This is a genomic window from Haladaptatus sp. AB618, from assembly GCF_024136965.1.
Taxonomy (GTDB): Archaea; Halobacteriota; Halobacteria; order Halobacteriales; family Haladaptataceae; genus Haladaptatus.
On sequence record NZ_JAMYJX010000007.1, the window covers coordinates 167092 to 222779 of the forward strand.

The window sequence follows — 55688 nt, forward strand, 5'->3', positions numbered from 1 at the left end:
AAAATATTTTATCAACAAGTGGAAGGATTAAACATGGGGTCGGCCGAATTCACCGGATTCGGCCGGGTGAGAGTCGCCGTAGACGCCGGTAGGATCCAACCTTGCGATAGCGCCGATACTGGATCAGGATGCCCGACCCGACGAGGAGCAACCAGAGCACCTCGTTGGACCCGAGCGTGGACCACACGTTGGCGTGGAAGACGGGCAGGATGTCGCCCCACTGGCGAGCGAGTTCCTGGAGGATGGTCGCGCCGAGGAGACTCGTCACGACCGTCAGGAACGGGAGGTAGAACTGCCAGACGAGGATACCCACGACGGCGGCGACGAACAGCGACCCGACGACCGGGTCGACTGTTCCGGAAAGCAACGGAACCGAGAGACCTCCCAGTTCACCACCGCCGCTGAACGACGAGTAGGCGACCGACGCGGCGGCGATAACGCAGACGCCGACGATGGCGAACCGCTGTGCGGAGCGGGCCAAGCGACTACCGATGTACCCGCCGATGAGGACGCCGACCAGCGAAACGAGCAACATGTCGTGCGGAGCGATGCCGAATCCGGGGGCGAGCGTTCGTGCGGCGAAACTACCGAACAGGGCACCGCCGAGGCCGCCGACGAGCGACGTGAGTTGCGTCACGAAGGAGTAGCCGAAGTACGTGAACGCGAGACCCACGACGACCGCCAGCGCCACGGCGAGGGTCGTGAAGGAATCGAGGACCATCTGTGTTCGTGTTACTCTGGTTCTCCGTTCCGTTAAATGGATCGGTGAACTATCAGCTGAAACGTGATTGAGTTAATGAACGATTCGTCCGATGTTCGTCGGGACCGTCGTACACAATGCATTCGTACTGACCGACAGATCTCGTGAAACATGGACGAATACATCGAACGACTCCTCGAAGCCGACGGGGAGTACACCGTGTTCTACCACGCAATCGCGGCCGACGATGGAACCGTCGGCGACGAACTCGGAATCGAGGGGGAAACGATCGAGGACGCCGCGTGGTTCGACGCGATGCCGGACGAGGCGTTCCAACCGGACCGAATCAGTGACGTGCTCGACGAGAGCGAGAGCTGACGAGCGTGACAACACGGAGATGCACAAAATAACGAACGAGGGGCACTCAAAACCCCTGCCGTCGAATCAGTTGAACGCGTCTTCGAGCGGCGGGACGACCTGCTTTTTGCGGGACATCACGCCGGGCAGGAACGCTTCGCGGTCCGAGAACGTCGCATCCAGTCCCGCTTCCACGGTGTCCACACCGTCTCCGGCGACCAGTGCGGTGGAGTCCTCCTCCAGGAGGTCCGTGACGAGCAACAGGAACACGGTGTACTCCCGCTCCTCGGTCACGTCGTCCATCGCGGCGAGCACTTCCTCGCGCTGTTCCAACACCACGTCCGGTTCGACCGTTTCTACCTGTCCGATACCGACCAGTTCCGAGCCGAACTCGAACTCCTTGAAGTCGCCCACCACCATCTCCCGTGGGCTTTTCTCGCCGAGTTGGCTCTTCCGCTGGAGCAGTTCCTTTCCGTACTCCTCGTAATCCACGCCCGCGATGTCCGCGAGTCGGTCGGCGACGACTCGATCCCGCTCTGTCGTCGTCGGGGATCGAAGAACCACGGTGTCGCTCAGCAGTCCGCTGAGGAGGAGACCGGCCGTCTGGGAGTCGATCTCCACGTCCGCCTCGTCGTACAGTTCCGTGAGGATGGTAGCAGTGGAGCCGACCGGTTCGGTTCGGAAGAAGATCGGACCGCTGGTTTTCACGTCGCCGATCCGATGGTGGTCCACGACTTCGACGACCTCCGCGTCCCGCGCCCCGGAGACGGTCTGGCTGTACTCGTTGTGATCGACGAGGATCAATTGCTCCCCGTCCGCGTCTTCGAGGAGGGTCGGACTCTCGACGTTCCAGCGTTCCAAGACGAACTGGGTTTCAGGGTTCAGTTCACCGGCGCGTGCGGCAATCGCGTCCGTTCCTTGTGCCTGTTTCAGCCCTGCGTAGGCGAGTGCAGAGCAGATCGTGTCAGTGTCTGGCTGTTGGTGACCGATGACGTAGGTCGATTCTGGCATATGGGTACATCGTTTCCCCAATTGTATGAACGCTATTATCCTGGCGAGCGAAACGCGCGATCAAATGACGTAATAAACACACATTCTATCCTTGATGGCATGGGGACTTCCGAGTGAACTCACCGTTCACCGCTCGGAGCGTCGTCCGGGGGTAACGGCGTATATCTGCCCGAAAACCGCGCGATTGCGCGAAGCCACGCACGCTGTTCGGCACCCTTCCCTTCGGGGCGAACATCCCACGCTTGCTTGCGTTGTGCCTCCCGAAGTTCCCACTGGAGACGGGCCACTTTCGCCGCTTCGTCCGACCGCAGCAACGCCGCACTTTCGGGGGATGGATTCCGTGCGAGCGCGTAACTACAGTGGTTCAGGCACAGTCCGTAGCCGTCCTCGAAGGCTTGCCGAAATCGGGGCTGTTCGAGCAACGCGAGGAGCAGTTCGACGGCACGGTCCCGTGCCGTCTCCATGCGGTCACAGACCGGACACCGAATCGGCCGTCGTATCGCTTCACGCGCCCGCGTCGTCCCATCGTCGCGCAGACGAGGGACGAACCGTCGCAACGAGTCCACGTGAGCAAGTGTGGCGGATACGTCCTCCCGTGACTCGGGGTCATCATCGAGGAGTCGCATTGCCCGGGTGAGTCTGCTGGCGACCGGGTCCGACGCGGCGTCGGCGATGGCCATCGCGAGGTCTGTATCGCCGTACCGGACGCATCCCCAGACGTGTTCGCGACACGCCGGGAGCACGTCGTGTAGTCGGTCGCCGTCGCAATCGGCGTGTAGCAACCACGCGAGCCAGGTTTGCCACGCGCGACTGACTTCGAGACAGACCGGACACCCATCCCCCGAATCGAGCAAGGCTGTGAAGTCACCGACGGGGTCCCGAGTCGCGTTCGGGTCCACGTCCGGGGGCGGAAGCGCGGACGGGTGGATGTCGTGGCCGACCGTGAGTTGGAGCGCCGTTTCGAGTTCGGAGGGGAGGCTGGAATCGGTCGCCGTCGTCGGATTTTCCCGCATCGAGCGAACCGTCTTTCGAACGTCGTGGAACTGTCGCCGCTGAACGGGCAGGAGGGTGTGAAAGAGCGACGGCGAGACCGTCGCCGCCAGCGAACGAAAGTGGGGAAAGCAGGCGATACCGGGGTCGCCGTACTCCGCCGCGCTGGTTTCGAGTCCGTGTCCGAGAAACGACACCGTCCGGTCCCCGGCGCGCTCGAACGATGCGCATGCCGGACAGGTCGCGAGTGACGACCACGTCGTCCGGTCGATTTCACCCGCTTCGAACCGTGAGAGGGTTCGTCGGCTGACGACTTCGTGAGCGGACGTCATCGGCGACCTGCTCCGTGGGGAGTCGGCGAGCAATTCACCGTGATCGACACAGAAGCCGAGCGAGTTCGTGAGCGCGTCGAGCAGTTCTCGTTGGTGGTATCGCTCCGCGATGAACCAGAATCGAAACTCGGCCTCGTGGTTTCGAAGGTGATCACAAACCGGGCATCCGTCGTGCGTGAGCGCCCGAAGGAGTTGACGCTCGCTGACCGTAGATGCTCGTTCTCCCACGGCTACTCACCGCCAAGAAACCGCGCATCCGACGAACGCCGTCGTTGATACTTCGTGCGGTGCGGCGTTCGGGATGGTACTCGCCAATCGGTTCGACGACGATCCGCGTACGAAACTGGCATCATGATTTTGAACGACCTTCGCAGGGATCGTCAGCCAGTTTCGTGGCGGTTGAAGGAGGACCCCATCTCCCGCGATAGCGTCTCACTAGTGGGTTGCGAGGATCATAAGGAGTTCGACGGGATGAGTCACGTGGGCCCCCGAAATCAGCTGATTCGCGTCGAATCGTTTCGGGGGTCGCCGTGGTCTCAGTCGAACGCGCCGCGGAGCGCTTTCCCGGCCCGCTGGCGGACGTCCTCCGCCGCTTCGACGCCCGGGAACGGGTCGGCGAGGCGGCGCATGTTGGCGAAGTCGTGAATCATGCTGTCGTAGTTGGTGTGATCGACGGAGACGCCGGCGTCGGACAGCGCCTCGGCGTAGGCGTACCCCTCGTCGCGGAGCGGGCCGTATCCGCAGGTAAACATGGTCGTCGGTGGCAGTTCCGAGAGAACCCGTTCCGTAGCGCGGAGCGGAGATGCACGCGGGTTCGCACCGTCGATGTCGTCCCGGAGGTAGTGGTTCCAGAACCACACCATCCCTCTCGCGGTCAGGAAGTAGCCGTCCGCGTTCTCCTCGTACGATTTCGTGTCGAAGGAGTGGTCGGTGACGGGATAGAACAACACCTGGTGCTCGATTTCGGGCGCGTCGACCCCGTTCTCGACGGCCATCTGTGCGACGACGGTCGCCAGGTTGCCGCCCGCGCTCTCACCGACGACGGCTATCCCCTCGCCCGCTCCGATTTCGTCGGCGTTGTCGGCGGTCCATTTCGTCGCCAGATACGCGTCCTCGACGGCACCCGGGAAGGGGTGTTCCGGGCCGCATCGGTAGTCCACGGAGACGACGACGCAGTTCCCCTCGTTTGCGAGCGACCGCGCGACGCCGTCGTGTGTGTCGAGGTCACCGGCGACCCAGCCACCGCCGTGGAAGTAGACGGCGGCGGGAAGCGACTCGTCGGGAGCAGGGTCGTAGATTCGCACGCGGATGTCCCGGGCGTACGCCGGAATCTTTCGTTCGTCCACCGATTCGACCGACTCCGGCTTGACGTCGGGGGTGAACAGTCCACCGAGCAGTGCGCGGGCCTGTTCGGGCGAGAGTTGAGTCAGGTCGGGTGCACCCTCCTCGACCAGCGTGTCGAGAAGCGTCTGTGCATCGGAATCGAGTTCTTGAGCGCGTCGCTCTACAGTTGTAGTACTCATCGAATGCCGTATGCTACCGATGTGCATAATCTCGTTGGCCAGCCAACAGGAATGTTCTATTTCGGACCGGTTCGGAACGGTACTTCCGATATCGTCGCAACCCACAATCGACAGATATCCTACTTGAATTCGTTACAGGAAATCCTCATACTACCACTGTACGTACCCGGATATGGAGATACAGATGAGCGATTACGAACTACCACCACTCCCGTACGACTACGACGCACTCGAGCCGCACATTTCCGAACAGGTGCTCACGTGGCACCACGACACCCACCATCAGGGCTACGTCAACGGCTGGAATAGCGCCGAGGAAACGCTCGCGGAGAACCGCGATTCCGACGACTTCTCGTCGTCCGCAGGAGCCATCCGGAGCGTCACGCACAACGGCAGCGGACACGTTCTGCACGACCTGTTCTGGCAGTCGATGGATCCCGACGGCGGCGACGCGCCCGAAGGTGCGCTCGCCGACCGTATCGAGGAGGACTTCGGTTCCTACGAGGCGTGGAAGGGCGAGTTCGAGGCCGCCGCGTCCGCGGCGAGCGGATGGGCACTCCTCGTCTACGACTCGTTCAGCAACCAACTACGAAACATCGTCGTGGACAAACACGACCAGGGCGCACTCTGGGGTAGCCACCCGATTCTCGCACTCGACGTGTGGGAGCACTCCTACTACTACGACTACGGTCCGGACCGCGGCGACTTCATCGACAACTTCTTCGAGGTCGTCGATTGGGAGGAACCCGCCGACCGCTACGGGCAGGCCGTCGAACTGTTCGAATAACGCCACCACGACGAACATTCCAGACTACGGTAGGCACTCTCGCCGCCGACCCCTTCCGTCGAAGTAGACGGCGGCGAACGGGATTTCTCGGGAGAAGCCGTCCGTTCGAACACGAATCGGACGGGACTCCCACCGTCTCAGCGCACGAACTCCGACCGAAGAACGTCGGTGACGAGTTTTATTTCTGCTTTCTGGAGGTGCTCCGAAGCCGTGTTCGGCGCACAGTCGAGGCGAGCGGCCACGTCCTCGTGTGTCGCGCGTCGCGGGTGTTCGTAGTATCCGAGGTCGAACGCCGCCAGGAGCGCCTCCCGTTGCCGGTCGCTGAGCCCGGAGAGTGGCGTTTCGCGGCTTCTATCGAACTCCCCGATCGCGCTGATTTCGAGCGCGATCTCCGCCGGAAATTCGTCGACCGCACGCTGAAGAACGGCCGCGCTCCCCACGATTCGCGCGTGAACCTGTCCGTCGCGGTAGAGTAGCGGCTTTGCGACTACCAACCCCTCCCGCGAGATGGTTCCGACGAGTCCCTGCAACAGCGGAACGACGGTGGGTTCGAGTACGGCGAGGAGCGTAAATCTCCGCTCGGAAATCCGCGTCGTATCGACCGACCGCATACCGAGGACGTCGGCCGCTTCGTCCCGAAATCGCTCCCGCTCACCGTCGACTTCCAGGAGGGCGGTAACTGCGTCGTTGGAGAGGTTCCAGTCGTACAGGCGCGCTTCGTCCACGAACGACGACCGTGCGAGCAAATCGAAGATTTCCGGCGTTCGTTCCGGGTCCGGTGTACCGGTGAGCCGAGCGTACTTCATACGGGACGCTATTCACCATCACGTATATACTAGCCGACTATACACGGGAGAACGGTTTACAATTCATGGCACCAATAATCTCATAGATATCCGATAACGGTGTCCGTCGAGGCGCGATTCGACACGGGGTCCGTTATCGATCCAACGAACGAGAAAACCAATGGATCACTCACAAGCGGATTCCGACAGCGCAGTGTTTACCCTCCCGTTCGACGACGGGAGCGCAATCGACGCCTCCGTAACGGGGGGAAAGGGTGCAAACCTCGCACTGCTCGTGGACGCGGGAATCGACGTCCCGGCGGGGTTCTGCGTGACGACGGGCGCGTATCGATCCCTCGTAACCGCCCCGGAAACTCGCCGAGCGATCGAAGCCGTGGACGAACTCGACCCGACGGATGCGGACCGTATCGCCGAATTGAGCGCGACGATACGGGAACGGATTCGAGAAGCGGAGTTCCCCACCGACGTCCGAAAAGCCCTCGATGATTCGCTGGTGGAACTCGACGCGGAGACCGTGTCCGTTCGGTCGAGTGCGACCGCGGAAGACCTCCCGACCGCGTCGTTCGCCGGTCAGCACGAGACGTATCTCAACGTCTCCTCCGAGGCCGTTCTCGACAGGGTTCGAGATTGCATGGCGAGCCTGTACACCGACAGAGCGGTGACGTACCGGCTTCGAAACGACGTTCCGAGTTCGGGCGTCGCACTGGCTGTCGTCGTCCAAGCGATGGTCGATGCGGACACGGCAGGGGTCGTCTTCACTGCGGACCCGATCACGGAGAACAGGACCGTCGCCACCATCGAAGCGAACTACGGACTCGGCGAATCCATCGTCGCCGGGGAGGTGTCCGCCGATACGATTCGCGTCGACCGGAGCGATGGCACCGTCCTGTCGTACGACATCGGCGAGAAGTCGGTTCGGGTGCGGTCCGGAAACGAAGGCGGCATCGAACGGGCGACCGTTTCCGACGACTCCCGGGGGCGACGGGCGCTCTCGCCGGAGCAAGTTCATCGACTCGTGGAGCAGGGAGAAAAAATCGAGGGACTGTTCGATGGGCCACAAGACATCGAGTGGGCGTTCCGAGACGGCGAGTTGTTCGTCCTCCAGTCCCGTCCCATCACGTCCCTGTTTCCGCTCGTCTCGCCTCAACCTGAGGACGGCCTGCTCCACGTCTACATGAGTTTCGGACACCAGCAGGCCATGCCGGAGGCGCTCCCGCCGCTCGTCGTTGATTTCTGGCGGTCGTTCATCGACGGCGGGGCCGCACGCTTTCGACCACCTGAAGCGGGCGGTCTCTCCGCCGAGGCCGGAAATCGAGTGTACGTCGATTTGACGCCGCTCGTTCGACTCGCGCCGCTCCGACAGCGGATACCCAACGCGTTGTCGTTCCTCAGCGAACCGGCGTCAGACGGCCTCCGGGAGGTTCTACGGAAGCGGGAGGACGACATCCCGGAACGCGGCGTCGGAGCGGGATGGGTGCGAATACTCCGGGCGATTCGACGTGGGAAGCCGTCGCTTCGCCCCATCGTGTCGGAAGCGCTATCCGAGTTCGTGCACTCGCTCGTGTTCGGCGTTCCGGACCTCGACGAACTGTGGGCATGGAGCGATTCGTGGGGAACGGAACGGGCGAGCGAACTCCGCTCGCCGCAAACGACGGACGGACGGGTTCGAGCGATCTTCGAGGAGGTCGATATTGTCGCCTTCCTGAGGTATATCGCACCGAAAGGGGCGGCCGCCCTTCCGGGCGTCCTCGCGGGACGGTTGCTCAGGAGAACCTTCCCCGATGCCACGGACGAACTGGACGCCATCGGAAAGGGATTCGAGGACGAAGTCGTCACGCGAATGAACGTCGAACTCGGGGAGTTAGCGCCGCTCGCCGGGAACGCCCCGGAGGTGAAGACGGCGCTCGATTCGGGCGCGTCGCTGGACGAGATAGCAACCCTCCGAGGAGGCGAGGTGTTCGTGGAGACGTTCGATTCGTTCATCGACCGATTCGGCCACCGGGCCACGGGTGAAATCGACTTGCGTCGGCCGCGGTGGCGCGACGACCCGTCGGTGCTCCTCTCGACGATTCGGAACAACGTCGGCGAGGAACGCGGAAGTCGGGAGCATCTGGCGGAACTGCAACGTCGCGCGGCGACCGCCCAACGCCGACTGGAAGCGCGAGCGAACCACGGACTACTGGGACCGATTCGAAAACTCGCCGTCCGTCACCTGATTCGAAGCTACCGGAAGGCGATGCCGTTCCGGGAGTTCCCGAAACACGGGATGGCTCGCGTGTTCGCCGCGGTTCACGAGATTTGTTCGGAGGTCGGGGAGACGCTGGCGGAACGCGGGAGCCTCGAACGTCCGGACGACGTCTGGTTCCTCCGACGCGATGAACTCCTCGCCACGTTGGACGGCGTCCCGCTCGACGTGGACGTCGAATCGCGGCGACGGACACACGAACGATACGCGAAGATGACCGCTCCGCCGTTGCTGACCAGCGAGGGCGAACAGCCGACGGCCGCACCCAATCGAGACGTCGAGGAAGGAACGCTCGTCGGAACGGCCGTCTCCGCGGGTGTGATCGAAGGGACGGCCCGCGTCGTCCGCGACCCGTCCGAGGGAAGCCTCGAACCGGGCGAAATCCTCGTCGCGCCGTCCACCGACCCGGGTTGGACGCCGCTCTTTCTGAACGCGGCGGGACTCGTCATGGAAGTCGGCGGGCGGATGACGCACGGCGCGCTCGTCGCTCGGGAGTACGGAATTCCGGCGGTCGCCTCCGTCACGAATGCGACGACGGAGATTCACACCGGCGACCGGATTCGCGTCGATGGGAAAAACGGGACCGTCGAACGGTTGTAAGATCGAAGCTGGAAATTCGAGAATCGACAGGGAAGACGTGGTTAGTCGTGGTTAGTCGTAGTTAGTCGTCGTCATCCTCGACGGCACCGCCGTCCGCCGCGGCGCGCATCTCGGCACCTGACTCCTCTTTCAACTCGTCGTTCGGAAGCACGAGCGAGACGAGGAGACTCACACCGAGAACACCGACGCCGACGAGGAAGACGGCGTGGAAGGAGTCCACGAGCGCTTGCATGACCTGCTGTTGCAACTGCGGCGAAAGCTGGTGGATGGCCTGCGGACTCTGGGAGACGGCACTCACATCGACGCCGTTCGGAAGTGCGTCGCGCAGTTCGGCCGTTAGTTGACGGTTGAAGACGATACCGAACGCGGAGACGCCGAGCGCGCCGCCGAGATTTCGTCCGAAGCTGTACAGCGAACTCACTTCGCCGATGTCGTCACCGCTCACCGCGTTCTGGATCGCCGTCGAGAGCGTCGGCAGCGTCATCCCCATGAGACCCGTGACGAACATGTACAACGTGGTCTGAAGCGAGGAGACATCCATACCCATCGTGGAGAGCAGGTAGCACCCGACCAAACTGACGACCAATCCGGCGACGGTGATGAACTTGTATCGGCCGATTCGGCTCATCAATTGGCCACCGGTCATCGCACTAACGATGAACCCGACGAAGAGCGGCATGAGGAGAAGTCCGGTGTTCGTTCCGCCCTTTCCGAGAACCATCCGCATGAACACCGGGATGTAGTTGACGACACCCATCAGGACCCCACCGATGAGCACGGCGAGAACGGTTATCAGAAGGACCGACCGGTTACGGAACAGTTCGAGCGAGATTATCGGTTCCTCGATACGGCGTTCCTGCACGACGAACAGAACGGTTCCGACGACGGCGACGGCCACGAGTCCGAGTATCTGCCACGACCCCCACGCGTACTGGTCGCCACCCCACGACGTGAGCGCGACGAGCGCAGAAACGGCGATGACGATGAGTCCCGCGCCTTCGTAGTCGATCCGATGGCTCTCGTTCGGGACGGGCACGTCGAGGCCGATTTGAATCAACGCCAGCGCGATAATCCCGAGCGGGATGTTGATGTAGAAGATCCACCGCCAAGTGAATTGATCCGTGAGAAACCCACCGAGTAGCGGCCCGCCGATGAGCGCAGACCCGTTGACGAGTTGGAGGTAACTCATGTACTTGCCGCGTTCTCGGGGGGTGAAGATGTCACCGATGCCCGCCATCGCCATGGCCATGAGACCACCGCCGCCGATTCCCTGAAGCCCGCGGAGCAACGCGAGTTGTACCATCGACTGGGAGAGTCCGGACAACGCGGACCCCACGAGGAAGATAACGATGGCTATCTGCGTGAGCAGTCGGCGGCCGTAGATGTCGGAGAGTTTCCCGTACAGGGGCGTGACGGCCGTGGACGTGACGAGGTACGCGGTTACGACCCAGAACAGTTGGTCGAGCGAACCGAACTCGGACGCTATCGTCGGAAGCGCGGTCGCGACGATGGTCTGGTCGAGGCCGCCGAGCAACATCGAGAGACCCAATCCCGCGAACGCGACGTATTTGGTCCTGTCCGACAGCGACGACGCAGTTCCCGTCTCACCCATCGTAATTCTCTCCGTTACTACCGCAGCGATTCCCCGGATAGGGGGACGATTTCGTCTTTGTCATCGGCCAACCGAACGTTCGGTCAGTACATATACTTTTTGAAACATTACTACCGGACGTTCGGTTGGACCCGGACGACCGGTACACTGAAACGGACTCCTACCGAACGTCCGGTAGGAACGCATGGAAATCGAGTTTTGGAACGACGAAGAGCCGACTAACGGACGCGAACGAATCCTCCGAGCAGTCTTTTACGGGATATTAGAGAATGGCTATAGCAACCTCTCTATGCAACGAATCGCCGACGAGGCGGATGTGAGTAAGGCGACCATCTATCACCATTTCGATGACAAGGACGAACTCATGTTCGTCTCGTTTGAAACGGCGTTATCACGAATTGGGGAGCGGGCCACGCAACTGGACATCACGGACCCGATGGAGCGACTCCACGTGCTCATCGACCGACTGTTGCTCGGAGAACTTCCACAGGAGATATCCAAGAACAAGGATGAGGACGCCGAAGTCGACGTAAAACAGGAAGACCCACTCGCAGCGCTAATCGACATCCGGACGCAAGCGATACACGATGCGAAGTACCGGGACCATGTCAGCCGAATCGACCGCGTGTTCGAGGACCAATTAGCCTCGGACATCGCGGAAGCGGTCGAGGAAGGAACTATCCGCGAAGTGGAACCGGAGCGGACGGCGAAGACACTGTACACGCTCGTACTCGGTGGATTCCTCAGACGGACGACGACGGACGACGCGGACCTCGAATCCGTCCGGGAGGATGCCGACCTGTTCATCGACGGACTACATACCGACTGAATCGAGCGCCACAAAAGAGCGATTGGCCTTCGACCGGACGACGCTATTCGAGCGTCACCGGGAGCCGATTCGAGCCGTAAATCTCCACCGACCCCAACGGCCTGAGATCGGTCGTATCGACGTCGACGATATCGAATCGGTCGAACAGAGTCCTAAACCCGACCTCCGCTTCGAGGCGCGCGAGCGGTGCACCGAGACAGTAGTGGATTCCCTGCCCAAACGCGAGATGACCGTTCGGCCGACGGGTCGGGTCGAACGTCTCCGGCGAGTCGAATTTCCGTTCGTCGCGGTTCGCGGCGCCGATCCACGCGACGACGTACTCGCCCTCCCTGATGGTCTTCCCGCCGAGTTCGACGTCCTGCAGTGCGACACGTTCTTGTCGTTGAACCGGCGAGCGGTAGCGAAGCACCTCTTCGATGGCCGAATCGAGAGGAATCTCCCCGTTCTGAACGTCGTCCAATAGGCCGTGTTCGTGGAAACACCAAACGGCGTTCGTCAGGAGGTTGGTCGTGGTAACGTTTCCCGCGATCAGGAGGAGGATGCACAGGGAGATCATTTCGGGGTGGCTCATCCCGGATTCTTCCGACCCTGCGGTTGCGATGACGGTCAACAGGTCGTCTCGCGGATTTTCGCGTCGGTCCACGAGAAGCGTTTGAAAGTAGTCGCTCATCCGCATCACTGCCTCCTCTCGGGTCAACCCGCCGTCCATCGATGCGTCCGCCGCACCCGTGATCGTATCGGACCACTGTTTGAACGTCGCCCGGTCCTCGCGTGGGACGCCCAACACGCCCGCGATGACATCGACGGGGAACGGATAGGAGAACGATTCGACGAGTTCGATTCGCCCCGGTTCGAGGTCGGAGGCGAGTTCGTCCGCGATGGCTTCGACTCGTGGACGATACGACCGTATCGCGTCGGCCTGAAAGTGTTCGTTGACGACCGACCGGATTCGTTCGTGTTTCGGCGGATCGGTCGAAATCAACATCTCAGCGAACGCACCGCGCTCCGATTCGCTCATGGTTTCCGGCGAACTGGTGGACTGATCACGTTCGACATCGTCCTCGGACTGACTTCCCATCGGATTCGACGAAAACAGGTCGTATTGCTTCAGGACGTACCGTACATCGTCGTATCTGAACACGTCCCACACACCGCGGTCCGGATCGAAACGAACCGGTTTCTCGTCGCGCATCTCTCGGTACCACTCGAACGGTTCGAGTCGGGCGTCCTCGGTACTGAGCGCCGCCGGTGGTCGTTCCAATCGGACCTCGTTCGATTTTTCGCTCATCGACCGACCGAACGTTCGGTCGGTACTTAGGGTTGCCGGTATTTCGACTCGCACGTCTCCAACACTGGCTAGAGTACGCCTCGTACCCCTACGACGTGACCGGAACGACGAACCGCTGGTACACGAGCACGAAACACGACGAAACGGAAACACGCGTTCTACGAGCGTGGTCGCGTGAAACGACATAGCACTCCTCCCCTCGATGGCACAAAATCACGAACAGGAGGTAGTAACCGAAGAGTTGCTTCGGCACCTCCGTTAAGCAAGAAGAACATCGTGATATCGATACACAACCCGTTCGCGTAGTGTTCTACCCGCGTCGTCAAAATCGAAAGAAAAGAACTGATCACCGAGAGATTTTACTCGAACCCGACGTTGATGCTCTTGGTTTGGGTATACTCATCGAGGGTTTCAAACGCAGTCTCACGACCGGTTCCGGATTGCTTGTAGCCCCCGAACGGCTGCCCGGCTTGAAATTCGTTGTAGGTGTTGATCCAGATATTACCCGCTTCGATATCGCGTGCCGTCTTATAGGCACGATCCAAATCGCTCGTGATGATTCCCGCCGCGAGACCGAACTGCGTGTCGTTCGCCAATTCGATCATGGTATCGTAGGAGGACCACTGGAACACTGCCTCGACAGGGCCGAAGATTTCCTCCTGTGCGACCCTGCTTTCGTGATCGAGACCCGAAATCACGGTCGGTGCGACGAAATTTCCATCAGCGAGCGCTTCATCGTTCGGAGCACCCCCGCCGGTTAGAACGTCCGCATCGGCCTCCCGTGCCCATCCGATGTATCGCATCGTCCTCTCCAACTCCGCTTGCGACACTTTCGGGCCCAATTCCGTTTCCTTCAGAAGCGGGTCTCCCACGGTGAGATCCGCTACGTTCTCCACGAATGCAGGAAGAAATCGGTCGTAGATCCCTTCGTGGATCAGTAACCGGGTTCCGGCACAACAGCATTCTCCCGCGTTGAAAAACAGTGCCTTCGTCGTGATCCGTACCGCTCTTTCTATATCGGCATCCGGAAACACGATTACGGGACTCTTCCCGCCGAGTTCCAACGTGAGATCGGTAATCGTGTCGGCGGTGTTCTTCATCACACCGTGACCGACTTCCGTCGATCCCGTAAACGCGATCTTTCGAACGTCGTCGTGACTCACGAGCGGCGCGCCTGCTTCGGCACCGTATCCAGTAACGAGGTTGACGACACCCGGCGGCAGGACTCCCTCCGTTTCCCGGAGGAACTCGATTATCGTCAACGGGGTCTGCTCAGCCGGTTTTAACACCACCGTATTCCCGGCGGCGAGGGCCGGTGCTAACTTCCATGCGGCCATCAGCAACGGGAAATTCCACGGTGTGATTTGTCCGACTACCCCGTAGGGCTCTTTGATCGTCTGAACGTGGTTGCTACCGTTCGTCGGAATCGTTTTTCCTTCCGAGAGACGAGCAGCACCGGCGAAGTATCGAAAATGATCGACGACCAATTCGATATCGTTGCGCGACTCCGTGATCGGCTTTCCGTTATCGAGCGATTCGAGTCGTGCAAAGTCGTCCTTTCGGGCCTCGATACGATCGACGATTTCGGTCAGCGTTCGCTGGCGATCCGCTGGCGAACATGCGGACCAATGATCGTCGTACGCGTCCCAGGCGGCCTCGACTGCCCGGTCGACGTCGGCTTCGTTCCCGGCTTGCACTTCGGCGAGGACGTCGCCCGTCGTTGGATCGCGCGTTTGGAGCGTCTGTCCGGACGTACTGTCGACCCAGTCCCCTCCGATGTAGAGTCGAGCAGTGTAGTATGGAAGGAGGTCATTTGCGACTTCTCGGTGTCGTTGTTTGATGACCTGCTTTCGCTTTGAAGATGTATTAGAATGTGTTGACATTGCTCGAAGGGCTACTAACTATATCTTTGACGGTTCTACATAACTATTTGGTCGATGTGAGGGGCGACGAGCGCGAATGCCGCTATCTCTCGATACACCGTTCGTCCCCCAACCGGTCGTTCCAAACGCATCGATCACGAACGAGTAGATAACGGAAATACAGGGTACAACAGGAAAAGTACAGACAATCGAAAAAATACAGACAATCGGAAACGCCGTCCCCGGAATCAGTCGTCTGCACCGCCGTCAGTGGCGACGACTCGATCCGTGTCATCGTCGAAATCCTCCCCGCCGTCCTCCGTTTTCCCCTCCTCGTTTTCCATGAACTTCCGACCTTCTGCCGTTTCCTGAAGTATCCGTTCGAGTACTTGCGTATCGTCGCGGAATTTGTGTATCTCCGGGAGGGAACTCGAATCGAACTGTGCGATCAGATCGCCGTGCTTCTTGAAAAACTCGTGCTTCCAGGTCTCGCTTTTCTCGTGTTTTCGGAAGCGAGCGATAAACTGCCAGTGGTGATAATCGTCCGCGTTGAAGAACATCAAGACGTGAGGATCGTTCATCAAATCGTCGTAACACTCCTCCCATCGGTCTTCGAAGTTAGGATAATGGAACGCGATCTGAAAAAGATGGTACTCGAAAAAGCTTTCATTCAATAGGGAAACCTGCCGAAACACGTCCTTGTCGCTTAGATCACGAAGAATATCGTTCACACGATTGTGCGACAGCGAGATCCCGTACTGGTCCTCCAACCGTTCCTTTAGCTCACGCACGGAAGCGGTTGGATGCTCGATACGGGCTTTGAGAATAGCGATATCCCGAGCAGAAATATCGTCGATTTCTTCAATGTCAGAAGGCATGGTCTTATTAGGACTATGGGGTTTCCGGATTAAATGTCTTTTCACTATTTCGGCCCGTTCGGGCTTCCCTACCGGGTTTTTACCCATCTGTCCCGCTGTCGCCGTCCGGTCGGTACGGCGTGATCGTCTCTCGACTCGGGAAAAAGATCGGTGACTATCTGAGAGCGGATCGCCATCGGGAGACCGGGAGTCGACGATCCTAATCGAGAGCGATATTGATCGTCTTCGTCTGCGTGTAGTGCTCTATCGCTTCGAACGCGGTCTCTCGGCCGATTCCGGACTGTTTGTATCCTCCAAACGGTTGTCCGGCGGGGAATTCGTTGTAAGTGTTCACCCAGATATTACCGGCTTCGATGTCTTCGGCAGTCCTGTAAGCCTGGTTCAAGTCATCGGTGATCACGCCCGCCGCGAGTCCGTAATCGACGTCGTTGGCTAGATCGATCATCTCGTCGTAGGACGACCATTCGAAAATCGTCTCGACGGGGCCGAAAATCTCCTCCTGTACCGGTCGGCTCTCGTGGTCGATATCGGTGAGGACCGTTGGCGAGACGAAACACCCGTCACTGAGTGCCTCGTCGTCGGGAGCATCGCCACCCGTCGCGATGTCCGCGCCGGTCTTGCGTGCCTCTTTGATGTAATCCAGCGTTCGTTCGGCCTGATCACTGGTTACCTTCGGGCCGAGCGTCGTTTCATCGAGGAGCGGATCGCCCATGGTCAGGCTTTCTACCTCTTCGACGAACGCATCGAGGAATTCATCCCTGACGTCCTCGTGAACGAAAATCCGCGTTCCCGCACAGCAACACTCGCCGGTGTTGTGGAACATCCCGATTCGCGCGACCTGAGCCGCTTTCTGGATATCCGCGTCCGGGAACACGACGACGGGACTTTTGCCGCCGAGTTCCAGCGTGACGTCCGTGATATTTTCGGCAGCGTTCTTCATCACACCACGGCCGACCTCCGTCGAACCGGTGAACGCGACTTTTCGGATGTCGTCGTGACACGACAACGGTTCGCCCGCTTCGGAACCGAAACCGGTAACGACGTTGACGACGCCGTCGGGAAGGACGTCATCGACTTCGCGCATGAGTTCCAGGACCGAGAGCGGCGTCTGCTCGGCGGGCTTCAGGACGACGGTGTTCCCGGCGGCGAGGGCCGGTGCCAGTTTCCAGGCGGCCATCAGGAGCGGGAAGTTCCAGGGGATAATCTGGCCGACCACACCGTACGGTTCCCGCAGCGTCTGGATTTGGTGATCGCCGTCGCTGGGAATCGTTTTCCCGCTGTTTATCCTAGCGGCACCCCCGAAGTAACGGAAGTGGTCGATGACGAGGTCGAGGTCGATTCGCGCCTCCGAAATCGGTTTTCCGTTGTCGAGTGATTCGATCGTCGCGAACTCCTCCTTCCTGGCTTCGACCCGGTCCGCGATTTCACTGAGAACACCCTGTCGATCCGCCGCCGAGTAGTCGGACCAACACGTATCGTACGCTTCCCAGGCGGCTTCGACTGCCCGGTCGATGTCGGCCGCATTGCCTGCTTGCGCTTCGGCGAGGACGTCGCCCGTCGTCGGGTCGCGAGTTTGGAACGTTTGGCCGGATTCGCTATCGACCCACTCGCCCCCGATATAGAGCTGACCCGGTCGAGATGGAATGTGTTCTTCCGCGGCCTCCTGGTGTCGCCGTTTGATTTCGGTTTTCGTGTCGGTTGTTGGTTGAGAGTCCGTCGACATCGTGGCAGTGATTCTCTCGCCGGGCTTAATAATTGTTTCTCATAAGTGGTTACATATAAATCTAATACAAAGAATTAGCATTACAATTTCTACCAAATTACGGCATCACCACCAAATATTTATAATATAATGATAAACAATGACGTGCAATGCGAGCCGTAGTACTCGAGGAATTCCAAGAACCGCTGCAAGTACAGGACGTCGAACGACCGGAGCCCGAATCACATGGCATCGTCGCGGAGGTCAACGGGTGTGGAGTCTGTCGAAGTGACTGGCACTGTTGGCAGGGGGATTGGGACTGGTTCGGCTACCGACCGGACCCGCCGCACGTCCTCGGCCACGAGCCGTGTGGTACCGTCGTAGAAGTGGGCGAAGACGTCGAGAGTGTCTCGGAAGGGGACCATATCGCGATTCCCTTCAATTTCGCCTGCGGAAAATGTGACCTGTGCCGGAACGGGCACGAAAATATCTGTGAGAACCACGTCGGCCTCGGCTTCATGAACGAAGCCCCGGGTGCGTTCGCCGAAGAGGTTCACGTTCCACACGCGGATATCAACGCAGTCCCACTGCCCGATAGCATCCACCCCGATACGGCCGCCGGAATCGGCTGTCGGTTCATGACGTCGTATCACGCGATGGCACACCGCGGCGATGTCGGCAACGGTGAGAATGTCGTCGTTCACGGCCTCGGTGGTATCGGACTCTCGGCCGTTCACATCGCGAACGCGCTCGGTGCGAACGTCATCGGAGTCGACCTCTTCGACGAGAAACTCGACAAAGCCGAGAGCCTCGGCGCGGTCGAAACCGTGAACGCGAGCGAAGTCGACGACGCCGCAAAGGAAGTTCGGGACATCACGAACGGCGGTGCCGACTGTTCGGTCGATGCGTTGGGAATCGAGACGACGTGTCTGAACGCGGTGAACTCGCTCAAAAAAGGCGGACGACACGTTCAGGTTGGACTGACCACTTCCGAAGAAGCCGGTAAGGTGGCGCTGCCGACCGACGAATTCGTGGCAAAAGAGATCGATTTCCGCGGTTCGCTCGGTCTCCAACCGTCCCGGTACTCCGAGATGTTGGATATGATCAAGACCGGGAAACTAGACCCGACCGAACTCGTATCGGAAACCATCTCTATCGACGAAGTTCCGGATACGCTCGCGGCGATGAGCGACTACGATACGATGGGAATTCCGGTCTGTAGTGACTTCAGCTAGACAGCCATCAATCGACAATTTTTGAGTGAGTTTCTGCAAATCCGTAGGCAAGTATGGGAGTATCTCAAACGCCCGATTTAGAAGTTATCGGTCGGTAATGCACGTCCCATCTCCCTACGATGCGTTATCCGGGAAGAAGGAGATTGAGGAGCGCGACGAAAATTCCGGCGACGCCCATTCTGAGGCCTGCAGTATACCACCGTTGTTTCGAAATCGATCCCATGTACGCTCCGAAGACGAAGAGCGTCCCGACGCCGATACTCACCGATGCGACCGTCGCGCTCACCATCGAGAAAACGATCCCGACGAGAAGGTAGGGTGTAATCGGCAGTAACCCGACGATCGGTCCCAGACCGCTCATTACGGCGTTGATCTTTCGTGCTCGGTCGTTGTGGACGGCGAGTTCCGTCCGGGACAGATCGGTAAGCATCGCATTTTCGACGTGGTGCAGTTCCGCTTGTTTTTCCGCACGTTCGACTTCCCAGACGCTCCACACGGCCGAGGTCGTCAACCCGATTCCAGCCCCGAGTCCGACTTTGACTACGGTCGCGCCGGTAGTCACTCCGGACAGAAAGGCCCCGACGGTGATTCCGATACTCGTCAGCGTCATATCGAACCCATTCGCGATAAAATAGCGCCGCGAAATCGCCCGGACGTCGCCGTTGGCGAACGTCTCACGATACTCGTGCAGCGTCGTGCGAAGACGACTACCGAGCTCAGACATGCGGATCTTGTGGCGTTTTGTGCTCCTCGACGATTTCTGCCCCGCAAACAGCTTCGTCGATCGAGTGGACCGTCGCTCCGAGATTTTCGATCGCGTCTTTCACCTTCGAGTAGTCGATTTCGTCCCCTTCGATGGTCAGCTTCACGTTCTCGACTTCTCGGTCCATCCCGATGAGAGTCACATTTACGCCAGAGACGCCATCGCTCGTATCTGCGACTTCCTCTGCCATCCGAAGGATGGTCGGATGGTGTGGTTTCAACGTGTCGAGAACGATTCGTCGGACGGGTGCCATAGCTATGCTACGTTATGCCGCTACAATTACATTCGGTCGACAACACAGGTATCGTAGCCGGGACTCGAGTCATCCCTCCACTTGCAGTCTGCGGAGAACCAAATCGGCCTACAGGCACGTGTTTTCATAGTTTTCCCGAAAGCGGGCGACGTTCGCTCTCACGAGTTCCCATTATTAGCAGGATATCGTTCGGTTTGAGAACCGTCGTTCCAGTTGGGGTGAGAACCCATTCTCCCCCAGTACGACGAATTGCAAGCACAGTTTCCACTCCGTCATCCGTGAGGTCGAGGTCATCGAGTGTATCACCTACCGCTTCACTTCGTGGATCAACCGTAACGCGATGGATGTGCTCGTCACTCCCTGCAATGGCCTCGCCAACGACAGGGGGTGTTTCGAGACCGAGACGAACTCCTTCGCTCATTTCGAGTGCTGCATCGCCGATGAGTCGGCTACACGCGCCGATACTGATGAACCACCGTACGTCAGTCGGCTCCGTGCCCCGTCTGGCGGCTCGGAGCGTCCAGTCTTCAAGGAGAGTTTGGCAGTCGCGTAACTCTCGGTCCAACCGTTGAACCTCGGCTGCGAGATTCGGACTGTCGTAGAGAATGCACCCATATGCAAGACCGACTGCGAGTTCTGCCAAACGTTTCATTCGGACTATGATCCGAGCAGCGACATCGACGTCATCGATTTGGGCTGATGAACTCGGACCCGATTCGAGTACCTGGCCGGTTCTCTGCAACGTCTCACGTGTCCCGCGAAGAAACAGTACATCGTCGCTCAGTAGCTCCATATCGGCCCTCGTATCGAAGATCCACGCATCATCGCGTTGAATCGCAACGATGCTGATGTCCGGTCCGATTTCGGAACGGACGCTGCCGAGCGATTTCTCTCCGATCAGTGTGTCGCTTCCTACTGTCTGCCAAACGACGATCGGTGCTGTGGCTGGGACGACACTACGGAGATCCGACGGCGTTTCTCTGTCGTCGAGGATGGTGACGATCTCCGCGACGGCATCGCTAACGTCATCGACGGCATCGATAATCCCGAGAACTGGAGCGAGTTGTTCGGCATCCGATGGCGAGCGCGCGGCGAGCAACAGACTCATCCGCGCTTGCAGTTCGAGTGTATCGATCCGGTCGACGAGATCGAACACGATCGGTGTCACATCCTGATCGACGAGTAGAACTGCTGAATACGCGAGGTCAAGCAACAATCCGGATCGGTCTTTCATCTCCTGAACCAACGATTTCACGTTCCGAGGTTCGGACGAATCCGCTGGGTCGAATCCAGCCATGGTGATCCTCTCGATGTCCCTACGAGACTGTAATAGAAAACGGGTTCGTGCGTAAACGTTCTTTCTCAAAATCGCGGTAAACAAGGTACGCCTCTTCCGACGGAAGGGGCCCAGGACGGTCCTCGGTAGACGGAGGAAGTCGAATCGCGCGGGAACCTCGCTGTTCTTACGCGAGCACCGAATGAGCAGTTGAGAAGTAGCCTAGTACGACTATTCCTTCGATCTCTCGTCGTCCATTCCTCGAATGACCAAGACGGGGCGACCCGTGCTTCGGATGACCTTTTCCGTGACGCTTCCCATGAGGAAGTGTTGTAAGCCGCTCCGACCGTGAGTCCCCATCACGATAACGTCCGCATCGATGTCGGTAGCATAGGAGAGGATTTCTTCGTGCGGAATTCCACGCTCGATCGACGTTTTGACTGGAATCCCTCTCGCGGTGGCTTGCGCTTCGACATCTTCGAGCGCTTGCTCGCCAATCTCCGATAGTTCGTCTTCGAGGGTCAACCATTTCGTATCGGAAAGCGTGTTGTAATTCCGTGTGTCGATGACATAGAGTGCATGAATCATCCCTCCCATCTCCTCAGCGAGATCGAAGGCTTCCGTCATCGACTTGGCCGCCCCATCGCTCCCATCGGTCGGCACAAGAATTCGCTCGTACATACGTAATAAGTCACGTTCAAGCAAAATAATGCTACTCTCTCGCGCGAGAGAACCATCCGTAACCCGTCCTCGGACAGCGGATGTGAGTTCGATACGGATCGAGACTTCCTACCGAGAATCATCAATCCAAGGACGAGAATCGGTATGCTGTGTACATGAATGTAAGAGAAGGGCGATGGAGTCCGCCTGTCCCAATCGCCCGTAAAATCTCACACCACGAAATACGAGGGTGAACCGTTTCCCGATGCAAAATTCAGTTCGATCTTCCAAAAGATACCCTTGGGAACCCCGAACGAGGAATATCGAGACAGATACAATTTCATAGAGCGAAATGAAGTTTATCAGTTCGACGTTCGACAGCCTATCACGAGAAGATGATGGACAGAATTCACAAAATCCGGACAGATCCGCCGACTACGAGGTACCCGTTCGGGGCGGTTCACTCGAAGTCGGGTTCCCGACCTTCCAGAAACGCCGAGACGCCTTCCCTGTGAGCGGGCATGTCGTAGGCCTGCGATTGAACCATCGTCTCGTAGTCGAGCGCTTCGCGCCAGTCTTTACCCAGATTCTCGTGAAGGGCCTGCTTGCCGAGCGCGATGGTGTGGGTCGGCTGGTCGGCCAGTTGGCTCGTCAGTTCCTCGACGCGGATGTCGAGTTGCTCCTCGGAGACGGCACCGTTCACGATGTCCAACTCGGCCGCCTCCTCGGCCGAGATTAGCTGGCCGGTGAAGGCGAGTTCCTTCGCCTTTCGTAGACCGACGAGTCGTGGGAGGATGAACGTTCCACCCATGTCGGGGATGAGACCGACGTTGATGAACGACGCCGCGAACCGCGCGGATTCGGTGGCGTAGGCGAAGTCCGCCGCCGTGACGAGCGCCATTCCCGCACCGACCGCGTCGCCGTTGACCTTCGCCACGACCGGAACGGGCGCGGTGAGGACTTCTTCCACCACGCGCGAGAGCGTGTCGCGGACGCGTTCATAAGCTTCTCGGACGTTCTCCTCGCGCTCGGCCATCGACTCGATGTCGCCACCCGCGCTGAACGCCTTGCCTTCGCCCGTCAACACGACCGCGTCGTGTTTCTTCGGGTCGCTCTCGGAGAGGATTTCGGCGAGTTCGCCAGCCGCCTCGGGCGTGAAGGCGTTTCGAACCTCGGGGCGGTCAAACGTTATCGTCCGAATGCCGTCGTCGTCGGAAACGTGCATACTGGAGAGGGTCGCCCCAAGCACATTTAATTACTTCCCGTGTGCAATCGTGATATGGACATCGAAGCGTTCTTCGAAGGAATGCCGTTCGCCGACCTCCTCGGGGTCGAGGTGACGGAAGCGGCGGATGGACACGCCGAGGGGCGACTCGAAATGCGCGAGGAACTCTCGTGGAATCAGGACCGACTCATGGCCCACGGCGGCGTCGCGTTCACCCTCGCGGACACGGTCGGCGGCGCGGCGCTGGTGTCGCTCAACGATCAACCGGTTCCGACCATCGACATGCGAATCGACTACCTCAGCGCGGGAACGGGTGACCTCCGCGCCGAGGCCGACGTGGTGCGAAACGGGAGCGACGTCGGAACCGTCGATGTGAACGTCTACGACGAGGACGGCGAACACATCGCGGAAGCACGCGGCGTCTACAAAACGGGGTGAGACGATGAAGCGATGTCACTCAGCACTCATTACGTTGCTCGCCCTCGCGGCTGTCATTGCGGTCGTCATCGTCCGACGAAAGGAGTCCAAGTCGGAACTCGAACCGCCGTTCTGACGACGTCACGGTGACCGTATTCGACGACGCATTTTTCATCATCCTGTCGGTATTTTGGTCATAATCTTTTATCCACTGGCAGTGCCAGTATATGGGGAATGGGAACTTCTGATTCGTCTGCACCCGATGCACCCATTCTTCGCGTCTCGGATGGGGCGGGACGCGAGGACGCGGAGATAGTGCTCGATGGTGCACGCGACACGGCGGAAACGGTCGCTGTGGTGAACGTCGGCCCGGTTGGAATCGAGGAGATAACACCGCTCGCAGCGGTTACGAACGACGGAACGACCGCCTTTCATGCGAACTGTACGCCCGAACACGCCCGGACCCTCGTCGAAGCGCTGGAGGACGGTACCGTCGTCGAGGAGGGCGCATATGCTGTCGTGTCACACGACGAAGGGGAAACGGAACTTCCGGTTCCGGACGACGGACCCCTCGCGGTCGGTCACCGGGACGTACTCGGACGCTGTGGATGGACGGACCCGACGACAGCGGACGGCTACGACGGATTCGTCGCCGAAGAAGCGGCGGACGCTCCCGAGGCAGTCCTCGAACGAGTAGAAACCCTCGGCTTGCTCGGCCGGGGACGTGGCGACGCATCGATGGACGAACCCATCGACGAAGAGTGGACCGTCGCCCGTGAAACCGACGGTGACCCCGTCGTCGTCGTGAACGGCGGCGAAACCGACGACCGAAACGGGACCGACCGACTCCTGCTGGAAGCCGACCCGATTTCGGTTCTCGACGGAGCGACGGCCGTCGCACACGCCGTCGGAGCGGTGGACATCATCGTGTACGTTCCGGAATCGGCCCACGCCACCAGCGAGCGCGTTCGAGACGCGATGGAGGTGTTTTCCGAGACGGATGTCGGCGAGGACGTGACGATTCGAACGGCCGAGGCCCCCGACAGGTACATGGCGGCGGAACCGACCATGGCTCTCGAAGCGCTGGAGGGCAACGACCGACTGGAGGCCCGTCTCCGCCCGCCATCGCCCGGCGAATACGGATTGTACGGGCGGCCGACCATCGTCCATACGCCGCGGACGTTCGCGCAAGTACGCCACGCACTGCGCTCGCCCGACGCCTTCGATGCGGAGGATGCGGACCCCGGAACCCGACTCGTGACGGTTACGGGTGACGTGGTTGCACCTGCAACGCTCGAACTCCCGACCGGCGGGAGTTTGGAGACGGTTCAGGATGCGGTGAGCCTCGATAGCGAATTCAAGATGGCCTGCGTCGGCGGCCAGTTCGGCGGCGTCACGCGCTCGCTCGACCACACGCCGAGCGCACCGGCGCTAACCGGTGCGCACCTCGGGACGGACGGCGTTGTCGAACTGTTCGACCAATCCCGATGTGCCGTTGCCACCGCCGGGACGCGGGCGAAGTTCGCGGAGGAGGAAAACTGCGGGCGCTGTGTCCCGTGCCGTGAAGGGTCGAAACAGTTGACGAACCTCGTGCGGGATGTCTATTCCGGCGAGTTCAAGGACGACATGCTCCGCGAACTCGGCCGCACGATGCGAGAGACGAGTATCTGCCAGTTCGGCAAGGACGCATCGCGGCCGGTGACGACCGCGATGGACGAATTCGAACCCGAGTTCCGCGCACACGCGGAAGGCCGATGCCCGAGCGGTGCGTGTCGTGGGAAACGATAACGACGAGTTCGAACAGCATGCCCGCAGGAGTCGTCATCGCTGGAGGGTACTCGACTCGGTTCGGGGACGCGGACAAAGCGGTCGCACCGCTCGCCGGGGTGCCGATGGTGCGCCGTGTCGCCGACGGAATCGAGGGCGTAATCGACGAACTCGTCGTCAACTGCCGTGACGACCAGCGGTCAGCCATCGCCGACGCGCTGTCCGACTTCTCACCGTCGGTCCGATTCGCCATCGACACCGTACCTGACGCCGGTCCAGTAGCCGGGATTCGAACCGGCCTCGCGGCCTGCGATCACGAGTACGCCGCCGTCGTCGCCTGCGACATGCCGTTCGTGGACCCGGAACTGGTTTCCTATCTGCTGAATCGAGCACGGGGTCACGACGCCGCAGTACCTCGATTCGAGGGGTGGTTGCAGACGACCCACGCGGTGTACCGGACGGACCCGATGGTTCGAGCGTGCGACGATGCGCTCGACCGCGACGAACGGCGAACCGTCGAACCGCTGTCGGAACTGGAGTACGTAGTGATCGAGGAGGACGACCTCCGTGACCACGGGTCGTTGACCTCGTTCGAGAACCTCAACACCCGCGAGGAGTTCGAACGCGCCGCCGCGACGCTTGGTGGGGACGAACGTTTATAGGGAAAGACGCGGCCACGGCCGGTATCCGCTGACGAACGCCGTGGAGCGACTCGCGGGAGTACGGCACACCGCTCCACGTCCGGCCGTGCCGTCTGTTCGCCGTTTCACCTATCCAGTTCACGCTCCGCGAAGCGTTGCGTATCGAGACGCATCGGAAATAGAGGAGGACTATTTCGAGCTACTGGCGTCCGAACGCGAGTCGGCGTTCTCCAGTATCGACAGGGGAATCAACACGATCAGGAAAAAACCGATCACGTAGCCCAGCAGTGCGAATCCATCGGGTAGCGTGTGGGCTTGTGAAATACAGAGATACCCGAGGACGAGGAGGAGGGGCTCAGGTCGGGAAGGGACTTCGAGGGCAGGCACGAACTGAAAATATCAGGGAAGAGGACAAGAATCTTGCGTCTAGTCGGATCGTGAACAGTATCACGCGAACATCTGCGAGAACATCGACCGCTCGGCGCGACGGAGCCGTTCCAGAAACGCGGATTTGCTGATTCCCAACTCGCCAGCCACATCGCTTGCAGTGGTCTCGCGGGGGACGCTGAAGTAGCCGAACTCCAAGGCTGTTCGGAGGGCACGTTCCTGTGCGGGCGTTACGTCCCACTGTTGGGCCACGGCGTTTTCGTCCTGGGACCCGAGTTGATGGACGCGTTCGAGTCGCATGCCGACAGTCTCGCCCGCTGCTTCGAGGACGCCTTGGAGCACGTCGTGACCCACGACCGCACCCGTGAACTTCGCGTTCCCCTCCCGGTAGCGAAGCGACTCGGCCATGAACCCGACGTTGGTGAGTTCGTGGACGACACAGGCATGCTTGGAGAGACAGCGGAAGTTCCGTCTGCCGTCCGTCGTGGTGACGTGCAGGTATCTGATTCGGTCATCCCCGTCGAGGACGTCGACGAGCGCATCGTTTTCAGCCGGGGCGCTGAATCGGAGGAGTGTGTAGCCGTCGTCACGGTGCTGTGGCGGCTTGCAATCGATCCGTGTCTCCGCCTTGCGTGATGCCTCGGCGAGCGGACAGTCGTCGCCCGTGACGGCGAATTCCACGACGAGGCATTCGTCTATCATGGAGCGTCTGTAGGCAGGGATAGTATTTAAACCCCGTCTATGGGCGGGCGAATTGGTATGGGTCGGGGTCGATAATTATCGACCATGGACATAGAGACCGTCAAGGAGCGTGCCGGTCCTCGGCAATTTAGTCCGAAGGACGACATGCCCGAGGAGTACCGGAAGGCCGCGACCCGGATGATTCAGTTCCACGCGAACTCCGAAATCATGGGCGCGTATCTCGAACGCCCGTTCATCCGACAGGCTCCGAGCCTCGACCGAAAGCTGGCGTTCAGCGCGAAGGTGCAGGACGAGATTGGCCACGGACAACTGCTCTACCGCGCCGCCGAGTCGCTCGGCATCAAGACCCGCGATCAGATGCTGGACGAATTGGCGAACGGCGAAGGCAAATTCCTGAACTGTTTCCACTATAACATGGAGAATTGGTGGGAGACGCCGATGATCGCTTTCTTCGTGGACGGTGCCGCGATGCGCCGACAGGCGACCCTGAAGCGCACGAGTTGGGAACCCTACGCCCACGCGATGGACAAGGTCTGTTTCGAGGAGGGCTTCCACGTCAAACACGGCGAGGACATCATGCGCGAACTGTCGATGGGGTCGAAAAAGGAACAGGAACTCATGCAGGACGCCTTCGAGGAGTGGTGGCCACGCATCATCCAGTTCTTCGGCCCGACCAACGACAAGAGCACCCACCACGACTTCTCGTCCGAAGTCGGGTTGAAAACGATGTCGAACGATGAACTCCGTAGCGCGTTCCTTACCGCCTACATCCCGAAGGCGAAGAAGTACGGCTTGGAGATTCCGGACGAGCCACGCATCGAGTACGACGAGGAGACGAAGACGTACAAGGTGCGCGAGGACGACCTCGATTGGGACGAGTTCTTCCAGATCGCCAAGAACGATTACGAACCCGGCCTCGGTCAGATAAACGGCCGCAAAGCCGCACAGGACGCGGCCGAGTGGGTCCGCGACGTGATGGACGACTGGGAATCGAGCGGTTCGAACACGCCGGTGGCGGCTGATTAAGATGATCTGGGAAGTGTTTCGACAGGAAGAAGCTGGCAAGTATCACACCCACTGCGGAAACGTCCACGCGCCCGACCGCGATATGGCGCTCATGTTCGCCCAGATTCAACACGGGCGGCGCAAGCCGACCAACAGCATCTGGGTCGTTCCGAAGGACGAAATCGGTGAAGTGGATGCCGACGAGACGACCTTCGGCGGCACGACGGACAAATCCTACCGATGGGTGATGGCGTACAACCGCATCGACACCAGTTTCGCCAAGGAAATCGAGGAGTCCGAGAGCGAACAGGAAGACGCCGAACGGCGACGAGGTGAGGCATAATGTCGGCGCAACTCGCCGGTCCCGAGGAGTTGAGCGACGACGAACGGGCCGCCGTCGAATCCCTGCTCCGCCGACTCGCGGACGACGAACTCGTTCTCGCCGAGCGCTACACGGAATGGCAGGTTCGCTCTCCCACACTGGAATCCGATCTCGCCATCTCGAACATCGCACAGGACGAACTCGGTCACGCCCGCCTCTGGTACGACCTGCTGGAGGACTTCGGCTACACGGAATCGGAACTCATCTTCGAGCGCGACCCCGCGGACTTCCGCCACTCGACGCTCGTCGAGGGGGCGTTCGAAACTGGCGACTGGGCTGACGCCATCGTGCGCGGCTACCTCTACGACGTCGCCGAGGAACTCCGACTCGAAGCCCTCGAAGGGACGTCGTATCCACGAATCGCGGACCGCGTGGCGAAAATCCTGAGCGAGGAGAACTACCACCGCGAACATTCCCAGAACTGGCTCGAACGGCTGACGAGCGACGACGAGGGCACCGAACGCGTGCAGGCGGCCGTTGACCGACTGTTCCCGTACGCGCTGACGCTGTTCGAGGCGGGCGACGCGAGCGAGGACATCGACGAGTTCGGAATTCGAACCGACTCGCTCGACTCGATGCGCGACCAATGGCTCGACGTCGTGGTGCCGTTTTTGACGTCGCTCGGCATCGAACTGCCGACGGAAGTCGAGGACGGCGACATCGACGCACTGCTCCCCGAGCACATCGGACGAGACGGAACCCACACCGACGACTGGGCAGACCTTCACGACGAAATGACGCGGACGTACCGGGAACTCGGGCGAACCGAAACCCACCGGATCATGCCGGACCCAGACGATGAGTAACCAACCACAGGAGTACGATATCGACTCCGAACCGACCGCGTGTGCGTACACCGACTACTCGGAAACCGGACGCTCTCCGGAGGATTTGCCCGCCACGGGCGAAGGAGCGACGGGTCTCGAACAGCGCGTCTGGGACGCGCTGTACGACATCGAGGACCCCGAGATGCCCATCAGCATCGTGGATTTGGGGTTGATTTACGGGGTAGAAGTGGACGGCGAGACTCCGTCGGCGTCTCGTGACGAAGGCGGCGACGCCGCCGGAGCGAACGTCACCGTCATCATGACGTTGACCTACACTGGCTGTCCGGCCCGTAAGATGCTAACCGAGGACATCGTGAACGGGGTCGCGGCGGTCGATGGCGTCGAAGACGCCGACCTCGAACTCGTTTGGAACCCGCCGTGGTCCATCGAGATGGTGACCGAGCAGGGCAAAGACGACCTCAGGGAGTTCGGATTGAGCATATGAGACGACTCGACCCCAGCGTGACGACGAGCGGCGAGGACAAGGGCGCGGAGTGTCCGTACTGCGGTTCGACGGACACCCACCGAGAACACCCGAAAGGGCCGTCGCTCTGTCGGTCGATGCACTTCTGTGACGCCTGCGAACAACCCTTCGAAAAGTTCGAGTAGTGGATAGGGGTACGTTTTCGGCTACGGGCTACCGCCGCCGCACTCCAGAGGAGGGATGTGAATCGTATAACCGTTTTCTACGAGTATCGGATATATAAACACGATACCACGACCGGCGGTGGCCATCACGTTTTTTCCGGTGTCCGTTGCAGTCCAGCGTATGTCCGTAGACCGACCGACGCGAGAAGATTTGAGCCGTGGTATGACCGTCGAAATAGAGCAGACGAACGCAGAGAACGCGGACGAGGCCGAACCGCTCCGTGGCGAAATCGCGAAGGTCCTCTCCGAGGAGCACACCGAACCCGGCGGAGTGAAAGTCCAACTGCAGTCCGGGATTACCGGGCGCGTCAAACGCATCGCGCCGAACGAGTGATCAGGCCGATTCGAGTTCGAGCAACCGTTCTTTTAGCCCGAGACGGTCGTCGTCCCCGCCGGAAAAACCGCCCAAGCCGTTGGCTCCGACGATACGATGGCACGGGACGACGAGCGGCACGGGGTTGCGGCCACACGCCTGACCGACCGCGACCGCCGCCGTGTCGAGTTCTCCGGCGATTTCCCCGTAGGTTCGGGTCTCGCCACGGGGGACGCCCGCCATCGCGGTCATGACCCGTCCGGTGAACGAATCCGGATAGTCGACGTCGAGGTCGAACTCCTTGCGCTCACCGACCGTGTATTCGGCGACTTGCTCCCGGATTTCCGTCTCGTCGGCCACCACCAGCGATTCGTCGATTTCCATCCGCCATTCCCAAACGTCGACGAACATCACTGCCTCCGGAGGACCGTCACTGGGCGGTGGAGCGTCCCCGGTTCACAACTCTCGACGGGGGTCGACAGGTCGAAGCTATCGAACCAGCCCACGTGTTCGAACTCGGTCTTTTCGAGGAGCAAACGTAGCTCCTGGGGAGCGAACGTCTTGATGACGTACTCCTCGCGGAAACGTTCGGTGTCAGTCGGCGTCTCGACCCGTGTCGTCAAGGTCTGTCGAACCAACTGTTCGGTCGTGTGAATCGGTTCCTGCTCGATTTCGAATCGAGCCGTCGTTTCCCCACGCGTCGTCTCCCATTCGGTCCCGGAGGACGTCCCGCCAGCGAAGTCGATGGAACCGTCGATACAGTACAGCGACCCCGGCGTCATCGCGTTGGCCATCGAATCGAGGTGTGAGAGAAGGGCCTCGTTCGAGTCGAGATACAGCGACCCGAGCGCGCAGAACGCGAAGTCGACGTCGTCGGGAAGAATGAAGTCGGCCATATCCCGCCGCAGGAACGTCGCCTCGATGTCGTGTTCGCGCGCCTTTCCGATGGAGTGGGAAATCATCTCCGAGGAGTTGTCCAGCCCCGTGAAATCGTACCCCCGCGAATCGAATTCGAGCAGATACGGACACGGGCCACAGGCGATTTCGAGGACGGAGTCGGGACGGTTCGAGTGTTCACCGAATCGGTCCATGCAAGCTTCGAAGAAATCTACCTCTGCCGCCACGTCGCGGAAATCGAAGGCAATCTCGTAGTAGTCAGGATGCGCATAGAGACCGGCCATAGGTTCTCACTCTGGGGACGGGTCTTAACTACTCGTATCATGATGGGAACCGTTGAGAGAACGTTTGTACGGGATGGATTTTCCGGAACCGTGATTTCAGTAACTACTGCGATGAAATCCCAGAAAACCCTCGACCGATTGCTAGCCTCGGGGTCGCTGGTGCACGCCATGTGAGTGGTCAGTATCGCGCAATCCGTCCGCCCGAGTGGAAGAACCCCGGTCTCAATCCTCGTTCGAGAACCCGTAAACGTAGGTTTAAAAGAGAAGACGCACAACCCACGGCCATGACCGAATCGGACGGAGACGAGGGGTGGTTCGCGGGCGTCGAACCGGACGACGTGGAGTCCGGAGCACGCGCCATCCAGGAGGGGAGCGCCGATGCCCCCGCCAACTGGCCCGAGCAGGCCGTCGAAACCGGGTTCGCGGACGACGAGGCGGAGTACTACGCCACGCTCCGTGAGGCGAGCATCCGCGCGACCCGCGAAGCCGTGACGGAGCGCGAACGGGCGGACGACCGTCAACTCGTCCACGCGGTACGGGCGATGGACGACTGTGAATCGGAAGCGAACGAACTCGCCGAACGCGTCGCGGAATGGGCGGGAACGCTGTACCCCGACGCCGGAACGGGAATCGCGTACGCCCGCGAACTCGCGGAAACCGACCCGGAGACGCCGGTCGAAAAACAGGTCGTGTCGCTGGCCGAGCGCGTCGCCGACCTCGCGGACGAGCGCGACGACCTCCGGACGTTCGTAGAACGGCAGGCCCCCGCAGTCGCGCCGAACCTCGCCACGCTGGCCGACCCGGTGCTGGCCGCGCGACTCATCGCGCTGGCTGGCGGGCTGGAATCGCTGGCGAAGATGCCCGGCGGGACGGTACAGGTACTCGGCGCGGAGAACGCGTTGTTCGCCCACCTTCGCGGCCACGCCTCGTCGCCGAAGCATGGTATCATCTACACGCACGAGGCCGTCCGGGCGGCCCCGCACGACCAGCGCGGGTCGGCGGCGCGCACGCTCTCGGGCAAACTCGTCATCGCCGCGCGGATCGACCACTACTCGGGCGAACCCAACCCAGAGCTGAAGGAAGAACTCGATCGACGGATGGAAACGATTCACTCGCGGGGTGGGAAATGAACCTTCCAAACGGCGTCGAACGCCACGAGTTCGGCGGTGAGGAGCGGCTGGCGACGACGGGCAGTCCGGTCTACGGCGAACCGACCGACGGCGACTGGCGGTGTTGGGACGCCCGGCGCTCCAAGTTGGCCGCGATGCTGGAACACGACATGGACACTGGCCTACGAGGCAACGAGACGGTTCTCTATCTCGGCGCGGCCAGCGGGACGACCGTGAGTCACGTCGCCGACTTCTCGGGACCGACGTACGCCGTGGAGTTCGCACCCCGCCCGACCCGCGACCTGCTCGATGCGGTCGAAGCGCGCGAGAACCTCTTCCCGCTTCTGAAAGACGCACGGAAACCGGCGAGCTATGCTCACGTCGTGGAATCCGACGTGGACGTAATCGTCCAGGACGTGGCGACGCGCGGTCAGGCACGTGTCGCGTGTGAGAACGCACGATTCCTTCGGGAGGATGGCCGACTCTTGCTGGCGATCAAAGCCAGAAGTGAGGACGTGGCGAGCGACCCCGAATCGGTGTTCGAGGACGCGCTCGAAACCCTCCGCGAACGGTACGAAATCCTCGAAACGCGGCGACTCGAACCGTTCCACGTGGATCACCTGGGAGTCGTCGCGGTTCCCCGGAAGACCTGACCGTCTCCGGAAGTATTTACGTGTGTGGTGGCTAACTCTCGAAAAATGGATTTGGGTTCGGCCGAGAATTTCACCGACATGGGCACGCTCGGCGTCGAAGAGGAGTTCTACGTCGTTGACGACCGAGGTGTCCCAACCGCGGGTACCGACGAACTCGTTTACGAGACCGCCCCGCCGGAAATACTGGAAGGGCGACTGGATCACGAACTGTTCAAATGCGTCATCGAGACACAGACGCCGAAGACGACGCCGTCAGACGTTGAGGACGATGTCCGTGCGGTTCGGGAGGCACTCGTCGAACACGCGAGGACGAACGGCTACGGCATCGCGGCGGCGGGACTCCACCCCGGCGCAAAGTGGCGCGAACTGGACCACGCGGAAAAGCCCCGATATCGGGCACAACTGGACCGAATCCAGTACCCGCAACATCGCAACACTACGGCAGGTCTGCACGTCCACGTCGGGGTAGACGACGCGGACGCGGCCGTCTGGGTGGCGAACGAGATTCGCTGGTATCTTCCCGTCATGCTGGCGCTGTCGGCCAACTCGCCGTACTGGAACGGCTACGATACGGGCCTCCAATCGGCACGGGCGAAGATCTTCGAAGGGTTACCGAACACCGGCATGCCGACGTACTTCGAGGACTACGAGGCGTTCTCGAAGTTCGAGCGGACGATGGTGGAAACCGGATCGATAAACGACCGCGGCGAACTCTGGTACGATGTCCGACCCCACTCGGGTCACGGCACGGTCGAAGTCCGCACACCGGACGGGCAGGCCGACCCGGAGCGCGTGCTCGCGTTCGTGGAGTACACTCACGCACTCGTCACCGACCTCATGGAACGGTACGAGGACGGCGAGTCCGGCTATCGACACCGCCGCGAACTGCTGGACGAGAACAAGTGGCGCGCGCTCCGCTACGGACACGACGCGTCGTTCATCAATCGTGACTGTGACGGCGAAATCTCGCTCGGCGAAGTGGTCGAACGGGAGTGTGACCGTCTCGGAGTCTCCGGAATCGGCGAGATCTTCGACGGGGAAAGCGGTGCGGCGCATCAACGGCGACTCAACGACCAGGAGAGCTTCGAGGCGCTGTGCGAATCGCTTCTGTTGTAAGCAAGTTTTTTACCCGCTACCGACTTTTGTCCTTCTGGGAACGACATGTCTGGGGACGACACTGACAACGAACGAAACGAGATCGAGGATACCGGCGACGAGATTCCCGTCGATACGAGCGGTGTGGACGAGATGGAGGAGGAAGGAGACGAGGAAAAACCACTGTCGCGTGGTCGCAAGCGCCTCAACGAGGAGGCCGACCGGGCGGTCGAAGGGTTCGACCAAGGAATTGTAGACCTCCTTTCGTGGGTGCTCGACACCGAGACCCGCGCCCGAATTTACGTCTACCTCCGACAGAATCCGGGAAGCACGAGCGAGGAGATTGCCGAGGGAACGGGGCTGTACCCGAGTACGGTACGCGAGTCGCTCGCCGAACTCCACGAGGAGGAGAACGTCGCGCGCGAGAAGCGCGAGAGTTCGGGTGCCGGAAACAACCCGTACGAGTATACCGCAATCGCACCGAGCGAACTCGTCGGCGGCATCGTGGACCAAGTTCAACGGGAACTCAACACGGTGTTCAATCTCGACGACCACCTGAACGACGAGGTGTCCGAAACGGAACCCGTGAGTATCGAGGTCGAGGACATCTCGGACGAACCGTCCGGCGACCACGACGAAGACGCGACTGGAACCGACGACGAAGACGAGGAATAAACCGCTCGTTTCGCAAGAGCCACGGTCTTCTCGCCCGTTCGTTCCTTCGGATGACTGGGACGGAGTTCGAAATATTTCCGGAAACGATGGTCGGTCGTGTCGCGCTACGCGTCACCGACCTCGACCGAACGAGCAGATTCTACGAGAGTGTGATCGGTCTCGAACGCCAACGTGAGAGCGGCGGAACCGTCGTTCTCGGCGCGGGAGACCGTCCACTGCTCGAACTCGTTGACGATTCAGACGCGTCGCCACGAACGGCACCCGAGACGGGCTTGTTCCACACGGCGTTTCTGGTTCCATCACGACGTGCCTTGGCCGACGTACTCGTGCGTATCGAGGAGGAATGGGAGCTAAGCGGTGCGTCCGACCATCGCGTGAGCGAAGCACTCTACCTCACGGACCCGGAAGGCAACGGCGTCGAAGTGTATCGTGACCGCCCCCGCGAGGAGTGGCCGACCGACGGGGACGGCCACGTCGAGATGGACACGCTTCCACTCGATATCGATGAACTCAGAACGGAATCGACGGGGAAGGGGAAGGTCCCATCGGAGACGGTCGTCGGACACGTCCATCTCGAAGTATCGTCGATTCCCGCCGCACGGGAGTTTTACGCCGGGACGTTGGGGTTGCGAGTTCGACAGGAGTTCGGCCCGTCCGCGCTCTTTCTCGCGGCCGACGGCTACCACCATCACGTCGGCGTGAACACGTGGAACGGCCGGAGTGAACCGGCGACGGGACGAGGCTTGGCGTGGTTCGAACTGTTGGTCCCCGACCGGAAGTCACTCGAAAGGATACGGGAGCGTTGTATCGAACGCGGAATCGACACGACGCCGACCGAGCGTGGGTTCGAAGTGTCTGATGCAGATACGATTACTGTTCGACTATCCATTATTGACTGACACCAGATGATTTCAGTTTGTATGCCAGATTAAATCCGAATTTTAGCCCTCATAATGCCCAAGATGTGTTTCAACAAAAGTACCCGGTATTCCGTCTGGTAGTAGAATCGTCCCTACTACTAGGTTTTCGATAATTCCATCGGCGTATGATTTATATATCCATTCTTGGATGTGCACAGTATGAGTGATTTCAGCAGCGGGAACGAAGTGCTCTCACAGTCCGAGAGTGGGGTCACGATCGAAAAATCGTTCGACGGCGAGGAGTTCGCTGTCCCGGCGATTCGGTTCGAACTCCGGTCGGATCACGACGACGCGATGACGGTCCGCATCACCGATAGAATCCCGGACGAGTTCCCGATGGACAACGTCGGATTTCACCCCGAGTACGAAAACGAAAACTGGACGGCCTACAAGGACCACCGCGTCCAATTCGAGCGGACGCTCGAACCGAACGAGTCGCTGACGACGGTGTACGGGATTCGGCTTTCGGACTGGTCGGACGCCGAGGATTTCCTCATCGAACCGGAACTCGAAGAGGTCACGCCGGTCACTGGCGACGCCGAACCCGACGGCGAAGAGCGCATGGAAGAACACACCATCACGGACATCGTCTCCGAGGACAGCAGCCAGGTCGTCCGCGACGTCATCGCGGGAGAGGGTGGACTTCCGGGCCTCAACGACGACGCGGACGAAACCCAAGCGTCGAACGAACCCGCGGACCCGCTCGCCGACGTGGGAAGCGATCCACTCGCTGATACCGTGGCTGACCCGGTCGCGGACGACGAAGCTGATCCGCTCGACGAGACGGTCGATACGAATTCCGACGCCAGCATCGACGAGGACGATTCCGAGGTTCCCGATGACGACGAGGACAAGGGCGAGAGCGATCCCTTGTTCACGGGTACGGTAGACGAAGCGGACGAATTCGGGGCGTCGGCTACCGACGACGATATCCTCGAAGCGCCGGTCGAGACGAGCGAGGAACAGACGGCCTCGCCGCCACGCCCCGGAAGCGTCGCCGCCGCGCTCGCCGACGAGATTCGCGCGGGAGCGGTCGACTCCGAGGATCTCTCGCTCATCCAGCAGGAACTCGATTTGGACACGCCCGAGAGCACGAACGTCCGAATCCGTCACCTACAGTCGCGCGTGGACGACCTCGCGGCATACACGGAAGCGCTGGAGGAGTTCATCGACGACAACGGAACGGCAAAGACCCTCATCGAGGATTTCGAGAGCGAAGTCGAATCGGTGCGCGAGGAACTCGGCGAGATGGGCGACGATATCGAGAGCGCGAAGGACGAAGGCGCACAGGCCCGTGCTCGCGTCGCCGACCTCGAAACGAACCTCGACGATCTCGAAACGGGGCTTCAATCCGACCTCAAAGACCTCGAATCGGACGTCGAGGAGTTGGACGATGTCGGATCGAACCTCGAAGACCTCGAATCACAACTGAACGATCTGGAGGACCTCGTCGCGACGAACACGCAGGAGGCCTCGGCCTTGGACGACGAACTCGAAGACCTACGGGACGACTTCGGAGCGATCGGGTCGATCGAAGCGGAGATCGAAGAACTCCGAGACGACTTCGAAGCCGTCGGATCGCTCGAAGACGAACTCGAATCGGTCTCGAACGACGTGTCCGAACTCTCCGATTCCGTTTCGGCCGCGGAAACGCGAATGGACGAAAAGATCGAAACGCTCCGTGCGGACGTCGAATCCATCGAGAGCGAGATGAAGGAACTCAACGAGTGGCGCGACCAACTCGGGTCGGTCTTCGGCGGCAACTGATTTCGATTTCGGTCAGTTCTCGAACGTAACCCCTCTTTATCCGCTTGCTGAGGCAGGCAGGAGTCACCTCCGACGGGAGCCACTTCGTTTCAATAGAGGTGAAAATATGAGTACCATGTCGGTGGGAGGGACTCCGGGAGAGACGGACGACGAACGCCGATTGTACGGCGACCCACAGCACGAGGTCGATGCTGATTCCGACCCCGAGCGACTGTACGGTACACCCCAGCACGAAAGCGAAACGGCCACGGGCGGAGTCACGGACCTGTGGCTCGACTGTCTCGCCTTTCGGAAAAGCGTCGAGGAGCGACGATGAACTCGCAACCGCGCCGGAACGAGGACCAGGTCGAGGGGTGTCGGACCTGCGCCACGGACACTCCACACACCGTCAGTATCGAAATCCGCACCGAAAACGAGCAGGCCGAACACAGTTCGTTTTCGCGTGAGCCGTACCGAATCAGCGTCTGTACGGTGTGTGGCGAGGAAACCACCCGCCGAATGAACGACGCCTGATCAGTTCCGACCGTCGTTCGGCGACACCGCGAGCGCGTTTTTCACGAGGCTTCGATGCCCACGGCGGAGTCGCTCGGACACCGCCTGATGGGAGATACTGAGGTTGTCCGCGAGATCGTCGGCCGTCGACCCACGTGGGACGTCGTAGTACCCCCCTTCGAGCGCCATCATCAGCGTCTCGTGTTGCTCCTCGGTCAATCCGTACAGTCCGTGGCGCGTGTCGCTTATCTCGTAGATGTTTCGTACGTCGATAGAGAGACCCGTGTCCTGACAGAAATCGTACGTCGCCGACAGCGAATCGCGGTCGGGGAACAGGATTCGAAGCCGCCAGCGGTCATCCTTGCCGTGTAGGTTCAGGATGGTCGCTTGTTCCTCGACGAGGATGTGAATGACGACGTGAATCTGGTCCACCCAATGCATCCGATATAGCCGCTCGTCGCCGAGATCTTCGATGAGGGTGAGTTCCTCGATGCTTCTGTCCTCTCGGAGCGCCGAATCCAGTGCGTCCATGTCGTCCGCCGACACCCAGAGGTAGGGCATCACGTGGTCGGAATCGTGTGCTGCCACACGAACCACGTCGAATTCGGGATTCGAGGCACGCTCCAGGGCAGTTCTGAGCGCGAACTCCTTCGCCGGGAGTTCTATTTCCGCTATCGTACTCATACGAAAACGATCGCCAGCAACCGTAATACGTCCTATGGCTACGTGATACCACCACTGCGACGATCGAACGACTCGTACTCCCCCGTCTCGACGATTTCGTGCAAGTGTTCGTTCACCCGCCAAACGTCCCGAAAACGGACGTACAGCGGTGCCGGACAGATCCGAATCACGTTCGGCGGGCGGAAATCAACGACGACGCCGCGTTCCTTGAGCGCCTCCCCGATTCGGTACGCCTCCTCGTGTTCGACGGCGACGTGGCCACCGCGTCGTTCGGGGTCGCGCGGGGTTCCCACCTCGTACTCCGGGAGGTCGTCGACGAGTTCGATGAGGTACTCCGTGAGCGCCAGCGATTTCTCGCGCACCGCATCGATGCCGACCGCCTCGAACGGTTCGAGCGACCCCCAGAGCGGTGCGGCGCTGAAGACGGGTATCGTCCCGATCTGCCACGCGCCAGCATCGTCGGCGGGCGTGAACGTCGTCTCCATCTCGAACTGGGTTTCCTTGTCGTGACCCCACCAGCCAGCCAATCCGGGTTCGGTTCCGAAGTGACGCTCGTTGACGTACAGGCCAGCGACCGCACCCGGCCCGGCGTTCAGGTACTTGTAGCTACACCAGACGGCGAAATCCACGTCCCAGTCCGAAAGCCGGTGGGGGACGGCCCCAACCGAGTGAGCGAGGTCGAACCCCGCCAGCGCGTCGTGGTCGTGTGCGGCCGCGGTCAATCGCTCGATATCGAACAACTGGCCGCTCCGGTAGAGCACCGACGGCATGAACAGGATCGACGTCTCGTCCGAGAGCGCATCGATAACGTCCTCTTCCTCGATGGTACGTCCATCCCGGCTTTCGACCACGACGAGGTGTCCGTCCGGGTCGAGTCCCAGATTCGCCATCCGCGCTCGAATAGCGTAGTGGTCGGTCGGGAAGTCGAGTTCGTTGACGACGACCTCCCCACCGTCGTAAAACGTCGAGAACAGCGCGTGGATGTTGACCGTCGTGGAGTTTCCGACCACGACTTCGCGTTCGTCCGCACCGACGAGCGGAGCGAGGCGGTCGCCCAATCGCTCGCCGTAGTGGAACCAGTCCGGGTCCGCGTCCGTCCACCCGCGAATACCCAGTTCCCGCCACTCCTCGATCACGTTCGATAGCGCCCCCTCCGCATCCGTCGAGAACACGCCGAGCGAGTTCCCGTCCATGTACAACTCGCCGTCCGGCACCACGAATCGCTCCCGGAGGTGTGAGAGCGGGTCGGCGTCGTCACGTCGTCTGGCGTCGTCGGCACCCGTATCCATACCGGACGTTTCGGCGACGAGCACTTGATTGTACGCGCACCGGCGACCCGTCCGCCTACCACCACCAGCGCTGGACTTGGGGCTCGATGAAGTCGAGGACGTCGTCCGGGCGCGAACTGAACCACTGGGCGTCGAGCACGTCGTTACCGACTTCCAGTTCGCCGCCGACACAGACGCCCGAAAAGAGGACGAACAGCGCGAAAATTCGCTCGTTCGAATCGGTCTCCGTCGAGATTTCCTTCCGCCGAACGCCGAGCACGTCGGTCAGGCGACAGTGGAGTCCCGTCTCCTCGCGCACCTGGCGGTGGGCCGTCTCGGAGAGCGTTTCGTCGGGTTCGTGGCCGCCACCGGGGACGCCCCACGCGTCGGGTGCTTTCGGGTGCCGAATCAGCACGACTCGGTCGTCCGCGTCCGAAACCCAGACCCCAGCGGAGCCGAGCCAGCCGTCCTCGGCCTTCTCTCGGCCGTGTTCGAAGTAATCCGGGTCGTTTTCGACTCGCTCGTCGTGGACGGGGAACATGCCGTATGCGTGTCGAAGCCGACGGAGGCTATCCGTCGTGGCGTCACGGCTTCGCACTTCGAGTGACATGATTCCCCTTTCGAAGGCTGAAAGTATAACTCCAATGCTAGGAGAAGTTCGATATGGACGACGAGATGAGTGATGCGGTGGACCGAATCGAAGCGACCGGCGTGCCGCCGTGGCACGCACTGTCGGTCGAAAGCGCGCGTCGCGTCGAGGACGAGGTGTTCACCCTCGACGACCGCCACCCCGTCGAGTTCGTGCGAAATCTCTCGATCCCCGGTCCGCGCGGTGAAATCCCGATTCGGGTGTATCGACCGGACGCACGAGACGTGCCGGTCGTCGTGTTCTACCACGGCGGCGGGTGGACGCTCGGAACGCTGAACTCCATCGACGGCGTCTGCCGCGAGTTGGCGAACCGCGCCGACTGCGCCGTCGTCTCCGTGGATTACCGACTCGCGCCCGAACACCCGTTTCCGGCGGGGGTGGACGACGCCGTGGCCGCGCTCGACTGGGTGGCAGAACACGCGGCGACGTTCGGCGGCGACCCGACCCGCCTCGGCGTCGCGGGAACGAGCGCGGGTGGCAACCTCGCGGCCGTCGTCGCCCTGCACGCCCGCGAGTTCGACGGGCCGACGCTCTCGCATCAGAGCCTCCTCTATCCCATCACGAACCACGCCTTCGACACCGATTCCTACGACGAGAACGGGGACGGCCCGCTGCTGACCCGCGCGGACATGAAGTGGTTCTGGAACCACTACCTCCGCAGTCCGGTCGACGGCAGGAATCCGTTCGCATCGCCACTTCTGGCGGAGGATCTTTCGGGTCTCCCGCCCGCGACGGTCGTGACAGCGGGTCACGACCCGCTCCGTGACGAGGGAATCGCCTACGCCGAACGGCTCGACGACGCCGGTGTGGAGGTCGAACACGACCACTATTCGGGAATGGCACACGGCTTCCTGAGCCTCACCGGCGACGTGACGACGGCCGACGGGGCGATGGATTCGGTCGCCGAATCGCTCCACACGATGTGACGGACGGTGATGCGGTGGTTGCCGACGTGACGCCGTGGCTGGACGTCACATCGAGAAGGCGGTGGGAAGCGACGGCTGGAGGAGCAAAAGCATCGAACGAATACCGCCGAGATACGGACCGCAGAACGGTGAACGTCGTGGATCCGCCACAACGTTTAGGCGAATCCCAATCGAGGACGACGTGGGGGGAACCATGTCCGAGACGATAACGTTAGAAACGGCGAAGCAGTTGATAGACGCCGCTGAACGAAAGGCCGAGGATATCGGCGTTCCGTCGGTTATCACGGTCGCCAATCCGGACGGCAACATGATCGCACAGCATCGGATGGACGACGCGTGGCTCGCCAGCGTGAACATCTCGCGGAACAAGGCGTACACGTCCGCCGCGCTCGAAATGCCGACCCACGAACTCGCCGAACCGTCACAACCGGGGAACTCGTTGTACGGACTCCAGACCACTGACGACAGCCGGATCGTCATCTTCGGCGGGGGATTCCCGCTCGAACGGGACGGCGAAATCGTCGGCACGATCGCGTCGAGCGGCGGCCAAGTGGACGAAGACATGACCGTCGCGCGCGCCGGTATCGACCAGTTCCAGACGTTGACTCACTAGCCGTGCACTCGATACGGCAACCGGCGTACACCGGGGAAAATCGCTGTCTTCCCTGTACCGCAGTCAACCTCTTTATCGCGGTCGTCATCAGCCTGCTACTGGCGAGCCTCTCGATTTTCGTCGGCACGGCGACGTTCGTCGTCTCCCTCGGCCTCATCTACCTCCGCGGCTACCTCGTACCCGGGACGCCGGAATTGACGGCGAACTACCTCCCGAGCGAGGTGCTCCGGCTGTTCAGCAAGGAGCCGGAATCGACGGTCGCGGCGGGCGAGTTCGAACGCCTCTCGTCGATGAACGTCGTCGTCCCGTGTGATGGGAGTTCGAGCGATTCGACCTGTCTCGCGCCCGAGTTTCGGGATGCGTGGCAGCGGCGAATCGAATCGACCGATCCGGAGGGAATCGGACCACGGGACGTCGCGGACCTGCTCGGCGTTGCCAAGGGCGACGTGTCGTCCATCGGTGGGCGCGCGTTCGTCGTCTCCGGGGACCGCCTCGTTCACTGGCCGTCCGCGGCCGCGCTCGTCGCCGACGTGGCCGCAGGAGCCGAACTGAGCGCGCGAAACGACCGGTCCGTCGAATGGGGCGAAATGGAACCGGACGCGCGTGAGGAGGCGCTCACGCGCTTACGGACGTTCCTGTCCGATTGTCCGACCTGTGGCGCGACGTTGACGCGCGACGAGCACCGCGTCTCGTCCTGCTGTCAACCGTCGAAAACGGTGTTCACGTCCACCTGTGAGGGCTGTGGCGCGCACATCGTGGAACTGGACGGAGTGAAATGAGCCGACGGGTGGTATCGGCCCGGACTACATCGTCGTTGTCGTCGAACCGCCGCCACTCTTCACGACTATCTTGCCGTGTGCCTTCCTGTAGTTCTCCGCGAAGTACGCGGACAGCTTCTTCGACGCGGTGAACGTCACCGTCTGTGACGTCCCCTTCTTCAGCAGGAAGTCCGAGCGGGACAGTGCCGGGCCGTTCGGGTAGTTCGTGGTGAGCACGAGGTTCGGCCGGTTCGCGGCCCGCGAGTACGAGGTCGTGTTCGTCCACTTGATGGCGTAGCGTTGCCCCTGCTGCAGGGTCAGCGTCGGATTGGCCTTGCCCTTGATGCCCGAGGACTGGCCCATCCATTTGCCGTCCTTGAACCCGAGTTGGAACGTCTTCGACGGACTGGTCTGCGTCGTTTGATTCGTGGTCGTCTGGGTGGTTCCATTGCCGCCCGTGCTGATGGCACCGCGCATCTCGACGGGGTGAATCTCGCAGTAGTACTCGTTGGTGTCCTTCTTCGGGGTGAACCGCACGGTTTGGGTCTGTCCCTGCACGTTCATCAGCGGTGAGCGGACGACGGTGCTCCCGTAGTCCGCCGTCTGTGGGTCCCCGTCTGCACTCATGGCGATGAAGTTGTGGTCGAAGCCGTCGAGGTTGATCCAGATGACCTCGTAGGGCTGGCCCGCCTTCAGGTTCAACGTCGGGTTCAGTTTCCCCTTGATCGATTCCGGGGCGATGCCTTTCCACCCCGTGGACTGCCCGCCGAGTTTGATCTGTTTGGCGGGTTTCTTCGAGTTGCCGTCGTTCCCCGATTGCGTCGAACTGGTGGTGCTTTGGGACCCGCCGCCCCCGCCACCGTTTCCGCCGCCGGTGTTCACCTGACCCTTCATCGTCGTCGGGTGGACCGTACAGAGGTACGTCGCCATCTTCTTCGACGCGGTGAACGTGACCGACTGGGTCTTCCCGCGATTGTTCATGATCTTCGTCTTGACCAACTGCTTCCCGCTCTTGTCCCGGATGACGAAGTCGTGCGGTTGGCCGTCGAGGTTCTTCCACACGACGGTGTACTTCTTGCCCGGTTTGAGCTTCAGCGTCGGGTTCTTCTGCCCCTTGATCGAGTTCGGAGCCTGCCCCTGCCATCCGGCCACCTTTCCGCCGAGCCGAATCTTCGTGCCGCCGCCCTGTGCGAGGGTGCCGGTGAGACCGACGAGCGTCCCGCTCGCCGCGGTTCGTTTGAGGACGGTTCGACGTGAGACCGAGTTCGCTGTCCTGTCGCGGTGTTCGTTCATTGCTCTCGTGTCGTTCTCGTTGTTCTGCGTGGGTCGCATCCGACTCACTTCCCCTGTCCTTTCATGGCGAAGACGGCGACCGTGCTACCACGGCGGCCGTGACGGAGCCACCCGCTCCCGCCGACTTGCACGGCGATGTACTGTTTGTTCGTTCCCGGGTCGTACCAGCCACTCGGCGAGGAACAGATGGGCGCGCCCAACTGCATCTGCCACAGCCTGTCGCCCGAATTTCCGTCGTAGGCGACGAAGTTGCCCTTCTGCGTGCCGAGGAACGTCAGCCCGCCCGCCGTCGTCATCGACCCGCCCCACAGGTAGCTGTCGTCCTCGATCCACTCCCGCCAGACGCGCTTGCCCGTTCGCGGGTTCACCGCGACGACGGCGCTCGTCTTGCCGTTCCAGCCGTCCGGTTCGTTCACGTCCGGCCAGTCGTGGAACGTCCCGCCGAAGTAGCCGCCACCGGGGCTGTACTCCTGGTGTTGCCACCAGATCTGCTGGGGCGTGTTCTGCTGTTTCATGTAGACGAGTCCCGTCTTCGGACTGTAGGATGGCGGCTGCCAGTCGTTGCCGCCCTGCGCGCCGGGCACGAACGAGATCCCTTGATCGCCGACGTGTGGTACCTCTTTGAACGTGTTCAGGTGCTGAACCGTCGGCTCGCTCCGCTTCAGGAGTTTGCCGTTCGTGGCGTCGAGCGTCTGCACCCATCCCGTCTTGCCGGGGCTGACGACGATGTCCTTCTTCTTTCCGTCCACCTTCTGGTCCCGGATGAGGACCTTCGGCGACGAGGAGTCGTAGTCCCACGTGTCGTGGGGGCTCTCCTGATAGTTCCACTTCGGCTTGCCGGAGTTGGCGTCGAGGGCCAACGTTCCGACGCTGAACCGGTTCGGTCCGGGCCGGACCGCGCCGTCGAAGTCCGGGCCGGGGTTGCCGACCGGCGAGAAAATCACGTCGTTGTGCCGGTCGATGGTTCGAGACATCCACGTCGTCGTCGATCCCTGCTTCCAGCTATCCCCGACCCACTGGTCTTTCGGCCGGGTTTCGGTCTTCCACTTCTGCTTGCCCGATTTGGCATCGAGCGCGGTGACGAACCCCCGGACGCCGTACTCGCCGCCCGCGCTTCCCGTGATGACCATGCCGTTGTACGGCGTCGGTGCCCACGTCGCGGAGTAACCGTCCTGCCACTTGCCGGTGGACGTGTACCACTTCTGTTCGCCCGTGTAGCGGTCGAGCGCGACGACCCCCGAATCGAGCGTCGTCATGAACAGGGTGTCGCCCAGAATCCCGAAGCCACGGTTGTTCGTGTCACAACAGAGGATGAGACCGTCCGGGTTCGCGTACGTGTAACTCCAGAGCACCTTGCCGGTTCGGGCGTTGATGGCCTTCCCGTGGTCCGGCCCGTTCGTCTGGTACATGATGGGCGGGTCGCCCGGTACGATGAGGGGGCTTCCCTCCATGCTGTCGGCGATGCCCGTCTCGACGAGATACTCCAACTCCAGGTTTGTCACGTTGTCCGGCGTGATGACGTTCGCCGAGGAGTAGCGCTGTTGTTCGTACCCACCGCCGTAGGTCAGCCAACTGGTCTGGTCGGTCGTCGTCTCGTTCAGCATCTCCTGTGTGACCGGTTTTTTGGGAATCTCGTCGACGGCGTACTGCTGCGTTATCGACTGGCTCGGCGTTCCCTGTAGCTTGTACCCCTCCTCGATTTCTTCGAGTTCGTGTTCGTTCGCCGCTTTCACGGCCTCGTCGTTCTCGATGTTCATCCTTCGACCTCCCACGAGTGCGGTGCACGCATCTCGTCGGTGATGCGGAACGCGTCGTTGGTCAAATCCTCCTGTCCGACGATCATCGCCGCCGTCCCGGCGGTCAGCGCGGCGGTCAACTGGCTGTCGGTCAACGAGCCATCAGTCACTCCCTGGGCGGCGGTGCCCAAGAGGTGGAACCCGCCGAGCATCGCCTTGATGTCCCACATCGCCGTATCGAGAATGTCGTCGGTCAACAGGACCTCGTTCTGCCAGAGATGCGTGTCCATGTCGTCCACCCACAACAGCGACCCCTCCGCCGCACGGTGGTGCAGCGGCGCGACGTGTTCGACGTCGAACTCGACACCCTCGGGGATGTCCTTCGTCGGCATCCAGAGCGCGAGTCGGCCGGTGTTGTTCACCACGTTCATGACGAGTGCTGTCTTCTCCCGTTCGCTGAACCCGAGGTCCGACAACGTGTTCGTCAGCAGTTCCGCACGAATCAATTCGTGTGCGACGTTCTCGATGTGGTTCTCGGTGAACGCCGGAAGATGTGATTCGACGCTTTCGTAAAATCCGATGTCCACGAGGTGGTCGTTGATCGTCCACGCTGGCGCGGCGAGTTCCCGATAAAGGCGCTCGTCCCGGGCGGGAATTCCCGCCGCCCGAACGTCCTCGATCCTCCCCATCCGTGTGGCGAGACCCGAGAGGCCGCCCGCCAACAGGTCGGCGTCGAGTTCGCCGGTCACGTCCCCTCGAATCGCGTGTCCCATCGAGGACAACTCTTCGGCCGAATCTCCGTGTAGCTTCCCGCGAAGTCCGTCGAGTGTGAGATCGCTCCCGATGGCAGCGGCGCTGGTCACCCCCAGTACTCGTAAGAACCGTCGCCGTTCCTCGTCGTCTATCTCCGGTGCGTAGTTGGTCATTTCGTTTTCTCCCCCATCCGGGACCTCTGTGTCAGTCCCACCCACACAAATCGACTTGGTTATTTGTTAATACTTGGATGAAAACCACAATGGTTGATAGTAAGATCCGAACACTGCCGTGGAATACCAACGCCAAAAACGGAGACCGTATCCCGAAAACCGGACTTCAACCACGGGTGATGGGAAGGGATTCGTGAATCCTTTTTAAGGAATCGGGGAATCGTCCGCGCACGCCCGTTTCGTTCACGATCACTGGAAAACCATCGACCGATCGGGGTTGATTCGAAACGTCCGATCGTGATGTCGGTTCGATATAAAAAGGAAGTGGGAAATCTTTATCCGAATGTCCGTCGTCTGTCACTCTTCGCATGAAGGGGGAGAAAAACATGGGGCGGCGCCGAGCGTTGCAAGTCGCGGCGGCCGGAATGGGTCTCGGCCTCGTGGGAACGGCACAGGGAAGTCGAGCGACACGGAAATCGAACGCCGTGGACGTCATGCTGAACTGGAACGCGAATTCGACACAGGCGGGCTACTTCGTCGCCAAGCGAAAGGGGTTCTACGACGAACAGGGCGTGACCGTGACGGAGTTCGTCCCCGGACAGGGCGGCACCTTCGCGGCCAAGCAGGTCGGGTTGGGACGCCAAGGGTTCGGGCTCAGTGACGCCGCATCGGTGCTCACCGCACGAAGCAAGGGATTGCCGGTGCGGTCGTACGGAACCAGCCAACAACGGAGCGACGGCGTCGTTTACACCGTCGAGAAGGTGTTCGGTAGGAAACTCGAAAAGCCGAAACAGTTGCAGGGGAAGACGCTCGCCGCGCCGAAGGATTCGCCGATGACGACGTTGACGAAAGCGGTGTTGAAACGAGCGGGCGTGCTCGACAGCGTGAACTTCCTCGGTGTCGCACCCGAACAGCAGACGCCGATGTTGCTGTCGGGGAACGCCGACGCCGCCATCGCCATCTTCGACTCGCCCACCGCGCTCAGGCGGAAGGGGTACGACGCGTCCGCGATCCGACTCGCGGACTACATGCCGACCGTCGGTCGGACGGTCATCTCGCGCCCGAAGTTCGCCGAACGGAATCCGAAAACCGTCCGGGGCTTCCTGCGTGCGACCGCCAAGGGATGGGCGTGGGCCGCCAACAACCCGAAGAGGGCGATGGACGTGATGGTCGATGCCAAGCCGAGTTTGGCACAGTCCCGGAAGATGGGCGTCTTCAAAATCAAGTACACGACGAACAACCTCGTCACGGGCGATAACGGACGATGGGGCTGGCAACGGCCGAAGTCGTGGAACACCGTCAGCAAAGCGCTGTTCCGGACGGGTGTCGTGCCGAAAACTGACGTTCGGGCGGCGTGGACGAACGACTATCTCGATACGGAGTACGAGTACATCGAGTCGTACGAGGGACAAGTCGAGAGCGGCAGATAGCGGAATGGATTACACCCGGAGCGCCGACGGAGAAACGAATTCGAACGCGGGCACGGGATCCGAGTCGAACGCGAGCGGGGAATCCGAGTCGGACGGGGGCCAAACCCTCGGTCGTCTCCCGAACCGACTCGTCCCCATAGCGACGCTGTTGGGTAGCGTCGCACTCGTCGTACTCGTCTGGCGGTTCACCGTGGACGCACTTTCACTGCCGACCGTCCTGCTTCCGTCGCCGAGCGCGGTTTGGGTCGCGTTTACCACTCACGCCGGGTCGATGTATCCGCAGGTCGTCTACACCGGAACGGAAATCCTGTTGGGATGGCTGGTCGGCGTGACGGGCGGAATAACGCTCGCCGCGATAATGGCGCTCTCAGGCCGACTTCGCGCCGTGCTGTACCCGACGGTCCTCGCGGTTCGTATCGTGCCGCTCGTCGTGTTCGCACCCCTCCTCGTCCTCGCCTTCGGCGCGACGCTCACCACTCGGGTCGGTATCGCGGCACTGTTGACCTTCTTCCCGATGACGGTGGCGACGCTCGACGGACTCGGGTCGGTGCCTAAAACCCACCTCGACCTCGGGCAACTCGTGGATGCACCGGCGTGGCGACTGCTGCTGTCGATCCGACTCCCGTACGCACTGCCGGAGGTGTTCACCGGGCTGAAAATCGCCACGCCGCTCGCCGTCGAAGGGGTCCTCATCGCCGAATTTCTCGCCGCGACGAAGGGTGTCGGCTTCGAACTGCTGGAGACGGCACGCCTGCTCCAAACCCCGCTTTTGTTCGCGTATTTGGGTGTGCTCGCCGTCGGTGCGCTCGCCCTCTTCGGCGTGGTCGTCCGGACCGAGCGTCGCGTCGGGACGAGCGACGGGACCGACTCGCTCGGCGAGGCGTTCGTCACGGGACGGACGGTGGTCGAAACAGGACGGAGGGAGGTCGCCGGTGCGCTCGTCGCGCTGGCCGGAATCCTCGTCGTGTGGGGTATCGCCGCACGCATCGTCCCGAACGCCTCGGTGTTTCTCCCGCCGCCGCTCGCCGTTCTCCGGACGCTGATCGAATCGCCCGGGCTGTTTCTCCACGCGGGGTACGCGACCGGGACGAAACTGCTCACGGGATGGTGTTTGGGTGCGGGGGTCGGCCTCGCGCTTGGCGTCTGCATTCGTATCGTTCCAGGACTGGGAAGCGTGCTGTATCCGTATCTGGTCGGGTTTCGCGTCATGCCACACGTCGCGGTCGCGCCGCTCCTGCTCGTGTGGTTCGGCGTTTCCTTCGAGGCGGCGGTCATCATGATCGCGGCATCGACGTTCTTCCCGATCACGATCGGGACGGCGGCCGGACTCGCCGCGACGCCCGACGAACAACTGGCGCTGCTTCGCTCGGTCGATGCGCCGCTTCATCGGGAACTGCTGTTCGTCCGCCTTCGGAACGCCGTTCCCTCCCTGTTCGCCGGAATCAAACTCTCCGTCGTTACGGCCGTCGTCGGCACCGTCATCGCGGAGTGGTTCGTCGCCGAACGGGGGTTCGGTGTCCTCGTCCTGCAGGGAATGTCTGATTTCGCGCCAGCGTTGACGTTCGCGGCGGCCGTCTGCCTGTTTGCGCTCGGCGGCGGATTGTTTGCAATAGTTGCCGCCCTTCAATGGTACGTCTCGTGGTAATATCACATCGAGGGCCTCAAATAGTAATACGCACCCCGAACAAACATTCAGTGGGTCGATGGACGACAAAATCGCCTCGATAGTGGAGCGGGAAGTGGGAGAGTCCCCGTTCAGCGTCGTGCGAGTGGATGAGGGATTGCTCCACGAGACCTACGACGTGAGTTGCGAGACGGGACGATACGTGTTGCAGTTCGACTCGGATGGCGAACGGGACGACTCCCTCCGCCGTGGTTACAACTGTTACATCACGTTGTGCGATTCCGACATCCCCGTTCCCGAAGTCGTGACGGAGACGGTCACGTCGGACGACGGCCGAGGGTACACCATCGTCGAGAAACTCCAGGGAACCACGGGTGAGAAGGACATCTCACCCGAACGGACCCGGAACGCCGGGCGGGTTCTGGCGAGGATACACGAGTTCGAGCGCTTCGACGAGGCGGGATGGCTCCGATTCGAGGGACGGGAACTGTCCGTCGAGCGCTTCGAAGCGGAGGGTCTGCGGGAGTGGGTTCTGGAGAACGTCGTTGAGAGTTCGACGTGCCTGCGAAACGGGGGCTTGGAAACGGCCGGAACGGACGTCGAGGACGTGTTCGACCGGTTCGGCGGAACCCTCCCGGAGGCGTTTCGCCCCGTCTTCTGCCACAACGACTACTCGCCGGACAACGTCCTCTTCGAGGACGATGCGGTGACCGGAGTCATCGACTTCGACCGCGCGACCGCGAACAACGCACAGAGAGCCCTCGCGAAAGCGGCCAACTGTTTCTGGATGCACGACCCGAACGCCGACTGGAACGTCCGGGAAATGTTCTACGACGGATACCGGGAACGGCGAAACGTGGACAGTTCCTTCGAGCGAAACGAACCGCTCTACCGGGTGGAGACGCTCGCCAACATCGTCGCGGCACTGCTCCACATGGACGAGCTATCGGAGTACGAAACGGGGTTCTACGCCGAACAGATTCGGGAGGCGGTCGAGCGGGCCAAACGGACGATACGGTAACGGACGGAAGCGCCGAAACGGGGGACAGAGTTTTACCGCCAGTTATTGCATGCTCTGTGGATGCGGGTTCGGGAGTTTCCGGTCTTGGGGGAGGCCGACCGATCGGTCGTCGACAGACTTGCGTGCGGGATTGGAGAACCGGCGGCGACGGTACTGGCGTATCTGTTGTGCCGAAGGGAGGAGTTCACGACGGAGCCTGCGTCGTTGCTCGCGGTTCGGATCGGAACCGGATCGAATCGAAAGGCGGTGCGGAACGCACTGGCCGAACTGACGGAACGGGAACTGATCGAGGCGACCACGGTTCGGGACGAGACACCCGGTAGACCGGCGACGAGGTGGCGTGCGACCGGAAGCGTCGAGGAGACGGTCGAAGCCGTGTACGACGAGCACGCCAACGAGTTGCTCGCGCGGGCGGGAGCGTTCCCAAACCGTCCAGAATCGAACGCCGTCGCCGAGTTAGACTCGACGGTTCCGGACGCCCCGATTTCACACGCCACGAACGCGTCGTTCTCGCTCGCGCTGAACTGGCGGCCGAACGGACTCCACGCGCCGCTGTTCGTCGCGGACGAGACGGGACTGTACGAAAAATGGGGGCTGTCCGTTCGGTTCGACGCTCACGAGGGGTCGCGGGCCGCGCTCGATGGCATCGTCTCGGATACTGCCGACATTGCGGTCAGCGGCGCGGCGACCGTCCTTCGGGCGCGAGCGGAGGGCGAGCAAATCGTCCCGGTCGCCCTGTTGTTCCAGCACGCCATGACGGCCATCTACGGACTGCGAACGACGTTCGACGGTCCATTGGAGCGCGCCGAACAGCTTCGTGGCCTCCGTATCGGGATGCCATCGACCGCCGAGACGGGGCTGCTCGGTCGGTTGTTCCTCTCGCAAGGGGGCGTCCTGAATGACGTGGAAATCGTGGACCTCCGTGGCGAGGAGCGTGCCGCGCTGCTTTCCGGAGCCGTCGACGCCGTCACGGGTTCGTTTTCCGACCCACGGAAACTACGGGACGACGGAATCTCGGTCGAGTCGATTCCCGTCGCGGAACGGTTTCCCCTCCCCGGTCCCGCAATCGTGACCAGCGAGCGGACCCTCTCGGAACGTGAACCGGAACTGGCCGCGTTCCTCGCGGCGACGACGGCTGGATGGACGACCGCCCGACAAAACCCATCCCGCGTCGAGGAGGCGGTCGAAGCACACGACGATGCCGAACCCAGTTCGCCCAGCCGAGAGCGACGAACGTTCGAAGCGGCCGTCGAGGAGTTCGGGACCACCGACGCGGTTCGCAACTTCGGATGGGGGTGGGGGGAAGCAGAGCTATGGAATCGGTTAGCGACCGCGCTCGATGGCGTCGGATCGCTCGGAAGCGAGGGGACCGAGCGATGATAGAACTGGACGAGGTCGGCGTTTCGTTCGGCGATGTAACTGCCCTCGGCGGCATCGAACTCCGGATACCGGACGGCGAGTTCGTCACCATCATCGGCCCGTCCGGTTGCGGAAAAACGACCCTGTTACGAACCGTCAGCGGGCTTCAGACGCCGACACGCGGGCGGGTTCGATTGGACGGACGCTCGCCGGACGAAGCGCGAAGCGAGGGGACCATCGGCGTCGTCTTTCAACAGCACACGCTGTTGCCGTGGAAGACGGCCCTCGAAAACGTCGTGTTCCTGCGACGGATGGCGGGAAAGTCGCCGAAGCGTGCCGACGCGCGCGAGTTACTCTCGACGATGGGGCTCGACGGGTTCGAGGGGAACCGTCCGGCCGAACTCTCGGGGGGAATGAAACAGCGCGTGGCCATCGCGCGGGCGCTCCATCTCGGTGCGGACGTGCTGCTGATGGACGAACCGTTCGGAGAACTGGACGAACTCACCCGCGAGGAGATGGGAATCGAAGTTCGAGACCTCTGGCGTCGGGAGCGAAAGACCGTCTTGTTCGTCACCCACAGCGTTCCAGAAGCCGTGTTACTCGGGGACCGCTGTGTCGTGATGGGGAACGATCCGGGTCGGATCCACACGACGTTCGACATCGACCTTCCCCGCCCTCGGGATGGGGAGATTTTCGACGCCGACGCCTATCAGGAACAGGTTGCGACGGTGCGAGCGTCGCTCCACGCCGATCAGTGAACGGAGAGGTCGTCGTCGGTCGTTGCCTCGGTGAACTCCACTTCGATTTCGAGTTCGTCCTCACGGCCGCCGGTGAACTCCACTTCGACCTCGATGGGTTCGTCGTACTCGAACGGAATCTCCCAGTCGCTCGTCGAAACCGTGAGCTTCGTCCCCGCTTCGATCTGATCGGCGAGTTCGCGGAGGAACGTGGCCGTCTGTTCGCGCGAAAGCTGGACTTCGCGTTCGAAGAACCCGTCGGTGACTTCCGATGGTTCCGAGTTGCCGTCCGTCGGGAGTTCGACGTTGTCGTCCATACCACGTCCACGACGGGGGGACAATTAAATTATCGTACGCCCGCGGGCAGTTCGTGGTGTGGTTCTTTGGGGGTCGCCGTCGTATCCGGTTCGATGTCACTGCTCGACATGCTCGGGAGCAAACCACGTCTCGAAATCCTACGGTTGCTCTCGCGCGAACCGATGTACGTCTCCGAACTCGCAGAGGAAGTGGGAATGGACGGGAAGACGGCCGTGCACCACCTGCGGGCGTTGGAGGGGGCGGACCTCATCGAACCGTACAGGCAAGGAAATCGAAAGTACTACCGGCTGACGAAGGTCGTCACCCTCCGTGCCGCGCCGTATCCGGAGCGGACGTTCATCGTCCAAGCGAGCGATATCGATGGCGGAACGGCTTGAGAATGAGTCCGGCGGGGAGGTTTATCAACTCGAACGTCGCACGGTAAGAAGTGACGGACGAATACGATGCGGTCGTGTACGACCTCGATGGAACGCTGGTTCGGCTCGCCGTGGATTGGGCCGCCGCTGCAAAGGAGATACAGCCGATAATTCGGGAACACGGCGGCGAAGCGACCGCGAACGATGCGCTGGATCTGTTGCCGGTCGCGGAATCGCTCGGTATCGAGGAGAAGATCGAACCGCACCTCGCGGCGGCCGAGCGCGCCGGGGCGCGGCGATCCGAACGACTCCCGCTGTTGGAGGAGTTCGCCGACGCGGAACGGCCGGTCGCCATCTGCTCGCTCAACTGTGAAGCGGCGTGCCGTCTCGCGCTGGAGGAGCACGGCGTCCCGAACGGAACCGACGTCATCGTCGGGCGGGACTCGGTCGCAGAACGGAAACCACACCCACAGCCACTGCTCACCGCCGTGGACCGTCTCGACGCGGTTCCGGAACGAACCCTCTTCGTCGGGGACTCGGACAGCGATGCGGTGACTGCCCGGAAGGCGGGAACCGCATTCCGGAGGGTGTGATCGCTACTTCGTGACCGGCACGTACCCCGATAAAGCGTCGATGATTTCGGATACCGAACCGGCATCAGTGGTCACCGGCATGGAAACGGAATCCAAACCTCGCCGAGCGGGTTCCAACGAACGGCGCAATATCACTCGAAAACGTCTCACGACCCTCGACGATCGATCCTGATTTGACGCCGCAAAAGAACCATTCAAGGTCGCCAACCCCACACAGTATTGTAGACCACTAACAAAATAGCTGCGGCGAATGTTCAATACCCACAGCATTCGGCTCGAGAAAATTCTACCCGAAGTTACGGATAGAGGCTCTATAAATCGGACATCCACCATTTTTGCCGAGTAAACGATTTACCGATCAGTCAGTTACGAAATTTTGATAAAATATTGGATTAGATTCGAATAGATGCATCCACAGCGGTATTTTTAGCGGCTCATTGGTGGTTACTGCTACGACAGGAGATTATTCCGCTTCGTATATTCGGTATTTATGAGTGAATGAATATTGTGTGTTTTACACAATATTAGTTGGTGAGGTCGATGATCGAACGAGCGGTCGATCGGTCGTTTCGATTCGATCCAGTACCACCACTACTGGTCTCGACGATATGGGAAAGCGAGATTATACGAACAGAGCTATGTCTGTAATGGCACGTGACATCGAGCGATGAACGTCGGTGTCCAGCGCCCCATGAACGGTTCCACATTCGAAAATGCCCACCGGGTGTGGAGTGATGGCCCGTTACGTATCGTAAGAATTCTGTCTATTGTTCCCCCTCGTAACAGATGTTTGAGTATTCTATCACCCTACTGTCTGCTATTTCTCTATTACAGTATGGGAATATAAAAATAATAATATTATAGATATGTATGGTCGTGGCCAGAGCGTGAACAGACGTTGCGACGACTAACCGGAACCCATCGTTTTCAGACGACATGCGGGGACAACGGCGACACTCGTCTCCGAGCGGTGTGAGAAAGTCCGTGAGAACTGCTGTTCGCGTGCGACGAGTTCAGTTCGAATCGACGCGGAGGTCGTGGACGTGTTCGCCGACGAAAAGCCGTAGTCGGCCGACGTCACCGTACCCACTGGGTTCGTGCGCGAACAGTCGGTCGTCGGTGGAGAGCGAGAACGAGACGGTCGTGCGTTCACCGGGGTCGAGTTCGACACGTTCGAACCCCTTCAGTTCGCGCACGGGCGTCACGACCGAACTGAACTCGTCGCACGCGAACAACTGGACGACCTCACTTCCGCGCCGGTCACCCGTGTTTTCGAGCGAAACGTCCACCGTCACCGGTTCGTCGGGACGAATCACGTCGGACGAGACGTCCACGGAGTCGTACTCGATGGTCGTATAGCTCAGCCCGTGACCGAACTCGAACAGCGGGTCGTACGACGGGGGATGTTCGTCCGCGCCGATGGGATGCGGGTGCGGAAGGTAGTTGAAATACGTCGGGAGGCAGTCCGCCGACCGAGGCATG

59 protein-coding genes and 1 riboswitch (1 of these 60 running past the window's edge) are annotated in these 55688 nt (G+C 61.0%); of the genes, 32 read left to right on the top strand and 27 right to left on the bottom strand.

Annotated elements, in window-relative coordinates; translation table 11 throughout:
• Window positions 1-49: 49 nt before the first annotated feature.
• Window positions 50-721, bottom strand: a complete 672-nt coding sequence (locus tag NKF26_RS19440; RefSeq protein WP_253226337.1) for a hypothetical protein — start codon at window positions 719-721, stop codon at window positions 50-52.
• A 150-nt stretch (window positions 722-871) separates the two neighbouring features.
• On the opposite strand from NKF26_RS19440, the gene NKF26_RS19445 reads away from it, so the two are divergent.
• Window positions 872-1078 (top strand): hypothetical protein, encoded by a 207-nt coding sequence (locus NKF26_RS19445; protein ID WP_253234765.1) that lies wholly within the window; start codon window positions 872-874, stop codon window positions 1076-1078.
• A gap of 66 nt (window positions 1079-1144) precedes the next feature.
• Here the strand turns inward: NKF26_RS19445 and NKF26_RS19450 are convergent, their stop codons facing one another.
• From NKF26_RS19450 to NKF26_RS19460, 3 genes are all read right to left on the bottom strand, one after another.
• Window positions 1145-2068: a manganese-dependent inorganic pyrophosphatase gene (locus NKF26_RS19450; RefSeq protein ID WP_253226339.1), complete on the bottom strand. Its 924-nt coding sequence runs from the start codon at window positions 2066-2068 to the stop codon at window positions 1145-1147.
• A 119-nt stretch (window positions 2069-2187) separates the two neighbouring features.
• Complete coding sequence (locus tag NKF26_RS19455) at window positions 2188-3618, bottom strand: hypothetical protein (protein ID WP_253234766.1); 1431 nt, start codon at window positions 3616-3618, stop codon at window positions 2188-2190.
• 136 nt (window positions 3619-3754) lie between these two features.
• Window positions 3755-3819: riboswitch (Fluoride riboswitch) on the bottom strand.
• A gap of 107 nt (window positions 3820-3926) precedes the next feature.
• Complete coding sequence (locus tag NKF26_RS19460) at window positions 3927-4913, bottom strand: alpha/beta hydrolase (RefSeq protein WP_253234767.1); 987 nt, start codon at window positions 4911-4913, stop codon at window positions 3927-3929.
• 184 nt (window positions 4914-5097) lie between these two features.
• On the opposite strand from NKF26_RS19460, the gene sod reads away from it, so the two are divergent.
• Complete coding sequence (gene sod, locus NKF26_RS19465; protein ID WP_253226342.1) at window positions 5098-5700, top strand: superoxide dismutase; 603 nt, start codon at window positions 5098-5100, stop codon at window positions 5698-5700.
• Between the two features lie 137 nt (window positions 5701-5837).
• Here sod and NKF26_RS19470 read toward each other — a convergent pair whose 3' ends face one another.
• On the bottom strand, window positions 5838-6506 hold the full coding sequence (locus NKF26_RS19470) for a helix-turn-helix domain-containing protein (protein WP_253226343.1): 669 nt from the start codon (window positions 6504-6506) through the stop codon (window positions 5838-5840).
• 160 nt (window positions 6507-6666) lie between these two features.
• Here NKF26_RS19470 and NKF26_RS19475 point away from each other — a divergent pair, with 160 nt between their 5' ends.
• On the top strand, window positions 6667-9351 hold the full coding sequence (locus tag NKF26_RS19475; RefSeq protein ID WP_253234768.1) for a PEP/pyruvate-binding domain-containing protein: 2685 nt from the start codon (window positions 6667-6669) through the stop codon (window positions 9349-9351).
• Between the two features lie 61 nt (window positions 9352-9412).
• On the opposite strand, the gene NKF26_RS19480 is transcribed toward NKF26_RS19475, so the two are convergent.
• Window positions 9413-10963, bottom strand: a complete 1551-nt coding sequence (locus NKF26_RS19480) for an MDR family MFS transporter (RefSeq protein WP_253234769.1) — start codon at window positions 10961-10963, stop codon at window positions 9413-9415.
• A 184-nt stretch (window positions 10964-11147) separates the two neighbouring features.
• Here NKF26_RS19480 and NKF26_RS19485 point away from each other — a divergent pair, with 184 nt between their 5' ends.
• Window positions 11148-11792, top strand: coding sequence for a TetR/AcrR family transcriptional regulator (locus tag NKF26_RS19485; protein WP_256487761.1), 645 nt, complete (start codon window positions 11148-11150; stop codon window positions 11790-11792).
• 43 nt (window positions 11793-11835) lie between these two features.
• Here the strand turns inward: NKF26_RS19485 and NKF26_RS19490 are convergent, their stop codons facing one another.
• The 4 genes from NKF26_RS19490 to NKF26_RS19505 form a co-directional block, all read right to left on the bottom strand.
• Window positions 11836-13080 carry a cytochrome P450 gene (locus NKF26_RS19490; RefSeq protein WP_253234770.1) on the bottom strand — a complete coding sequence of 415 codons (1245 nt, stop codon included), beginning with the start codon at window positions 13078-13080 and terminating at the stop codon, window positions 11836-11838.
• 359 nt (window positions 13081-13439) lie between these two features.
• On the bottom strand, window positions 13440-14963 hold the full coding sequence (locus tag NKF26_RS19495) for an aldehyde dehydrogenase (protein ID WP_253234771.1): 1524 nt from the start codon (window positions 14961-14963) through the stop codon (window positions 13440-13442).
• Window positions 14964-15190: 227 nt separating this feature from the next.
• A complete protein-coding gene (locus tag NKF26_RS19500) occupies window positions 15191-15907 on the bottom strand; it encodes a helix-turn-helix domain-containing protein (RefSeq protein WP_253234772.1) in 717 nt (238 codons plus the stop codon).
• 112 nt (window positions 15908-16019) lie between these two features.
• Complete coding sequence (locus NKF26_RS19505) at window positions 16020-17543, bottom strand: aldehyde dehydrogenase (protein ID WP_253226350.1); 1524 nt, start codon at window positions 17541-17543, stop codon at window positions 16020-16022.
• Window positions 17544-17692: 149 nt separating this feature from the next.
• Here NKF26_RS19505 and NKF26_RS19510 point away from each other — a divergent pair, with 149 nt between their 5' ends.
• Entirely contained in the window at window positions 17693-18757 is a 1065-nt protein-coding gene (locus NKF26_RS19510) for a zinc-dependent alcohol dehydrogenase family protein (protein WP_253226351.1), read from the top strand.
• 124 nt (window positions 18758-18881) lie between these two features.
• On the opposite strand, the gene NKF26_RS19515 is transcribed toward NKF26_RS19510, so the two are convergent.
• From NKF26_RS19515 to NKF26_RS19535, 5 genes are all read right to left on the bottom strand, one after another.
• Window positions 18882-19481 carry a VIT1/CCC1 transporter family protein gene (locus NKF26_RS19515; RefSeq protein ID WP_253226352.1) on the bottom strand — a complete coding sequence of 200 codons (600 nt, stop codon included), beginning with the start codon at window positions 19479-19481 and terminating at the stop codon, window positions 18882-18884.
• A complete protein-coding gene (locus NKF26_RS19520) occupies window positions 19474-19773 on the bottom strand; it encodes a DUF211 domain-containing protein (RefSeq protein ID WP_253226353.1) in 300 nt (99 codons plus the stop codon). Before NKF26_RS19520 ends, NKF26_RS19515 begins: the two co-directional genes overlap by 8 nt.
• A gap of 124 nt (window positions 19774-19897) precedes the next feature.
• On the bottom strand, window positions 19898-21070 hold the full coding sequence (locus NKF26_RS19525) for a potassium channel family protein (protein ID WP_253234773.1): 1173 nt from the start codon (window positions 21068-21070) through the stop codon (window positions 19898-19900).
• Between the two features lie 210 nt (window positions 21071-21280).
• Window positions 21281-21730, bottom strand: a complete 450-nt coding sequence (locus NKF26_RS19530) for a universal stress protein (protein WP_253234774.1) — start codon at window positions 21728-21730, stop codon at window positions 21281-21283.
• Between the two features lie 439 nt (window positions 21731-22169).
• The gene (locus tag NKF26_RS19535; protein ID WP_253234775.1) at window positions 22170-22934 is read right to left on the bottom strand and encodes an enoyl-CoA hydratase/isomerase family protein; all 765 of its coding nucleotides are present in this window, start codon (window positions 22932-22934) and stop codon (window positions 22170-22172) included.
• A gap of 54 nt (window positions 22935-22988) precedes the next feature.
• Between NKF26_RS19535 and NKF26_RS19540 the strand changes: the two genes are divergently transcribed.
• The 3 genes from NKF26_RS19540 to NKF26_RS19550 all read left to right on the top strand — a co-directional run bounded on the left by NKF26_RS19540 (window position 22989) and on the right by NKF26_RS19550 (window position 25780).
• On the top strand, window positions 22989-23372 hold the full coding sequence (locus NKF26_RS19540; RefSeq protein WP_253226357.1) for a PaaI family thioesterase: 384 nt from the start codon (window positions 22989-22991) through the stop codon (window positions 23370-23372).
• A 213-nt stretch (window positions 23373-23585) separates the two neighbouring features.
• A complete protein-coding gene (locus NKF26_RS19545) occupies window positions 23586-25139 on the top strand; it encodes an NADH-ubiquinone oxidoreductase-F iron-sulfur binding region domain-containing protein (RefSeq protein WP_253226358.1) in 1554 nt (517 codons plus the stop codon).
• Window positions 25140-25156: 17 nt separating this feature from the next.
• On the top strand, window positions 25157-25780 hold the full coding sequence (locus NKF26_RS19550; RefSeq protein ID WP_253226403.1) for a molybdenum cofactor guanylyltransferase: 624 nt from the start codon (window positions 25157-25159) through the stop codon (window positions 25778-25780).
• Between the two features lie 168 nt (window positions 25781-25948).
• Here the strand turns inward: NKF26_RS19550 and NKF26_RS19555 are convergent, their stop codons facing one another.
• The gene (locus NKF26_RS19555; RefSeq protein WP_253226359.1) at window positions 25949-26146 is read right to left on the bottom strand and encodes a hypothetical protein; all 198 of its coding nucleotides are present in this window, start codon (window positions 26144-26146) and stop codon (window positions 25949-25951) included.
• 60 nt (window positions 26147-26206) lie between these two features.
• Window positions 26207-26848 (bottom strand): helix-turn-helix domain-containing protein, encoded by a 642-nt coding sequence (locus tag NKF26_RS19560; RefSeq protein WP_253226360.1) that lies wholly within the window; start codon window positions 26846-26848, stop codon window positions 26207-26209.
• Window positions 26849-26932: 84 nt separating this feature from the next.
• Between NKF26_RS19560 and paaA the strand changes: the two genes are divergently transcribed.
• The 6 genes from paaA to NKF26_RS19590 all read left to right on the top strand — a co-directional run bounded on the left by paaA (window position 26933) and on the right by NKF26_RS19590 (window position 30044).
• Window positions 26933-27874, top strand: a complete 942-nt coding sequence (paaA, locus tag NKF26_RS19565; protein WP_253226361.1) for a 1,2-phenylacetyl-CoA epoxidase subunit PaaA — start codon at window positions 26933-26935, stop codon at window positions 27872-27874.
• 1 nt (window position 27875) lies between these two features.
• A complete protein-coding gene (gene paaB, locus NKF26_RS19570; protein WP_066137905.1) occupies window positions 27876-28196 on the top strand; it encodes a 1,2-phenylacetyl-CoA epoxidase subunit PaaB in 321 nt (106 codons plus the stop codon).
• Window positions 28196-29041, top strand: a complete 846-nt coding sequence (gene paaC, locus NKF26_RS19575) for a 1,2-phenylacetyl-CoA epoxidase subunit PaaC (protein ID WP_253234776.1) — start codon at window positions 28196-28198, stop codon at window positions 29039-29041. The genes paaB and paaC overlap by 1 nt, the downstream gene beginning before the upstream one ends.
• Complete coding sequence (gene paaD / locus NKF26_RS19580; RefSeq protein WP_253226363.1) at window positions 29034-29507, top strand: 1,2-phenylacetyl-CoA epoxidase subunit PaaD; 474 nt, start codon at window positions 29034-29036, stop codon at window positions 29505-29507. Before paaC ends, paaD begins: the two co-directional genes overlap by 8 nt.
• A complete protein-coding gene (paaE, locus tag NKF26_RS19585; protein WP_190303649.1) occupies window positions 29504-29671 on the top strand; it encodes a 1,2-phenylacetyl-CoA epoxidase subunit PaaE in 168 nt (55 codons plus the stop codon). Before paaD ends, paaE begins: the two co-directional genes overlap by 4 nt.
• 160 nt (window positions 29672-29831) lie before the next feature.
• Window positions 29832-30044 (top strand): DUF2196 domain-containing protein, encoded by a 213-nt coding sequence (locus tag NKF26_RS19590; protein ID WP_066137897.1) that lies wholly within the window; start codon window positions 29832-29834, stop codon window positions 30042-30044.
• Here NKF26_RS19590 and NKF26_RS19595 read toward each other — a convergent pair whose 3' ends face one another.
• Together NKF26_RS19595 and NKF26_RS19600 are read right to left on the bottom strand one after the other, a co-directional pair.
• Window positions 30045-30434, bottom strand: coding sequence for a methylated-DNA--[protein]-cysteine S-methyltransferase (locus NKF26_RS19595; protein ID WP_253234777.1), 390 nt, complete (start codon window positions 30432-30434; stop codon window positions 30045-30047).
• Window positions 30434-31204 (bottom strand): class I SAM-dependent methyltransferase, encoded by a 771-nt coding sequence (locus tag NKF26_RS19600; protein WP_253226364.1) that lies wholly within the window; start codon window positions 31202-31204, stop codon window positions 30434-30436. Before NKF26_RS19600 ends, NKF26_RS19595 begins: the two co-directional genes overlap by 1 nt.
• A 284-nt stretch (window positions 31205-31488) precedes the next feature.
• On the opposite strand from NKF26_RS19600, the gene NKF26_RS19605 reads away from it, so the two are divergent.
• From NKF26_RS19605 to NKF26_RS19640, 8 genes are all read left to right on the top strand, one after another.
• Window positions 31489-32334 carry an NOP5/NOP56 family protein gene (locus NKF26_RS19605; protein ID WP_253226365.1) on the top strand — a complete coding sequence of 282 codons (846 nt, stop codon included), beginning with the start codon at window positions 31489-31491 and terminating at the stop codon, window positions 32332-32334.
• Window positions 32331-32966 carry a fibrillarin-like rRNA/tRNA 2'-O-methyltransferase gene (locus NKF26_RS19610; protein WP_253226366.1) on the top strand — a complete coding sequence of 212 codons (636 nt, stop codon included), beginning with the start codon at window positions 32331-32333 and terminating at the stop codon, window positions 32964-32966. The genes NKF26_RS19605 and NKF26_RS19610 overlap by 4 nt, the downstream gene beginning before the upstream one ends.
• A gap of 45 nt (window positions 32967-33011) precedes the next feature.
• A complete protein-coding gene (locus NKF26_RS19615) occupies window positions 33012-34082 on the top strand; it encodes a glutamate--cysteine ligase (RefSeq protein WP_253226367.1) in 1071 nt (356 codons plus the stop codon).
• A gap of 45 nt (window positions 34083-34127) precedes the next feature.
• Entirely contained in the window at window positions 34128-34736 is a 609-nt protein-coding gene (locus tag NKF26_RS19620) for a winged helix-turn-helix transcriptional regulator (protein ID WP_253226368.1), read from the top strand.
• A gap of 50 nt (window positions 34737-34786) precedes the next feature.
• The gene (locus NKF26_RS19625; RefSeq protein WP_253226369.1) at window positions 34787-35635 is read left to right on the top strand and encodes a VOC family protein; all 849 of its coding nucleotides are present in this window, start codon (window positions 34787-34789) and stop codon (window positions 35633-35635) included.
• 180 nt (window positions 35636-35815) lie between these two features.
• The gene (locus NKF26_RS19630; protein ID WP_253226370.1) at window positions 35816-37423 is read left to right on the top strand and encodes an AAA family ATPase; all 1608 of its coding nucleotides are present in this window, start codon (window positions 35816-35818) and stop codon (window positions 37421-37423) included.
• Between the two features lie 106 nt (window positions 37424-37529).
• Window positions 37530-37739: a hypothetical protein gene (locus NKF26_RS19635; protein WP_253226371.1), complete on the top strand. Its 210-nt coding sequence runs from the start codon at window positions 37530-37532 to the stop codon at window positions 37737-37739.
• Window positions 37736-37936, top strand: a complete 201-nt coding sequence (locus tag NKF26_RS19640) for a hypothetical protein (RefSeq protein ID WP_253226372.1) — start codon at window positions 37736-37738, stop codon at window positions 37934-37936. The genes NKF26_RS19635 and NKF26_RS19640 overlap by 4 nt, the downstream gene beginning before the upstream one ends.
• On the opposite strand, the gene NKF26_RS19645 is transcribed toward NKF26_RS19640, so the two are convergent.
• The 3 genes from NKF26_RS19645 to NKF26_RS19655 are packed head-to-tail and all read right to left on the bottom strand — an operon-like array spanning window position 37937 to window position 40477.
• A complete protein-coding gene (locus NKF26_RS19645) occupies window positions 37937-38599 on the bottom strand; it encodes a helix-turn-helix domain-containing protein (RefSeq protein ID WP_253226373.1) in 663 nt (220 codons plus the stop codon). It lies immediately after the preceding gene.
• A 38-nt stretch (window positions 38600-38637) separates the two neighbouring features.
• Window positions 38638-39888, bottom strand: a complete 1251-nt coding sequence (gene kynU / locus NKF26_RS19650; protein WP_253226374.1) for a kynureninase — start codon at window positions 39886-39888, stop codon at window positions 38638-38640.
• 55 nt (window positions 39889-39943) lie between these two features.
• The gene (locus NKF26_RS19655; protein ID WP_253226375.1) at window positions 39944-40477 is read right to left on the bottom strand and encodes an NUDIX hydrolase; all 534 of its coding nucleotides are present in this window, start codon (window positions 40475-40477) and stop codon (window positions 39944-39946) included.
• Window positions 40478-40530: 53 nt separating this feature from the next.
• On the opposite strand from NKF26_RS19655, the gene NKF26_RS19660 reads away from it, so the two are divergent.
• From NKF26_RS19660 to NKF26_RS19670, 3 genes are all read left to right on the top strand, one after another.
• Window positions 40531-41442, top strand: a complete 912-nt coding sequence (locus tag NKF26_RS19660; protein WP_253226376.1) for an alpha/beta hydrolase — start codon at window positions 40531-40533, stop codon at window positions 41440-41442.
• Between the two features lie 193 nt (window positions 41443-41635).
• Complete coding sequence (locus NKF26_RS19665) at window positions 41636-42055, top strand: heme-binding protein (protein WP_253226377.1); 420 nt, start codon at window positions 41636-41638, stop codon at window positions 42053-42055.
• Window positions 42056-42057: 2 nt separating this feature from the next.
• The gene (locus NKF26_RS19670) at window positions 42058-42834 is read left to right on the top strand and encodes a hypothetical protein (protein WP_253226378.1); all 777 of its coding nucleotides are present in this window, start codon (window positions 42058-42060) and stop codon (window positions 42832-42834) included.
• 24 nt (window positions 42835-42858) lie between these two features.
• On the opposite strand, the gene NKF26_RS19675 is transcribed toward NKF26_RS19670, so the two are convergent.
• The 3 genes from NKF26_RS19675 to NKF26_RS19685 are packed head-to-tail and all read right to left on the bottom strand — an operon-like array spanning window position 42859 to window position 46768.
• A complete protein-coding gene (locus NKF26_RS19675; protein ID WP_253234778.1) occupies window positions 42859-44145 on the bottom strand; it encodes a plastocyanin/azurin family copper-binding protein in 1287 nt (428 codons plus the stop codon).
• A gap of 5 nt (window positions 44146-44150) precedes the next feature.
• A complete protein-coding gene (locus NKF26_RS19680; protein WP_253226380.1) occupies window positions 44151-45863 on the bottom strand; it encodes a PQQ-binding-like beta-propeller repeat protein in 1713 nt (570 codons plus the stop codon).
• The gene (locus NKF26_RS19685) at window positions 45860-46768 is read right to left on the bottom strand and encodes a hypothetical protein (protein WP_253226381.1); all 909 of its coding nucleotides are present in this window, start codon (window positions 46766-46768) and stop codon (window positions 45860-45862) included. Before NKF26_RS19685 ends, NKF26_RS19680 begins: the two co-directional genes overlap by 4 nt.
• Before the next feature lie 368 nt (window positions 46769-47136).
• Here NKF26_RS19685 and NKF26_RS19690 point away from each other — a divergent pair, with 368 nt between their 5' ends.
• Genes NKF26_RS19690 through NKF26_RS19710 form a run of 5 tightly spaced genes read left to right on the top strand, consistent with a single transcriptional unit; the run spans window position 47137 to window position 52960 of the window.
• A complete protein-coding gene (locus NKF26_RS19690) occupies window positions 47137-48198 on the top strand; it encodes an ABC transporter substrate-binding protein (RefSeq protein WP_253234779.1) in 1062 nt (353 codons plus the stop codon).
• A gap of 4 nt (window positions 48199-48202) precedes the next feature.
• Window positions 48203-49843 (top strand): ABC transporter permease, encoded by a 1641-nt coding sequence (locus NKF26_RS19695; RefSeq protein ID WP_253226383.1) that lies wholly within the window; start codon window positions 48203-48205, stop codon window positions 49841-49843.
• Between the two features lie 58 nt (window positions 49844-49901).
• Window positions 49902-50843 carry an aminoglycoside phosphotransferase family protein gene (locus tag NKF26_RS19700; protein ID WP_253234780.1) on the top strand — a complete coding sequence of 314 codons (942 nt, stop codon included), beginning with the start codon at window positions 49902-49904 and terminating at the stop codon, window positions 50841-50843.
• A 60-nt stretch (window positions 50844-50903) separates the two neighbouring features.
• Window positions 50904-52223 (top strand): ABC transporter substrate-binding protein, encoded by a 1320-nt coding sequence (locus tag NKF26_RS19705; RefSeq protein ID WP_253234781.1) that lies wholly within the window; start codon window positions 50904-50906, stop codon window positions 52221-52223.
• The gene (locus NKF26_RS19710; RefSeq protein ID WP_253234782.1) at window positions 52220-52960 is read left to right on the top strand and encodes an ABC transporter ATP-binding protein; all 741 of its coding nucleotides are present in this window, start codon (window positions 52220-52222) and stop codon (window positions 52958-52960) included. The genes NKF26_RS19705 and NKF26_RS19710 overlap by 4 nt, the downstream gene beginning before the upstream one ends.
• Here NKF26_RS19710 and NKF26_RS19715 read toward each other — a convergent pair.
• Window positions 52954-53256 carry an amphi-Trp domain-containing protein gene (locus tag NKF26_RS19715; RefSeq protein WP_253226387.1) on the bottom strand — a complete coding sequence of 101 codons (303 nt, stop codon included), beginning with the start codon at window positions 53254-53256 and terminating at the stop codon, window positions 52954-52956. The genes NKF26_RS19710 and NKF26_RS19715 overlap by 7 nt on opposite strands.
• A 93-nt stretch (window positions 53257-53349) precedes the next feature.
• On the opposite strand from NKF26_RS19715, the gene NKF26_RS19720 reads away from it, so the two are divergent.
• Window positions 53350-53634 carry a winged helix-turn-helix domain-containing protein gene (locus tag NKF26_RS19720; RefSeq protein ID WP_253226388.1) on the top strand — a complete coding sequence of 95 codons (285 nt, stop codon included), beginning with the start codon at window positions 53350-53352 and terminating at the stop codon, window positions 53632-53634.
• A gap of 50 nt (window positions 53635-53684) precedes the next feature.
• Complete coding sequence (locus NKF26_RS19725) at window positions 53685-54206, top strand: HAD-IA family hydrolase (RefSeq protein ID WP_253226389.1); 522 nt, start codon at window positions 53685-53687, stop codon at window positions 54204-54206.
• 1013 nt (window positions 54207-55219) lie between these two features.
• Here the strand turns inward: NKF26_RS19725 and NKF26_RS19730 are convergent.
• Window positions 55220-55688: the 3' end of a glycoside hydrolase family 3 N-terminal domain-containing protein gene (locus NKF26_RS19730; RefSeq protein WP_253234783.1), read on the bottom strand. 1766 nt of this gene lie beyond the right edge of the window; the window shows 469 of its 2235 coding nt (coding positions 1767-2235); its start codon lies off the right edge, out of view; the stop codon is at window positions 55220-55222.

Bases quoted from the DNA above. Each gene is read 5' to 3' on its own strand.
- NKF26_RS19440 (WP_253226337.1), bottom strand. From the start codon at position 721: ATGGTCCTCGATTCCTTCACGACCCTCGCCGTGGCGCTGGCGGTCGTC.
- NKF26_RS19445 (WP_253234765.1), top strand. From the start codon at position 872: ATGGACGAATACATCGAACGACTCCTCGAAGCCGACGGGGAGTACACC.
- NKF26_RS19450 (WP_253226339.1), bottom strand. From the start codon at position 2,068: ATGCCAGAATCGACCTACGTCATCGGTCACCAACAGCCAGACACTGAC.
- NKF26_RS19460 (WP_253234767.1), bottom strand. From the start codon at position 4,913: ATGAGTACTACAACTGTAGAGCGACGCGCTCAAGAACTCGATTCCGAT.
- sod (WP_253226342.1), top strand. From the start codon at position 5,098: ATGAGCGATTACGAACTACCACCACTCCCGTACGACTACGACGCACTC.
- NKF26_RS19470 (WP_253226343.1), bottom strand. From the start codon at position 6,506: ATGAAGTACGCTCGGCTCACCGGTACACCGGACCCGGAACGAACGCCG.
- NKF26_RS19475 (WP_253234768.1), top strand. From the start codon at position 6,667: ATGGATCACTCACAAGCGGATTCCGACAGCGCAGTGTTTACCCTCCCG.
- NKF26_RS19480 (WP_253234769.1), bottom strand. From the start codon at position 10,963: ATGGGTGAGACGGGAACTGCGTCGTCGCTGTCGGACAGGACCAAATAC.
- NKF26_RS19485 (WP_256487761.1), top strand. From the start codon at position 11,148: ATGGAAATCGAGTTTTGGAACGACGAAGAGCCGACTAACGGACGCGAA.
- NKF26_RS19490 (WP_253234770.1), bottom strand. From the start codon at position 13,080: ATGAGCGAAAAATCGAACGAGGTCCGATTGGAACGACCACCGGCGGCG.
- NKF26_RS19495 (WP_253234771.1), bottom strand. From the start codon at position 14,963: ATGTCAACACATTCTAATACATCTTCAAAGCGAAAGCAGGTCATCAAA.
- NKF26_RS19500 (WP_253234772.1), bottom strand. From the start codon at position 15,907: ATGGGTAAAAACCCGGTAGGGAAGCCCGAACGGGCCGAAATAGTGAAA.
- NKF26_RS19505 (WP_253226350.1), bottom strand. From the start codon at position 17,543: ATGTCGACGGACTCTCAACCAACAACCGACACGAAAACCGAAATCAAA.
- NKF26_RS19510 (WP_253226351.1), top strand. From the start codon at position 17,693: ATGCGAGCCGTAGTACTCGAGGAATTCCAAGAACCGCTGCAAGTACAG.
- NKF26_RS19515 (WP_253226352.1), bottom strand. From the start codon at position 19,481: ATGTCTGAGCTCGGTAGTCGTCTTCGCACGACGCTGCACGAGTATCGT.
- NKF26_RS19520 (WP_253226353.1), bottom strand. From the start codon at position 19,773: ATGGCACCCGTCCGACGAATCGTTCTCGACACGTTGAAACCACACCAT.
- NKF26_RS19525 (WP_253234773.1), bottom strand. From the start codon at position 21,070: ATGGCTGGATTCGACCCAGCGGATTCGTCCGAACCTCGGAACGTGAAA.
- NKF26_RS19530 (WP_253234774.1), bottom strand. From the start codon at position 21,730: ATGTACGAGCGAATTCTTGTGCCGACCGATGGGAGCGATGGGGCGGCC.
- NKF26_RS19535 (WP_253234775.1), bottom strand. From the start codon at position 22,934: ATGCACGTTTCCGACGACGACGGCATTCGGACGATAACGTTTGACCGC.
- NKF26_RS19540 (WP_253226357.1), top strand. From the start codon at position 22,989: ATGGACATCGAAGCGTTCTTCGAAGGAATGCCGTTCGCCGACCTCCTC.
- NKF26_RS19545 (WP_253226358.1), top strand. From the start codon at position 23,586: ATGGGAACTTCTGATTCGTCTGCACCCGATGCACCCATTCTTCGCGTC.
- NKF26_RS19550 (WP_253226403.1), top strand. From the start codon at position 25,157: ATGCCCGCAGGAGTCGTCATCGCTGGAGGGTACTCGACTCGGTTCGGG.
- NKF26_RS19560 (WP_253226360.1), bottom strand. From the start codon at position 26,848: ATGATAGACGAATGCCTCGTCGTGGAATTCGCCGTCACGGGCGACGAC.
- paaA (WP_253226361.1), top strand. From the start codon at position 26,933: ATGGACATAGAGACCGTCAAGGAGCGTGCCGGTCCTCGGCAATTTAGT.
- paaB (WP_066137905.1), top strand. From the start codon at position 27,876: ATGATCTGGGAAGTGTTTCGACAGGAAGAAGCTGGCAAGTATCACACC.
- paaC (WP_253234776.1), top strand. From the start codon at position 28,196: ATGTCGGCGCAACTCGCCGGTCCCGAGGAGTTGAGCGACGACGAACGG.
- paaD (WP_253226363.1), top strand. From the start codon at position 29,034: ATGAGTAACCAACCACAGGAGTACGATATCGACTCCGAACCGACCGCG.
- paaE (WP_190303649.1), top strand. From the start codon at position 29,504: ATGAGACGACTCGACCCCAGCGTGACGACGAGCGGCGAGGACAAGGGC.
- NKF26_RS19590 (WP_066137897.1), top strand. From the start codon at position 29,832: ATGTCCGTAGACCGACCGACGCGAGAAGATTTGAGCCGTGGTATGACC.
- NKF26_RS19595 (WP_253234777.1), bottom strand. From the start codon at position 30,434: ATGTTCGTCGACGTTTGGGAATGGCGGATGGAAATCGACGAATCGCTG.
- NKF26_RS19600 (WP_253226364.1), bottom strand. From the start codon at position 31,204: ATGGCCGGTCTCTATGCGCATCCTGACTACTACGAGATTGCCTTCGAT.
- NKF26_RS19605 (WP_253226365.1), top strand. From the start codon at position 31,489: ATGACCGAATCGGACGGAGACGAGGGGTGGTTCGCGGGCGTCGAACCG.
- NKF26_RS19610 (WP_253226366.1), top strand. From the start codon at position 32,331: ATGAACCTTCCAAACGGCGTCGAACGCCACGAGTTCGGCGGTGAGGAG.
- NKF26_RS19615 (WP_253226367.1), top strand. From the start codon at position 33,012: ATGGATTTGGGTTCGGCCGAGAATTTCACCGACATGGGCACGCTCGGC.
- NKF26_RS19620 (WP_253226368.1), top strand. From the start codon at position 34,128: ATGTCTGGGGACGACACTGACAACGAACGAAACGAGATCGAGGATACC.
- NKF26_RS19625 (WP_253226369.1), top strand. From the start codon at position 34,787: ATGACTGGGACGGAGTTCGAAATATTTCCGGAAACGATGGTCGGTCGT.
- NKF26_RS19630 (WP_253226370.1), top strand. From the start codon at position 35,816: ATGAGTGATTTCAGCAGCGGGAACGAAGTGCTCTCACAGTCCGAGAGT.
- NKF26_RS19635 (WP_253226371.1), top strand. From the start codon at position 37,530: ATGAGTACCATGTCGGTGGGAGGGACTCCGGGAGAGACGGACGACGAA.
- NKF26_RS19640 (WP_253226372.1), top strand. From the start codon at position 37,736: ATGAACTCGCAACCGCGCCGGAACGAGGACCAGGTCGAGGGGTGTCGG.
- NKF26_RS19645 (WP_253226373.1), bottom strand. From the start codon at position 38,599: ATGAGTACGATAGCGGAAATAGAACTCCCGGCGAAGGAGTTCGCGCTC.
- kynU (WP_253226374.1), bottom strand. From the start codon at position 39,888: ATGGATACGGGTGCCGACGACGCCAGACGACGTGACGACGCCGACCCG.
- NKF26_RS19655 (WP_253226375.1), bottom strand. From the start codon at position 40,477: ATGTCACTCGAAGTGCGAAGCCGTGACGCCACGACGGATAGCCTCCGT.
- NKF26_RS19660 (WP_253226376.1), top strand. From the start codon at position 40,531: ATGGACGACGAGATGAGTGATGCGGTGGACCGAATCGAAGCGACCGGC.
- NKF26_RS19665 (WP_253226377.1), top strand. From the start codon at position 41,636: ATGTCCGAGACGATAACGTTAGAAACGGCGAAGCAGTTGATAGACGCC.
- NKF26_RS19675 (WP_253234778.1), bottom strand. From the start codon at position 44,145: ATGCGACCCACGCAGAACAACGAGAACGACACGAGAGCAATGAACGAA.
- NKF26_RS19680 (WP_253226380.1), bottom strand. From the start codon at position 45,863: ATGAACATCGAGAACGACGAGGCCGTGAAAGCGGCGAACGAACACGAA.
- NKF26_RS19685 (WP_253226381.1), bottom strand. From the start codon at position 46,768: ATGACCAACTACGCACCGGAGATAGACGACGAGGAACGGCGACGGTTC.
- NKF26_RS19690 (WP_253234779.1), top strand. From the start codon at position 47,137: ATGAAGGGGGAGAAAAACATGGGGCGGCGCCGAGCGTTGCAAGTCGCG.
- NKF26_RS19695 (WP_253226383.1), top strand. From the start codon at position 48,203: ATGGATTACACCCGGAGCGCCGACGGAGAAACGAATTCGAACGCGGGC.
- NKF26_RS19700 (WP_253234780.1), top strand. From the start codon at position 49,902: ATGGACGACAAAATCGCCTCGATAGTGGAGCGGGAAGTGGGAGAGTCC.
- NKF26_RS19705 (WP_253234781.1), top strand. From the start codon at position 50,904: ATGCGGGTTCGGGAGTTTCCGGTCTTGGGGGAGGCCGACCGATCGGTC.
- NKF26_RS19710 (WP_253234782.1), top strand. From the start codon at position 52,220: ATGATAGAACTGGACGAGGTCGGCGTTTCGTTCGGCGATGTAACTGCC.
- NKF26_RS19715 (WP_253226387.1), bottom strand. From the start codon at position 53,256: ATGGACGACAACGTCGAACTCCCGACGGACGGCAACTCGGAACCATCG.
- NKF26_RS19720 (WP_253226388.1), top strand. From the start codon at position 53,350: ATGTCACTGCTCGACATGCTCGGGAGCAAACCACGTCTCGAAATCCTA.